The organism is Halomonas sp., assembly GCF_033549285.1.
Classification (GTDB): Bacteria; Pseudomonadota; Gammaproteobacteria; order Pseudomonadales; family Halomonadaceae; genus Halomonas.
Window position 1 is genome coordinate 1 of record NZ_JAWSUJ010000025.1, and the last position, 45,022, is coordinate 45,022.

A 45,022-nucleotide genomic window follows, 5' to 3' on the forward strand; every position below is an offset into this window, starting at 1 on the left:
AAGGCCTCCAGTTCCGCACGGGCTTCCTCGAGGGTATGGCCATGCAGGTCGAGCCCCGCTTCCCAGCCGATGCGTCCGCGCTTGAGCTGCTGGCGGGTGCGCCAGGGCAGGTCGGGCAGCGCGAAATCGAGAAACTCGGAGGGCCGCACCGGCTCCACCCGGCCATCCGAGGTGCGGCCGGCCGCGGCGAGATCGTCCCTGGCCGAGGTCGCCGCGGCCCGTCGCTCGGCCGCGGCGGGATCCCCCCCGCGCCGGCGCCCGGGGTCGGCCCGGTTGCTGGCGATCGGGCGCACGCCGGCCTCTTTCAGGGCCTGGCGAAAGGCGCTGATCTCGTCCTCGTCCGGGGGGTGGCGGTCTCGACTCATGGGGCATTCGGCTTGTGACGCAAAGCGCCAGTATACCGCCCCTGCCGTGGCTGTGAACCGCGGCCCCGGTTACAATCGGCTCTCGTCCCGACCCGAACCCTCCGACTCCAGGATGCCCCGTGGCTGAATCTCTCCCTGATGCGTCTTCCTCCACCCTCGTGATGAGCGACGAGGCCCTTGCCGATGGCCTGGTCACCCTGCGCGACTGCCTGCGCTGGGCCGCCAGCGAGTTCCACCTGGCGAGCCTCTTCTACGGACACGGCACCGATTCCGCCTGGGACGAGGCCGTGGCGCTGACGCTGGGCGCCCTGCACCTGCCCTGGAACGTCGACCCGGCGGTCCTCGAGGCGCGGCTGCTGCCCATGGAGCGCGCCCGCATCGTGTCGCTGGTTCGCGCCCGCATCGAGACCCGCCGTCCGCTGCCCTACCTGCTGGGCGAGGCCTTCTTCGCCGGTGTCCCCTTCAGCGTCGACGAGCGGGTGCTGATTCCCCGCTCGCCCATCGCCGAACTGATCGAGCATGGCTTCGCCGCCTGGTTTCCCGTCGAGCCGCCGGCACGCGTGCTTGACCTCTGCACCGGCTCGGGCTGCATCGGCATCGCCACGGCGCTGCACCTGCCCGGCTGCGAGGTCGACCTGGCCGACGTCAGCCCCGACGCCCTGGCCGTGGCCCGCCTCAACATCACCCGCCACGAGGTGGGCGAGCGGGTGCGTGCGGTGGAGTCCGACCTCTTCGCGGGGCTCGCCGGGCAGCGCTATGACCTGATCGTCTCCAACCCGCCCTACGTGGATACCCGCGACCTCACCACCATGCCCGCAGAGTTCCGCCATGAGCCGACACTCGCCCTGGGCGCCGGCGCCGACGGCCTGGATATCGTGCGGCGCATCCTGCGCGAGGCCCGCGACTACCTGAGCGACGCGGGCATATTGATCGTCGAGGTCGGCAACTCCGACCACCACCTGGAGGCCGCCTTCCCCGAGGTGCCCTTCCTGTGGCTCGAATTCGAGCGCGGCGGCCAGGGGGTATTCGCCCTGAGCGCCGCTGAACTCGACGCCCATGCGGCGTCCTTCGCCTGATTCCCATCTCCCGACCCAGGAGGAGCGCCCATGTCCGGCAACACCTTCGGCAAGCTGTTCACCGTCACCACCTTCGGCGAGAGCCATGGCCCCGCGCTGGGGGCCATCGTCGACGGCTGCCCGCCGGGACTTCCCCTCAGCGAGGAGGACCTGCAGCACGACCTGGATCGCCGTCGTCCCGGCAGTTCCCGCCACACCACCCAGCGGCGTGAGCCCGACCGGGTGCGGATCCTCTCCGGGGTCTTCGAGGGAGTGACCACCGGCACCACCATCGGCCTGATGATCGAGAATACCGACCAGCGCTCCAGGGACTACTCGAAGATCAAGGATCAGTTCCGCCCGGCCCACGCCGACTACAGCTACCACCACAAGTACGGCATCCGCGACTACCGCGGCGGCGGGCGCTCCAGTGCCCGGGAGACCGCCATGCGGGTGGCGGCCGGCGCCATCGCCAAGAAGTATCTTGCCGAGCGGGGCATCACCGTCCGCGGCTACATGAGCCAGCTCGGCCCCATCGCCATCGACTTCAGGCAGTGGGAGGCGGTGGACGAGAACCCCTTCTTCTGCCCCGACCCGGGCCGCGTGCCGGAGCTCGAGGCCTACATGGACCAGCTGCGACGCGACCAGGACTCGGTGGGGGCGAAGATCACGGTGGTGGCCGAGGGCGTGCCGCCCGGGCTCGGCGAGCCGGTGTTCGACCGGCTGGACGCCGAGCTGGCCCACGGCCTGATGAGCATCAATGCGGTCAAGGGCGTGGAGATCGGCGACGGCTTCGCCGCCGTGGCCAGCCGTGGCAGCGAGCATCGCGACGAGATGACCCCCGAGGGGTTCCTCTCCAACCATGCCGGCGGGGTGCTCGGCGGCATCTCCAGCGGCCAGGCGATCATCGCCCACCTGGCGCTCAAGCCCACCTCCAGCATCACCACCCCGGGGCGCAGCATCGACGTCCACGGCCATCCTGTCGAGGTGGTCACCCGGGGGCGCCACGACCCCTGCGTGGGCATCCGCGCCACGCCCATCGCCGAGGCGATGATGGCGCTGACCCTGATGGACCACCTGCTGCGTCACCGTGGCCAGAATGCCGAGGTCCGGGTAGCGACTCCGAGACTGCGCTGAGCCGTGCCATCCGGCATGGCTGCTACACTTCAGGGGACCATCCACAAGAGTGACGCCATGAAGATCAACGTCGAGTTCGACCTGACCCCCGAAGAGTTTCGCCGGGCGCTGGGCCTGCCGGACGTGGAGGCCTTCCAGAAGGACCTGCTGAACCGGATCTACAAGCAGATGGAGTCGGGAACGGAAGGGTACGACCCGATGAGCCTGATGCAGCCCTTCCTGCAGCAGCCCGGCTTGTCGCAGAACCTTTCCCAGGGGCTTTCCCAGGGACTGTCCAGCTTCGGCAACTACCAGCAGATGATGCTCGACATGCTGACCAAGGCCGCCAGTTCCGCGGGAAGCGGCAGCGGGACAGCGAGCGGAGAGCAGAAGGAAGGCCAGAAGACGGAAGGCGGGGAATCCGGGAGTTCGGGAAAGAGCGCCGGCGGCTCAGCCGGGAAGTCCAGCGCCGGCAGCTCCTCCCGCAAGTCCACGGCCAGTGCCCGCTCCCGCAGCAAGCGCGAGAGCTGACGGCGGAAGCCGGCGGGGCCATTCGACCTTCGCTGGGGGCGCCATTAATACGGTTGCAACACAGCAGGTGGCAGACTAGGCTTTGTGCAGTGCAGCAAATCGTTCGTTACCGATCCTCGAGGAGGGATTCGACATGCAGGACAAGATGATCGACGCATTCAACGAGCAGACCCGTCAGTTCTTCGAACCGATGCGCAAGCTCAACTCCCTGATGCTGAACAACATGGAGAAGATGACCCAGTATCAGATGGAGTCCATGAAGCGCTACAGCCAGATGGGCACCGAGCGCATGCGGGACGCCAGCGAGGTCAGCGATGCCGAGAGCATGCGCGACTTCGGCACCCGCCAGGCCGAGATGATGAACGAGCTCTCCAAGCAGATGCTCGAGGATGCCAAGGCGATGAGCGAGATGAGCCTGGAGTTCAAGGCCGAGCTCGAGAAGCTCTATGCCGAGTCGGGCAAGCAGCTCGCCGAGCAGGCCGAGAAGGCCGGCCAGGCCGCCAAGGGCGAGGCGCCGAAGTCGGATGAGCCCGCCAAGGCGACCAGCCAGTCCACGTCGCGCAAGCGCTGATATCACGGTAATCTAGTCACGCCTGTCCGGTGCCCGGATCTCGGGGGCCGGACAGCGCCGTTGTTGGCCATGCCTTGCCCGTCGCAAGGTGATGCGGTTCCAGACGTAGATGGCCTAAGGCCGGTGCCTGGCCGTCAGCAACACCGGCCTTCATGAATAACAGGAGGGGTCAATGCAGTCAGGGGTGCAAGCACCGACACAGGCCGAGCTCGAGGCGTGGAATGCCCAGCTCGCCGCGATCGGCGAGGAATACAAGGCCTTGATGCAGGATCTGCTGGCACGCATGGTGCCCAGCGATGCCGCGGAATCGGTCCATGAAGACATGCGCCAGTGCTTCCAGGCCGGTGCCCAGTCGCTGATGCAGAACCCGCCCCTGCTGTGGCAGACCCAGTCCCGGCTGCTCCAGGACCAGTTCCAGCTGTGGCAGCAGTCGCTGCGCAGTCTAGCCGGCGAAGAGGTCGAGCCGCTGATCACGCCGGACAAGGGCGACCGCCGCTTCCGGGACGATGCCTGGCGCGACGATCCCTATTACCTGGCGATCATGCAGCAGTACCTGCTGTTCTCGCGCATGGTGGAAGAGCTGATCGAGCGCCTGGATGGCCTCTCGGAGGACCAGAAGCGCAACCTCGGTTTCTACGCGCGCCAGCTGGTCAACGCCATGGCGCCGACCAACTTCGTCACCACCAATCCCGAGGTGATGCGCAAGACCATGGAGACCCGCGGCCAGAACCTGGTCGAGGGCCTGGCCCGGCTGCGCGAGGACCTGGCCAACTCCGCCGAGGGCCTCAATGTCACCATGACCGACCGCAGCGCCTTCGCGATCGGCGAGAACATCGCCGTCACCCCCGGCGCGGTGGTCTACGAGAACGAGCTGATCCAGCTGATCCAGTACACGCCGACCACCGAGCAGGTCTACAAGACCCCGCTGCTGGTAGTGCCGCCCTGGATCAACAAGTACTACATCCTCGACCTTCGCCAGGACAACTCCCTGGTGCGCTGGCTGGTGGAGCAGGGCCACACCGTCTTCCTGATCTCCTGGCGCAACCCCGGCCCCGAGCAGCGTGACCTGACCTGGGCCGACTACATGCAGATGGGCCCCATCGCCGCCATGGGGGCCATCGAGCAGGCCTCCGGCGAGAAGTCGGTCAATTTGGTGAGCTACTGCATCGGCGGGACCCTGGCCGCCTCGACCGTGGCCTACCTGACCAGCACCCGGCGTGGCCGCAAGGTCAAGTCGGTGACCTACATGGCCACCCTGCAGGACTTCCGCGACCCGGGCGAGATCGGTGTCTTCCTCTCCGAGCCGGTGCTCGAGGGCATCGAGGCCAAGCTCGAGCGCGACGGCTACCTCGATGGCCGGGTCATGGCCTACTCCTTCAACCTGTTGCGCGAGAACGACCTCTTCTGGTCCTTCTACATCAACAACTACCTGAAGGGCGACGCGCCGGCCCCCTTCGACCTGCTCTACTGGAACACCGACGGCACCAACCTGCCGGCCGGGACCCACGCCTGGTACCTGCGGCACATGTACATGGAGAACCGCCTGGTCCAGCCAGGTGGCATCGAGCTCGACGGGGTCAAGATCGACCTGCGCAAGATCTCCACGCCGAGCTACTTCGTCTCCACCCGCGAGGACCACATCGCCAAGTGGAACAGCACCTACTATGGTGCCCTGCTGCCCAAGGGCCCGGTCAAGTTCGTGCTGGGCGGCTCCGGCCATATCGCCGGGATCGTCAACCCGCCCAGCAAGAACAAGTACGGCTACTGGACCAACGACGCGCTGCCGGAGACCCCCGAGGAGTGGCTCGAGGGCGCCGAGCCCCATGAGGGCTCCTGGTGGCCCCACTGGCAGGCATGGATCACCGAGAATGGCTATGTGGACACCGAGAAGCTGGTGCCGGCACGCCAGCCCGGTGATGGCGAACTCGATATCCTCGAGCCGGCCCCGGGGCGCTATGTGCGCATGACCATCCCCGAGGTGCTGGGCGAGAAGTAAGCGCCGAGCTACAAGCGCCGAGCTACAAGCGAACCCCGATGCCAATGACCTCGGGGTTTGCTTTTTTCGGGAGCAGCACACACTGATGGCTGCTTGGCTGCTTGGCTGCTTGGCTGCTTGGCTGCTTGGCTGCTTGGCTGCTTGGCTGCTTGGCCGCTATTGGCTCGGCGCTCGGCGCAGCCGCAGCCGCAGCCGCAGCCCCGGCAGCACCAGCAGGGCGGCCAGCAGCCAGGCGGGCCAGCTCCCCGTGCGGGTGAAGGGGGTGAGGCCTTGCATGGGCGTGACCTCGCCCTCGAGGACGGCGGCCTCGAACTGCGGCGCCCGGGCCGTGATCCGGCCCCGGGGGTCGATCAGGGCGGTGACGCCATTGCTGGTGGCGCGTACCACCGGGCGGCCGTTCTCCAGGGCCCGCAGGCGGGCCATCTGCAGGTGCTGCAGCGGCCCGATGGAGGCGCCGAACCAGGTGTCGTTGGAGACCGTGAGCAGGACGCCGGCGTCGCGGGCCCGCGATGCCACCAGGTCGGCATAGATGATCTCGTAGCAGATGGCGTTGCCGATGGTCAGTTCGCCGGCGCGGATCGGTGCCTGGTCGGCCGGTCCCGGGGCCATGGTCGGCGCCGGTAGGTCGAAGAAGGCGATGGCCCCGCGCAGCAGGCTCTCCAGCGGCAGGTACTCGCCGAAGGGCACCAGGTGGGCCTTGCGGTACTCGCCCTCCACGTCGCCCCGACCGACGACGCTGTTGTAGTAGCGGCCGTCGTCGTCACGCTGCAGGATGCCGGTGAGCAGGTCGGTGCCCGTGGGCAGGCCGGCCCGGGCGCGGTCGAGGTAGGGGGCGGCCTGGTCCTCGAACATGGGCAGGGCGGCCTCGGGCCAGATCACCAGGTCGACGTCTGCCTCGAGCCCGCGGGTCATCGAGAGGTAGGTGTCGATCGCCCGGCGCTGTCCCTCGGGGGTCCACTTGATCAGCTGGGGGAGGTTGCCCTGAAGCAGGGCGACGCGCACCGGCTCGCCGGCGGGGGAGGTCCACTGGGCGGGCAGGGCCAGCGGCAGTAGCCACAGCGCGGCGAGCGGCGCGGCGGCCCAGGCGCGGCGCCGCAGGAGCTCGACGCCGAGGCTACCGGTGAGGGCGGTGATCAGCGTGAGCAGGTAGACGCCGCCTACCGGGGCCCAGGGCGCCAGCGGAGAGTCGACCTGGGCACTGCCCAGCAGCAGCCAGGGGAAGCCGGTGAACAGCCAGGTGCGCAGCCACTCGCCCAGCACCCAGGCGCCCGCGAAGCTCAGTGCCGCGAGGCGTGGCCCGCACAGCCGCCGGTAGAGCCAGAGGGTGACGGCGAAGAACAGCGCCAGGCCGGCGACGAACAGCGCAGTGAGGAAGAGCGCCAGGGGCACGCCGGTGTAGCCGTAGTCATGGATCGAGACGTAGACCCAGGAGGCCCCGGAGCCGAACAGGCCCAGGCCGTAGCACCAGCCGCGAAGGGCGGCCTGGGCGGGCGTCAGCACCGGCAGGCCCAGGTAGACGAGACCGGCGGCCACCGGGCCCAGCCACCAGAGCGAGAAGGGGGCGGCACTGAGGGTGGTGAGGCCGCCGGCGAGCAGCGCCGCCAGGCAGCCCAGTGCCGGGGTCAGTCGGGCGTCAGCCATGGTGTCCGTCCGTGGTCATGGGGCCGCGTCACTCCTCGGCGCTCTCCTCGCAGGGCTCGGCCTCGAGCAGGCGGATGCGGCGATTGTCGGCATTGAGTACCGTGAAGCGCCAGCCACCGATCTCGGTGTGCTCGCCGCGGCCCGGCAGGTGGCCGAAGCGCTGCATCACCAGGCCGCCGAGGGTGTCGAACTCGTCGTCCGAGAAGCGGGTGCCGAAGCGGTCGTTGAAGTCCTCGATGGTGGTCAGGGCGCGAATCGCGTAGCGCTCGTCCCCGAGCTCGCGGATATCGATCTCCTCGTCGATGTCGTGCTCGTCCTCGATCTCGCCGACGATCTCCTCGAGGATGTCCTCGATGGTGACGATGCCCGCCGTGCCGCCATACTCGTCCACCACCACCGCCATGTGGTTGTGGGTGTCCTGGAACTCCTTGAGCAGGCTGTTGAGGCGCTTGGATTCGGGCACGAACATGGCCGGTCGCAGCACCTCGTCGAGCTGGAAGGGCAGGCCGTTCCCCTGGCCGCCACGCAGCAGCGGCAGCAGGTCCTTGGCCAGCAGGATCCCCTTGACCTCGTCGAGGTTCTCGCCGATCACCGGATAGCGGGAGTGACCGGTCTCGAGTATCACCGGCAGGTACTCCTCGAGGGGCTGGTCGAGGGCGATGGCGGTGATCTGGGAACGCGGGATGAGGACCTCGCGTACCTGCTGGTCACTGATGTTCAGGGCGCCCTCGATGATCATCATGGCGTCCTGGTCGAGCTTGAGGCGGGTGCCTGCCTGGCGCAGGAACTCCAGCAGTTCGTCGCGGGAGCTGGGCTCATCGCTGTCGCTGGACAGGGCGCTGAACAGCTTGTCGAGCCAGGACTTGCTGCCCTGGCTGCTCGATCGGTCTTCGCTCATGCGTCGGCTCTCTCGTCCTCGGTATCGGAATCGTGATTCGACGGCGCATAGGGGTCGGCGAACCCCAGCGACGCGAGTATCTCACGCTCGAGGGCCTCCATGGCCTCCGCCTCGGTCTCCACCAGGTGGTCATGACCCAGCAGGTGCAGGGTGCCGTGGACCACCATGTGAGCGTAGTGAGCGCGCAGCGACTTGTCCTGCTCCGCGGCCTCGCGGACCACCACCGGGTGGCAGACCACCAGGTCACCAAGCAACGGAAGCTCGACCCCGGGCGGGCTCTCGAAGGGGAAGGAGAGCACGTTGGTGGGTCTGTCCCTGCCGCGGTAGTCGCGATTGAGGGCCTGGCTCTCGGCGTCATCGACGAAGCGGATGGTGAGCTCGTGGCGCGGCTCATCGGCATGGCGTGCCAGCACCGCGGCCACCCAGGCCTCGAGCTCGGCCTGTGACGGCAGGCCGTCGGCCTCGAGGGCGACCTGCCGGTCGACGAACAGGGGGCTCATGAGTCGGCGGGCCCCGCGTCGTCGTGGCGCTGCTTCTCTTGCCGGACGCGCTCCAGGCGCTCCTGCCGCTGGGCCTCGCGCTCCTCGCGCTGGGCGCGCTCGGAGGCTTCCTGCTCGGCCTCGAAGTGGTCATAGGCCTCGATGATGCGCTGCACCAGCGGATGGCGCACCACGTCCTTGGCGGCGAAGTGGGTCACGCCGATGCCGGGAGTGCCCTTGAGCACCTCGAGCACCTGGATCAGCCCCGAGGTCTGGCCGCGGGGCAGGTCAACCTGGGTGACGTCGCCGGTGATCACCGCGGTGGAACCGAAGCCGATGCGGGTCAGGAACATCTTCATCTGCTCGCGGGTGGTGTTCTGGCTCTCGTCGAGGATGATGAAGGCGTTGTTGAGGGTGCGCCCGCGCATGTAGGCCAGCGGAGCGATCTCGATCACCTGGCGCTCGATCAGCTTGGCCACCTGCTCGAAGCCGATCATCTCGTAGAGGGCGTCGTAGAGCGGGCGCAGGTAGGGGTCGATCTTCTGGGCCAGGTCGCCGGGCAGGAAGCCGAGCTTCTCGCCGGCCTCCACGGCCGGGCGCACCAGCAGGATGCGGCGCACCTCCTGCTGGTTGAGCGCCTCCACCGCGGCGGCCACGGCGAGGTAGGTCTTTCCGGTGCCCGCCGGGCCGATACCGAAGTTGATGTCGTGGGCGCGGATGCTCTGCACGTAGCCCTGCTGGTTGAGGCCGCGGGGCTTGATCAGCGTGCGCGGGGTGCGCAGCAGCACCTCGTCGTCCGGCTCGCCGCCTTCCTCCTCGTCCAGCGCCTCCAGGCCCGACTCCTGCAGGAAGAGGTGCACGGTGTCCGGCTCCAGGTCGCTGGCCTCGGTCTCGCGGTAGAGGTGCTCCAGCACGTTGGCGGCCGCCTTGACGCGATGGGTCGGGCCGGCGAGCTGGAAGATGTTGCCGCGGTTGCGCAGCGTGATGCCCAGGCGTGACTCGACCAGCTTAAGGTGCTCGTCACGCTGGCCGCAGAGGTTGGCCAGGCGACGCGGGTCGTTGGGCTCGAGGTTCAGGGTGACGATGCGGTTGGCCGGAGAAGATGGCTGGCTCAAGACAGGGAGATCCGTGCTGGGAGAATGTGGGGTCAGCTTACTGCCCCGGTGCTGGCCGGGGCAATCGTGACACTCAGAAGCGAGCGGGGGAGGCCAGCTCGCCGCGCAGCGAGTTGGGCAGTGCCTCGCTGATCTCCACGTCGACGAAGTAGCCGATCAGCTCGAAGGGGTTGGCGGCGCGGAAGTTGACCACGCGGTTGTTCTCGGTGCGCCCGGAGAGCTGGCCCGGGTCCTTCGGCGAGAAGCCGGTGACCAGGATGCGCTGGGTGGTGCCCACCATGCGCCGGCTGATCTGCATGGCCTGCTGGTTGATGCGCTCCTGGAGGATCGACAGGCGCTGCTTCTTGACCGCTTCCGGCGTGTCGTCCGGAAGGCTGGCCGCCGGGGTGCCGGGGCGCGCCGAGTAGACGAAGCTGAAGGAGTGGTCGAAGCCTATGCGGTGGATCAGGTCCATGGTGGCCTCGAAGTCCGCCTCGGTCTCGCCGGGGAAGCCGATGATGAAGTCCGAGGAGAAGCTGATCTCCGGGCGCAGGGCGCGGATGCGCTCCATCTTCTCGACGTACTCCTCGACGGTGTGGCCGCGCTTCATGGCCGCGAGCACCCGGTCCGAGCCGGCCTGCACCGGCAGGTGCAGGTGGCTGACCAGCTCGGGGATCTCCCCGTAGGCCTCGATCAGGCTGTCGGAGAACTCCACCGGATGGGAGGTGGTGAAGCGGATCCGGTCGATCCCCTCCACCGCCGCCACGCAGCTGATCAGCTCGGCCAGGTCGATCTCGTCGCCCAGCTGGTTCAGGCCGCGGTAGGCGTTGACGTTCTGGCCCAGCAGGTTGATCTCGCGCACGCCCTGGTCGGCCAGGTGGATCACCTCCTCCATCACCGCCTCGAAGGGGCGCGAGACCTCCTCGCCGCGGGTATAGGGCACCACGCAGAAGGTGCAGTACTTGGAGCACCCCTCCATCACCGAGACGAAGGCGGTGGCACCATCGGAGCTGGGCTTGGGCAGGTGGTCGAACTTCTCGATCTCGGGAAAGGTGACATCGACCACCGAGATCTGGTCGTTGCGCCGCGAGTCGAGCATGGAGGGCACCCGGTGCAGGGTCTGGGGGCCGAACACCATGTCCACGTGGGGGGCGCGCTTGCGCAGCGCCTCGCCCTCCTGGCTGGCCACGCAGCCCCCGACGCCGATCACCAGGTCGGGGTTGGCCTCCTTGAGCTTCTTCCAGCGCCCCAGCTGGTGGAACACCTTCTCCTGGGCCTTCTCGCGGATGGAGCAGGTGTTGAGCAGGATGACGTCGGCATCGCGCTCGTCGTCGGTGAGCTCGAGCTGGTGGGATTCGCCGAGCAGATCCGCCATGCGCGCGGAGTCGTACTCGTTCATCTGGCAGCCGTGCGTCTTGATGAAGAGTTTCTTCGCCATAAGAATAGGTCGCGGCATCTGGCGCGACGGTGCACCGGTGGTTGGAGGTTGGCAGGCGGCCGAGTGGCCACCCGTGACAAGACCCCCCATTATACGCGGCGACCGACATCGGGGCCAGCAACCGGCCGGCGCGACTGTGGTACCCTGTGCGGTTTCCAGGGACGGGCGCGGGTGCGTGCCCTGGTCAGAAAGTGACCGGCAGCGGCAAGGGGCGGTTGGCATGCAGGCTGCCGATGGCTTTCCAGCGGTTTTCCCGATGGTTGTCCACAGCCGCTGTGGGTAACGTGACCCCGAACATCAGCAGCGCCGCCGCGGCAGGGAGGGCCTGGGTGGTGTGCCCCACCCGACAGAGCCGCGACACGCGAGCCTTGGACAGCCAGGACAACGGCATGACGATACACATATTCAAGATTCTGACACTGGGCGTGGCGCTTGCGACGCTCCCCACCATCTCGCCTGCCCAGGAGGCGGACGACGGCACGGCCTGGGTCTCGGACGAGCTCACCACCTTTGTGCGCAGTGGCCCGACCGACGGCTATCGGATCATTGGCACTCTGACCGCCGGCGAGCCGGTGACAGTACTGGAGACCAGCGGTGACTACAGCCGGGTGGAGGACGCCGACGGCGACACCGTCTGGGTGCTCAGCCGCGAGCTGCAGGAGGCACCCAGCGCCCAGCAGCAACTGCCGGCGCTGGAGGCCCGGGTGGAGGAGTTGACCGAGGAGCTTTCCGGCATCAACGACACCTGGGAGAGCCGTACCGCGTCGATGACCGAGACCCTGGAGGTCCGCGAGCGGCGCATCGCCGAACTCGAGGCGCGTAACGCGGCGCTCGAGGGGGAGACCGAGCAGTCGCGCTCCACCATCCGCGAGCTCCAGGCCCGCCTGGATACCCAGGAGGAGGACCTGCTGATGCGCTACTTCATGTACGGCGGCGGGGTCGCCGGCGCCGGCCTGCTGGTGGGGCTGATCGTGCCCCACCTGCCGCGCCGTCGCCGCAAGCGCGATCGCTGGTTCTGATGCCGGCCCGGCAAGGGGGAGTGATGGCCAACGAATGGCTGGAGCGCTGGCGCGAGGGGCGCATCGGTTTCCACCGTGACCGCCCCCACCCCGTGCTGGTCCGTCACTGGCCCGACCTGGGGGTGCGGGCCGGCACCAAGGTGCTGGTGCCACTGTGCGGCAAGAGCCTCGACATGCGCTGGCTGGCGCGCCATGACCACCCGGTACTGGGTATCGAGCTGGCCGGGCAGGCCATCGAGGCGTTCGTCGCCGAGGGCGTGGGGGAGGTGACCCGCTATCGCCAGGCGGGTTTCGACATCTGCCGCCAGGGCAGCGTGGAACTCTGGTGCGGCGACTTCTTCCACTTCCATATCGAACAGGCGGCGGAGATCGGGGCCTTCTACGATCGCGCCGCCCTGATCGCCCTGCCGGCGGCCACTCGCCAGCGCTACGCCTTCCACCTGGCCCAGCTGATCCCCCCTGGGGCCCGCGGTCTGCTGATCAGCCTGACCCGCGGCCCCGGCGGGCCACCATTCAGCGTCTCCGCCGAGGAGGTGCGCGAGCTGTTCGAGCCCAACTTCCGCGTTACCCACCTGGAGGACGGCGAGCCGGAGCCCAATGGCTTTTGCGAGAGTGCCTGGGCGCTGGAGCGCCAGGGGCCACTGATCTGAGGGCGTTCAGCGTGCCAGCAGGCGTCCCAGCTCGGGATCGCGGAAGGCGCGGTCGAGGCCATCGGAGAGCAGCTCGTTGACCATGCGCGTGTTGGCCTCCTTGCCCGGACGCAGCGCATAGCTCTGGGTGCGGCGGGAGGTATAGGTGCCGGTGTAGGTGTTGCCGCCGTTGATCGCCTCGGCGATGAGAACCGCCTCCAGCCTTGCCTCGTCGATGACCGGACGGCTCTCGCCACGCTCGTAGCCCAGGTGATCCAGGGTCAGCGTCAGGCTGGGCCGCCCCTCGGCGCGCTCGGTGGTCGGGGTGAAGCCCATTTCCCGGACGGCGCGCTCCGTCTCTGCCTGCAGCCGCGGCACCAGCTCGTGGGCGTTGACGGTGATCACGGCGGTAGACATGGCGCTGCCGGTGCGGGTCCCGATCACCTCGCTGTCGCGACCGTCCACGGCCGTCACGGTGACCGCCTGGCCGCTGCCGCTCTGCGGCACCGGGGCAGTTCGCCTGGGGTCCAGCTGCAGGTAGTGGGGGCTGGCACAGCCGGCCAGCCAGCCGGTGGCGAGGAGCAGGGCACAGGCCCCCAGGAAGTGACGACGCTGCATGGAAGGTCTCCCGATGATGGCAGGGCACCGAGTATATCCCCCGCGCCTGGTGGCCGAAACCGATGGCGCGACCCATCTCATGCGAGGGGTTACACTGCAGGGATAGCCACAGGAGCCGCGACATGATCCGACCCGCCACCCGGGAGGAGTTTCCGCAGCTTGTCGACATCTGGCTGCGTGCCTCCCGTCAGGCTCACCCCTTCATCTCCGAGGCCTGCTGGAGGGCACGTGCCGATGACATGGCCCTTCGCCGCCTGCCCGCCTGCGAGGTGCAGGTGCTGGAGGCGGGCGGACGCGTGATCGGCTTCTGCGCCATGCATGGTGATCACCTGGAGGCGCTGTTCGTGGACCCCGAGGTGCAGAGCTTCGGGCATGGTTCCGGCCTGATGGCCCACGCCATGGAGGGCCACCGCACCATCACCCTCTGGGTCTATTCCCGCAACGTGCGCGCCGTCTCCTTCTACCGGCGGCTGGGCTTCAGCATCGTCGACGAGCGGGAGGACCCGGAGACCGGGGAGCAGGAGTCGCTCATGGCCTGGTCACGCTGAAGCGTCTGGCGAGGTCCTGGCGCCCGCGGGGCTCTGGTAGAATGCCCGGGATCGCCTGCCCATTCCATGACGGACGACCCCATGACCGACACGACCCGCGACTTCCTCATCGCTCCCTCCATTCTCTCCGCCGATTTCGCCCGGCTGGGCGCGGAAGTGGATGATGTCCTGGCCTCCGGCGCCGATATCGTCCACTTCGACGTGATGGACAACCACTACGTCCCGAACCTCACGATCGGGCCGATGGTCTGCGAGGCCCTGCGCAAGCATGGGGTGACGGCGCCCATCGACGCCCACCTTATGGTCAGGCCGGTGGATCGGCTGATCGGAGATTTCGTCGACGCCGGGGCCAGCTACATCACCTTCCACCCCGAGGCCTCGGACCACATCGACCGCTCCCTGCAACTGATCCGCGACGCCGGCTGCCGGGCGGGCCTGGTGTTCAACCCGGCCACGCCGCTCTCCTATCTCGACCACGTGATGGACAAGGTCGACATGATCCTGCTGATGAGCGTCAACCCCGGCTTCGGGGGCCAGTCGTTCATCCCCGGGACCCTGGACAAGCTGCGTGAGGCCCGGCGGCGCATCGATGTCTCGGGGCGCCCGATCCGCCTGGAGATCGATGGTGGGGTGAAGGTCGACAACATCGCCGAGATCGCCCGGGCCGGGGCCGATACCTTCGTGGCCGGCTCGGCGGTCTTCAAGGCCCGCAACGAGGCCGACCCGCACCGCTACGACAGCGTGATCCGCGAATTCCGCGACCAGCTGGCCAGGGCATAAGGGGTCACGTGACGGAGACGGCTGCCGCTCCCCTGTGGCACCTCTACCTGGTGGAGACTGCCGGCGGTGCCCTCTATACCGGCATCACCACCGACGTCGCCCGACGCCTGGCCGAGCACCGGGCCGGCCGGGGGGCCAAGGCGCTGCGCGGCAAGGGGCCGCTGGTGCTCTGCCACCAGGAGCCCGTCGGCAGCCGCAGCGAGGCCTTGCGCCTGGAGGCACGCCTGAAGCGCCTGACCGCCTCGGCCAAGCGCGCCTGGCTGGCAGAGCGCAAGGCGGCGACAGGATTGGTCTGACAACTTGACGGGTATCAAGGGGGTGACTTAACTCAGATCTTGCCGGTCAATGCGCAATCGGCATAAACAGGAGATGATAATGAATAACAAGACCCTCGTGGCCGGCCTGGCCATCAGCACCCTCGCGATCCCCGCCGTGCACGCCCAGCAGCCCTCCACCGGCGATGCCGATGTGCTGGAAAAGCTCGGCAGCTTCCAGAGCACCGGTACCACCGATTTCACCACCATCGACCAGAACAGCAGCAGCGCCGATGCGATCCGCAGTACCCTGGAGAAGATCTCGCTGCCGGACGGGTTCGAGATCGACCTCTATGCGCTGGTACCCGACGCGCGCCACATGGCCGTCGGGACCCAGGGCGTTGCCACTTTCGTGGGCACCCGCAAGACGGAAGTGTGGGTCGTGACCGATCGCGACAAGGACCGTGTCGCCGATGAGGTCAAGAGCTTCGCGCCCTCGCTGGTCAAGGCCATCCCCAACGGGCCCTGCTTCTCGCCGGACGGTGTGCTCTACATCGCCGAGCAGAACCGCGTGCTGGCCTACCCGGCAGCGGAGTTCTTCTACGAGAGCCCCGATGTCGTCGCGGTGCCGGTCATCCCCGGCGGCGAACTGATTCCGGAAGAACACGTCAGCTACAACCACACCGCGCGCGTCTGCGATATCGGTCCCGACGGCAAGCTCTACATCTCGCTGGGCCAGCCCTACAACGTGCCACCCAAGGAGCATCGCGAGGTGTTCGCCGAATACGGCATCGGCGGCATCATTCGCGTCAACCAGGACGGCTCGGGGCGCGAGGTCTATACCCGCGGCATCCGCAACTCGGTCGGTCAGGACTTCCATCCGGAGACCGGTAACCTCTGGTTCACCGACAACCAGGTGGACGGCATGGGCGATGACATCCCGCCAGGCGAGATCAATCGCCAGACCGAGAAGGGCCAGAACTTCGGGTTCCCCTGGTTCGGCGGCGGGGACGTGCGCACCAACGAGTATCAGGACGAGGAGGTGCCCGAGGACGTGGTCTTCCCGGTGGTCGAGACCGTCGCCCATGCGGCCGACCTCGGCATGATGTTCTATACCGGCAGGATGTTCCCCGAACAGTACCAGGGGGGCATCTTCTCCGCCCAGCATGGCTCCTGGAATCGCACCGAACCCGTCGGGGCCCGCGTGATGTTCACGCCCGTGGACGCGGAGGGCAACGTGACCGGTGAGACCGTTCCCTTTGCCGAGGGCTGGCTCGACGAGAACGGCGAGTACCTGGGCCGCCCGGTCGATGTTGCCCAACTGCGCGATGGCTCCCTGCTGGTCTCCGACGACCTGGCCGGCGCCATCTACCGGATCTCCTACCAGGCCTCGGATGCCGAGTAACGGCCTGACGCACCGGGGCACCGTCCCCGGTGCGGGCCCCATGCAGGAGAGACCATGCGAATTCTGCTGACACCGGCCCTGTCGGTCATCCTGGCCGTGATGGCGTGGCACGCCCAGGCGGCCGATCCCGAGACGGGGCGCTCCCTGGCCGCCCAGTGCCGAACCTGCCACGGCCTGGACGGTATCGCCAGGATTCCCATCGCCCCGCACCTGGCGGGGGAGAACCGGATCTACATCGAGACCCAGCTCAAGGCCTTCCGCAGTGGCAAGCGCGAGCACGAGATGATGTCGGTCATCGCCAAGGACCTGACCGACGAGGAGATCTCCCACCTCGCCGCCTGGTACGAATCGATCGAGATCACCGCAACCATGCCCGAGTAACCCTGTGCCGAGACTGGCTCACTGAAAGCAAGGAAGGCGCCACGACCGAGGTCGTGGCGCCTTCGTTCTCAGTGCAGCTTCATGCGCGGCTTGAGGAAACGATTGATGCCATCCACCACCACGATGAGGCCCGTCTTCAGCGTGCCATGGATGGCACGCTGGTGCATGCGGTAGAGCGAGGCGTAGAAGAACTTCGCCAGGTGGCCCTCGATGAAGAGGCTGCGTGCCGAGGCACCGCGCATCAGGCTGCCGACGGCATCGAAGTGGGCCAGCGAGATCAGTGACCCCCGGTCCCGGTAGACGAAGGGCTTGAGCGGCTTGCCGTCCAGCTGGGCGCGCAGGTTGCGGTAGAGCGTCGCGACCTGCTGGTGGGCGGCCTGGGCACGCGGGGGCACCGTGGTGCCATCCGCCTGCGGGCAGCTGGCACAGTCGCCCATGGCGAAGACATGGGGATCCTCCGTGCTCTGCAGGGTCGGCTGGACCTTGAGGCGGTGGTTGGATTCCGTCGGCAGCCCCAGCTCGGAGAGGAAGGGCGGGGCCTTGATGCCCGCCGCCCAGACGCCGAGGTCCGTGTCGATGCGCTCGCCATCGGCGGTATGGATTGCGTCGGTCTCCACCCGGGTCACGCGGGTGGCGGCATGGAGCCGCACGCCGAGGCCCTCGAGCTCGCGGTGGACCGCCTGGCTGATGCGCTCTGGCAGGGCCGGCAGGATCCGCGGGGCGGCCTCGATCAGGTGAACCTCGAGGTGGTCGCTGTCCAGGTCCGTGACGCCGTAGCTTTGCAGCATGCGCGAGGCTTCATGGAGTTCTGCCGCCAGTTCCACCCCGGTGGCGCCGCCGCCGACGATGCCGACGACCATGCGGGCGTGCCGTTCACTGCCCGGGTCGCTGTGGCGCAGGAAGGTATTGAGCATCTCCCGACGAAACGCCTCGGCCTGCTGGGGGCTGTCGAGGAAGTGGCAGTGCTCGCCGACACCCGGTGTGCCGAAGTCATTACTGACGCTGCCCAGCGCCAGTACCAGGAGGTCGTACCCCAGGGTGCGGGAGGGCAGTACTTCGCTGCCGTCCTCGTCGAGGACGGGGGCCAGGGTCAGGGTCCTGGCCTCGCGGTCGACGTGACAGAGGGTGCCGCGCTGGAAGCGGTAGCCGTGGTGGCGGGCGTGTCCCGGGTAGGAGATCTCGTCGAGCCCCGAGTCCAGCGCCCCGGTAGCGACCTCGTGCAGCAGCGGCTTCCAGATGTGCGTGGCATTGCGGTCGATCAGCACGATCTCGGCTCGCCCGCGCCTGCCGAGTTTGCGGCCGAGCCGCGTGACCAGCTCGAGGCCGCCGGCGCCTCCCCCGACCACGACGATTCTTGGCACACCCATGCAGCGACTCCAGTGAGGAACGAGCCTCCAGCATAAGCCCTCGCCGATTTCCTGCCCATGCTCCGTCCGGCATAATGTCTGGCCTGGCGCATCGCGAGAGGCATCATGCATCCCATACTGAACGACATCCGCCTGGTGGCCTTCGACCTGGACGGCACCCTGGTCGACTCCGTGCCCGACCTGGCCGCGGCGGTGGACGCCGCCCTTGAGGCTCTCGACCTGGCACCACGCGGCGAGGCCCGGGTCCGCGACTGGGTGGGCAACGGCTCGCTCAGACTGATGGAGCGCGCCCTGCGCGACGCCCTGGGGCGGGACCCCGATGCGGCCCTGCTGGCCCGGGCCCACCAGGGCTTCCTCGACCACTACGGTCGCGACCCCAGCGCCCATACCCGGCTCTATCCCGGGGTGCGGGTGGCGCTGGACGCCCTGCGCGACCGGGGGCTGCCCCTGGCACTGGTGACCAACAAGCCCGGTGCCTTCATCGCACCGATCCTCGAGGCCTTCGGCCTGCGGGCACACTTCGGCCTCTGCCTGGGAGGCGACAGCCTGGCGACGAAGAAGCCCGACCCGGCCCCGCTGCGACATGTGGCGGCCCACTTCGACGTCCCGCCCGCGGCCTGCCTGATGGTCGGTGACTCGCGCCATGACATCGAGGCCGGACGCGCCGCGGGGTTCCGTACCCTGGCCGTGCCCTACGGCTACAATCATGGGGAGCCGGTGCGCGACAGCGCCCCGGATGGCGTGGTTGAATCGCTGGCGGAACTCGTTTAACGTGAGTTCGGCTAATGCTATAAGCGCGGCCCAATCAATATGTTATTGCTATAAGACGCGGAAACCCCTTGATGATCAGCCGCATGAAGCCGGACCCCCTCTCGACCGCCGGCGGCGTCATGGCCGCCGCACGATGCCTGCCCCGTTCGCCTGCCCGCGGCGGCTGGCGATGGTGACGCTCGCCTCGCGAGCCTGACCCGCGGCGCCCCTGCGCTCGCCATCGCCAACCTGTCACACGAGGACCCGGGCATGATGACTCCCGAACGCTTCCGCGAGCTGGCCGACGCCGGCTACAACCGCATTCCGGTCACCCGCGAGGTGCTGGCCGATCTCGACACGCCGCTCTCCACCTACCTCAAGCTGGCCGACGAGCCCTGGACCTTCCTGCTGGAGTCCGTGCAGGGCGGCGAGAAGTGGGGGCGCTACTCGATCATCGGGCTGCCCTGCCGCGAGCGCCTCGAGGTCCGAGGCTTCACCGTCAGCCATATCGTCGATGACGAGCTCCAGGGCGCCGGCGAGGTGGAGGATCCGCTGGCCTGGATCGAGCAGTTCCAGGCGCGCTTCAAGGTGCCGCGCCTCGATGACCAGCCGCGCTTCGACGGTGGCCTGGTGGGGTATTTCGGCTATGACACCATCCGCTACATCGAGCCGCGCCTGCGGGGCGTCGAAAAGCCCGACCCCATCGGCGTGCCGGATATCCTGCTGATGGTCTGCAACGACCTGGTGGTGTTCGACAACCTCTCCGGGCGCCTGGCGCTCTGGACGCATGCCGACCCCGCCGAGCCGGAGGCCTACGCCCGCGCCCTGGACCGGCTTGAACGCCTGGAGATCCGCCTGCGCAGTGCCACCCTCAATACCATCAGTCCCGGCACAGGTCGCGCGGCGGTGGAGGAGGGGCACTTCACCTCGGGCTTCACCGAGGAGGGCTTCAAGGCGGCCGTGGAGAAGATCAAGGAGTACGTGCTGGCCGGCGACGTCATGCAGTGCGTCCCGTCCCAGCGCATGTCGATTCCCTACCAGGCGCCGCCGCTGGACCTCTACCGGGCCCTGCGCAGCCTCAATCCCTCGCCCTACATGTTCTACCTGAACCTGGGCGATCATCAGGTGGCGGGCTCCTCGCCGGAGATCCTCACGCGGCTGGAGGACGGGGAGGTGACGGTGCGGCCCATCGCCGGCACCCGCAAGCGCGGCCACAGCGAGGAGGAGGACCGCGCCCTGGAGGCCGACCTGCTGGCCGATCCCAAGGAGCTCGCCGAGCACCTGATGCTGATCGACCTGGGGCGCAACGACGTGGGCCGTATCAGCGAGACCGGCTCGGTAAGGGTGACCGACCGGATGGTGGTCGAGCGCTATTCCCACGTGATGCACATCGTCTCCAACGTCGTGGGACGCTTGAAGCCGGGCCTCTCCGCGATGGACGTGCTGCGCGCCACCTTCCCGGCGGGCACGGTGTCCGGCGCGCCCAAGATCCGGGCACTCGAGATCATCGACGAGGTGGAGCCGGTCAAGCGCGGCGTCTACTCCGGCGCGGTGGGCTACCTCTCCTGGCACGGCAACATGGACACCGCCATCGCCATCCGCACGGCGGTGATCAAGGATGGTCAGCTGCACATCCAGGCCGGCGCGGGCATCGTTGCCGACTCGGTGCCCGAGATGGAGTGGCAGGAGACGCTCAACAAGGGCCGCGCCCTGTTCCGTGCCGTGGCCATGGCCGAGCGTGGCCTGGACAACCTCGAGTGACCCCTGATTCCTGTCGTCCGGCGCTGGCCGGGCGAGTGCCGGAGAGCCTGCCATGTCCGTGCTGATGATCGACAACTATGACAGCTTCACCTACAACGTGGTGCAGTATCTGGGGGAGCTGGGCGCCGAGGTGGTGACCCACCGTAACGACGCCATGACCCTGGAGGAGATCGAGGCCCTGGCCCCGAGCCACCTGGTGATCTCGCCGGGGCCCTGCACACCCGATGAGGCCGGCATCTCCATGGCGGCCATCCGCCGCTTCGCCGGGCGTATCCCCGTGCTGGGCATCTGCCTGGGACACCAGGCCATTGGCCAGGTCTATGGCGGCAAGGTGGTCCGCGCGCCCCAGGTGATGCATGGCAAGACCTCGCGGATCCGCCACCTCGGCCAGGGGGTCTTCGAGGGCCTCGAGGACCCGCTGGAGGTGACGCGTTACCATTCGCTGGTGGTGGCACGCGAGGGCCTGCCCGACTGCCTCGAGGTCACCGCCTGGTGCGACGACGATGACGTCACCCCGGGGCTGATCATGGGGCTTCGCCACCGTGAGCTGGATGTCGAGGGCGTGCAGTTCCATCCCGAGTCGATCCTGACCCGCCAGGGCCATGAGCTTTTGGCCAACTTCCTGAAACGTCGCTGAGCCGTGCCCATGCCAGAGGAGAGCAACGTCATGCAGATGCGAGAGGCCATCGGAGCGGTGATGCGCCGTGAGAACCTGAATTTCGCCGAGACCCATGAGGTGATGCGCCAGATCATGACCGGCGAGGCCAGCGACCCCCAGATCGCCGCCTTCCTGGTAGGCATGGCCATGAAGGGCGAGACCGCCGAGGAGATCAGTGCCGCGGCCCAGGTGATGCGCGAACTGATGAACCCGGTCCGGCTGCAGGCCGACAATGTGGTCGACATCGTCGGCACCGGCGGCGATGGCGCCAACCTCTTCAACGTCTCCACCGCGGCGAGCTTCGTGGTGGCGGCGGGTGGGGCCCATGTCGCCAAGCACGGCAACCGTGGGGTCTCCTCGTCGTCGGGCAGTGCCGACCTCTTCGCCGTGGCGGGCATCAACCTGAACCTGGATGCCGATCAGGTGGGTCGCTGCATCGAGCAGGTGGGGGTAGGCTTCATGTTCGCCCCCAACCATCACCCGGCGATGCGCTATGCCGTGGGCCCGCGTCGCGAGATGGGGGTACGCACCCTGTTCAACATCCTGGGGCCGCTGACCAACCCCGCCGGCGCCCCCAACCAGGTGTTGGGGGTCTATGCCCCCGAGCTGGTGCCCCTGATGGCCGAGGTGCTCCGGCGCCTGGGCAGCGAGCACGTGCTGGTGGTGCATGCCGAGGACGGCCTCGACGAGATCTCGCTGGCGCAGCCGACGCTGGTCGCCGAGCTCAAGGAGGGCGAGATCCGCGAGTACACCATCGCCCCCGAGGACTTCGGCATCGCCCGCCAGTCCCTGGACCCGCTGCGGGTGAAGACCGCCGAGGACAGCCTGCGGCTGGTCGAGCAGGCCCTGGTGGGCGAGGGGCCGGCGGCGGACATCGTCGCCCTCAACGCCGGGGCGGCGCTCTATGCCTCGGGCGTGGCCGACAGCCTCGCCGAGGGCGTGGCCATGGCGCAGGACGCCCAGGCCTCCAGGCTGCCCCTCGAGAAGCTCCGGGAGCTCGCCAACTTCACCCGCGTCTTCACCCAGTGAGGCCCGACATGACCGAATCCCGTCCCCTGCCCACCATCCTCGAGCGCATCCTGTCCCGCAAGGAGGAGGAGGTCGCCGAGCGCCGCCGGGTCGTCTCCGAGCAGGAGCTGCTGCGCCTGGGCGCCGAGCAGTCCGCGCCGCGGGGCTTCGTCGCCGCCCTCGACCGCGCCATCCAGGCCGGCGATCCGGCGGTGATCGCCGAGATCAAGAAGGCCTCGCCCTCGAAGGGAGTGATCCGCGAGGACTTTCGCCCCGGCGAGATCGCCGCGAGCTATGCCGAGGGCGGAGCGGCCTGCCTCTCGGTGCTCACCGATGCCGACTTCTTCCAGGGCCACGAGGACTACCTGATCGAGGCGCGCGAGGCCTGCGACCTGCCGGTGATCCGCAAGGACTTCATCACCCACGGCTACCAGGTCAGCGAGGCACGCGCCCTCGGCGCCGACTGCATCCTGCTGATCGTCGCCGCCCTGGACGATGCGCGGATGGCGGACCTGCATCGCCAGGCCGTGGCGCTGGGCATGGACGTGCTGGTGGAGGTACACGATGCCCTGGAGCTCGACCGGGCCCTCAAGCTCGACCTCGCCCTGGTGGGCATCAACAACCGCGACCTGCACACCTTCGACACCCGGCTCGAGACTACCCTGGAGCTGCTGCCGCGGATTCCCGCCGGCATCAGCGTGGTCACCGAGTCCGGCATCCATACCCGCGATGACGTGCTGCGCATGCGCGAGCATGATGTCAATGCCTTCCTGGTGGGCGAGGCCTTCATGCGCGAGGCCGACCCCGGCCAGGCCCTGCGGCGGCTGTTCTTCTGATCCTTCTCTTCTTCTGATCTTCCTGCGCAAGCGACATCGGGCAGCCTTCGGGCTGCCCGTTTTGGTTCGGGCAGTGCCATCGGCTCAGAAGGCGGGAGAGTCCGGGTCCACGCGTATGGAACCGTCGGGAACCAGCTTGCATCGTTAGTTTGCGCTATGTGTTTCCGGGGTTCGGTATGGGGTGGGGCGATCACTGAAATTCGCTTGAGATGTAAGCCGCGAGATTGGCAATATCATCATCGGAAAGTCCTGCAGCATTCGGAATCATCAACCCTGAATTGGCCCCCACCTTTTTACCGTCACGGTACTGCATGAGACGGGAAGAGATGTAATCCGAATCTCTGCCGGTAAGCGATGGAAAGCTCGCCATGCCTTTTCCACTGGGACCATGGCACTGGGCACAAGAAGTTGAGAACAATGATTCTCCGGCAGACTTGTCTGGCTCCTCGGCACTTGCGAGGCCGGTTGTCAGAGTAGTGGTAGCTGCAAGCAATAGCGCTAGCTTCATGATGTTATCTTTCCGGTGAGCTTTCGACTGGAACCGCACTGCCCTGAGGCAGTGCGTTTTTGGTTGAGAATATTGAGGCGTGTAGGGAGTTATTCAGGGCTGATACGGTAGATTTCACCCTCGTCTACGGCCGTATAGAGATCCCCGTCCGGACCCTGGACGAGCGACCGGAAGCGGGCCGGTCCCATGGGAAGATGCATTTCTGACACATCGGTGACGGCTTCACCGCTTTCATGGAGGTCGATCAGGTTGATGCGTTGACCCACCCCGGTGCCTCCGAAACCGATACCCATGAAGCCGATGGCCAGACGACCGTTCCAGGCACCCCACTGGTCACCGGTCAAGAAGTCGGTGCCGCTGATGCCTTGGGAAAGGCCATTGTTCTGCCAGGCGGGTACCATGGCATTGGGGTAGACATTAGTGTCTGTCAATGGCATGTAGGCGGCGCGTTCCTTCGGGTTCATCCCCTCCATCTGGTTAGGCTCATAGCCGCAGTAGTTGTCGGGGCAATCGCCACGCCCTGCCATGTTCGGGCGAGGGTCCCAACCGCTATTCCCGCCATTGACCAGGGCATTGACCTCGTCAGAATGCCAAGGGCCATGCTCTGTCACGATCGGCTGTAATGTCTCGGGGTGAAAGGTCAGGCCCTGGACGTTCCGGTGACCGTAGGTATAGATCCGGGAATCGAACCCTGCAGGAGGAGCATTGTCCTCCGCGGCGTTGCCATCCCGGTCTATGCGCAGCACCTTGCCACCGAGAAGCGTGGCTGATTGTGGTATTTCACTGTTGTGGTTGTCGCCGGTGGTGACGTAGAGGTAGCCGTCGTCCGGGCTGAAGCGGATACGACCGCCGTTGTGGGCGCCGGCATCGCCGAACGGGTGATCAGTCTCGGCGGGTTTGTACGGAATGTCATCGACAATATCGGTGCGATCCGCTAGCTCATCGAAGTCACTGTTCACTGTCAAGCGGAGAACGCGATTAGTGCGAGGCTCTAACATCTCGGATGCCGAGTAGACATATACGAAGCGGTTTTCATCGAAGTCGGGATCGACGGCCACTCCGTTCATCCCGGCTTGACCCTGACAGACGAGATCGTTCTCGGTCGTGGCGTAGCCTTCGGAATCTTTCATCCCCAGCAGGTGATTGACGTCCCCATTGGGGAGCCGAACTGACATGCCGCGGCATTTCTCGGTGAAGAACATGGTGCCGTCAGGCAGGAAGGCCATGTCCCATGGATTGTCCAGACCGGACAACACCGTTCTATGGCTCAGAGTAGGGGTATGGTTGCTTGAAATCGCCGTGGCCGGCAAGCCGACAATCATGGCGGCGGTCATGGCTGCGTAGGCCGACGGTTTCTTGAGTCCTGGAGACATCGTGATTTCTCCTTTCTTGTTTGGAGTTGCTGACTGCATGCTGTGGCCTGCCGTTTCAGAATAAGTCAGCATTACGTTCGGTCAACGTTTTTCCGAGTTGAGCAGACTGCCTTGGTGGCCCAAATAAGCCACCTGTGGCGCTTCATCGACCTGGGGCGAGTTCTTGTGTACCTGGCATTGAACAGGAGCTCAGAAGCTCAGCTCCAGACCGGTGAAGAAGGTGCGTCCCGCGGAGGGGGGGGCGTAGGAGAGTCTTCCGAAGGAGTTATTGTCGGCGTGGACCAGGCCGGTGGCGGAAATCGCGAGGGTGAGGCGTTTGAAGGAGGCAGGGGCATGGAAGGATCCTTGTGGTGATCTTGTTGTAATGGGAGTGCCTCACCCCATCCTAGAAGCTTGTCGCAGGAGGATATGATAGATTTTCGCTATCGATTGAGCAGCCAGAGCAGCGCCGAGACCACCAGGCTCGCCAGGATCATGGTGGTGATCGGGAAGAAGAACGAGACGTTCTCGCGCCGGATCACGATGTCGCCCGGGAGGTGACCGAGGGGCAGCCTGGACAGCCAGGGCCAGAGCAGCCCGATGGCGACGATCAGCAGTCCGACGAGGATCAGGGTGCGGTTCATGCCTCTGGCCTCCTGTCACGACGCACGCAAGGTGGGAGGCCCACCGGCTCGGCCGGCGGGCGAGGGGTGGCTAACGCTCCTGCCTGAGCGCCGCCAGCAGGGCCTGCAACGGGTGAGGCAAGTCCTGGTCCGAGAACCGCTTCACCTGGCTGCGGCAGGAGTAGCCGGAGGCCAGCAGCCGGCCGGCGCTGGCCTCTTCCTCGACCACCGGCTGCCACGACTGGGCGTAGATGGTCCGGGAGGTCTCGCGGTTGCGCGCCTCATGGCCGTAGGTACCCGACATGCCGCAGCAGCCGGTACTGACCAGCTCGAGCTCCAGGCCGAAGGCGGCGAAGACCTGCTGCCATGCCCTGGGGCTGCCCGGGGCGTTGGTCTTCTCGGTGCAGTGGGAGAGCAGCCGGTAGCCCGGGTCGTCGAGGTTCAGGCCAGGGGGCGCCAGCCGGACGGCCTGGGTCACCAGCCACTCCTGCAGCATCAGCACCTCGGGCACGGCGTCCGGTCCCAGCGCCCTCACGTACTCCTGGCGATAGGTCAGGGTCATGGCCGGGTCGATCCCCACCAGCGGCACGCCGAAATCCGCCAGGGTCCTGAGGCGTCTGGCCTGCTTCTCGGCGGTGCGTTCGAAGGCGCCCAGGAAGCCCTGGACATCGAGCGGCTTGCCGTTGGGCGAGTAGGGCGCGACGAAGACCCGCACGTCCAGACGCGAGAGCAGCTCGACGATGTCCATCACCAGCCTGGCCTCGAAGTGGCTGGTGAAGGCGTCCTGGACGAGCACCACGCTGCGGGCCTTCTGCGCCTCGGTGAGCAGGCCGAGCGACATCGGGGTGGCCTCTGCCACGCCCCAGGCGGCGAGCTGCTTCTTGAGGCTCGCGCGGGAGAGCTTCGGGCTGTCCACCAGGCCGAGCGGGCCGACCAGCAGCCGGTCGACCAGGCGATTGCCCAGGGCGGCATTGTAGAGCGGTGCCACCCGGGCCAGCGTCGGCACCAGGAACTCCATGCCGCCCACCAGGTAGTCGCGCGGCGGGCGCAGGTAGCGGCCGTGGTAGACCTCCAGGAAGCGCGAGCGGGAGTCGGGGACATTGACCTTCACCGGGCACTGGCCGGCGCAGGACTTGCAGGCGAGACACCCCGCCATGGCGTCATACACCTCGTGGGAGAAATCCTTCTCGCCGCGCCGCCTGGCCAGAGTATTCCGCAGCCTCAGCGGGAAGTCCCTGACGAACCCCCATACGCCCTCGGCCTTCTTCTTTCTCGACTCCTCGACCAGGTCGACGCCGGCCTCGCCCTGCAGCCGCAGCCACTCGCGGATCAGGCTGGCGCGCCCCTTGGGCGAGTGGATGCGGTCGCGGGTAGCCTTCCAGGAGGGGCACATGGCGTCATCGGGGTCATAGTTGTAGCAGGCGCCGTTGCCGTTGCAGTAGACCGTGGCCGCGTGGGCCTGCCAGACCCGCTCGTCGATCTGGCGGTCGAACTGGCCGCGGGTGGGGACACCATCGATGGTCAGCAGATTGGGATCGACCCACTTGACCGTTTCCCCTTGATCAGAGGCGCTGGTTTGTGAGGCCTTACCCGCGGCATCGGGCGGGATAGAGAGCGGCGAGGCGATCTTGCCGGGATTGAGCTGGTTGTGGGGGTCGAAGGCCGCCTTGACCCGCTGCAGGCTGGGATAGAGCTCGCCGAAGAACCGTGGGGCATATTCCGAGCGCACGCCCTTGCCGTGCTCGCCCCACAGCAGGCCGTGGTACTTGTGGGTCAGCTCGGCCACCTCGTCGGAGACCTCGCGGATCAGCCGCTCCTGGGCCGGGTCCTTCATGTCGATGGCCGGCCGCACGTGCAGCACCCCGGCATCGACGTGGCCGAACATGCCGTAGGCCAGGCCCCGGGCGTCCAGGGCGGCACGGAACTCGGCGATGTAGTCGGCCAGGTGCTCCGGCGGGACGGCGGTGTCCTCGACGAAGGGGATCGGGCGCTTCTCGCCCTTGGCATTGCCCAGCAGGCCCACGGCGCGCTTGCGCATCCCGTAGACCTTCTGGATCTGCTCGCGCCCCTCGGCCAGCGTATAGCCCAGGCGAGGCACGCTCGCATCGGCTTCCAGGTGGCGACAGAAGGCGTCGACGCGCTCGGCCAGCCGGTCGGGGTCGTCGTCGTTGAACTCCACGAGGTTGATGCCGCGCACCGGCGTTTCGCCCGAGGGAAAGAATTCCGCCACGCTGTCCCAGACGAAGTCCTCCATGGCCAGCATCAGCACGGTGTCGTCCACCGTCTCGATGGAGGTGGGGCGTAGCGCCTGCGGCTGGGCTTGTGAAGAGTTACTGCTTGCCATCAACGCCTTGGCGTCGCGCAGCGCCTCCATGAAGCCGGCATAGCGCACGTTGACCAGGGTCGAGTGCCTGGGGATCGGCAGCACGTTGAGCACCGCCTCGTCGAGCAGGCCCAACGACCCCTCCGAGCCGCACAGCAGGCTGTTGATGTCGAGGCGGCCCTCGGCGTCGCGCAGGTGCGCCAGGTCGTAGCCGGTCAGGCAGCGGTTGAGCGGCGGGAACTTCTCGGCGATCAGCTCGCCCTGGGTGTCGATGATCTCCCGGGCGGTGCGGTAGGCGCGGCCGGTAACGTCCTGGCGCTCGCACTGGCGCCCGAGCTCGGTGTCCTCCAGCGGGCGGCTGGTGAGCCGCTCGCCGCCCAGCAGCAGGGTCTCGAGCTCGAGCACATGGTCGCGGGTCTTACCGTACTCGCAGCTGCCCTGGCCGCTGGCGTCGGTTGCGATCATGCCGCCGATGGTGGCGCGGTTGGAGGTGGAGAGGTCCGGGGCGAAGAAGAGCCCATGGGGCCTCAGCGCCGCATTGAGCTGGTCCTTGACCACCCCGCCCTGGACCCGCACCCGGCGCTTCTCCACGTCGATCTCGAGGATCGCGTTCATGTGCCGCGAGACATCCACCACCAGGCCGTCGGTGAGCGACTGGCCGTTGGTGCCGGTGCCGCCGCCGCGCGGGGTGAGCGCCACCTGGCGGTGCTCGTCACGGCCGGCCAGCCGGGCGATGCGCTCGAGGTCGGCGCCGTGCCTGGGGTAGAGCACGGCCTGGGGCAGGCGCTGGTAGATGGAGTTGTCGGTGGCCAGCACCGTGCGGGCGGCATAGTCCGGGGCGATCTCGCCCTCGAAACCCGCATCGCGCAGGGCGTCCAGGAAGCGCAGGTAGGGGGCGGCGAGGCCCTCGATGCGGCGCGAGTCGGCGGTATCCAATCGTGCGATCATGGCGCTCTTGTCTGGGGAGGAGAGAGTGGCGCTACTTTACCGCGAGAGGGCGGTGCCGCGCATCCTGCCCCGGGCGAGCGCGCCGCGAGGCTGGCGGCGACGCGTGGCACCGCTGTGGCCTTTTGCCTACAATGGTCGCCCTGTTGACCGAGGCCATTGCCGGCGCGCCCGGCCCTGGCGATCTCCCACGTCACGACTGCAACGGACTGGATGCCATGCTCGACCCCAAACTGCTGCGCAGCGACCTCGATGCGGTCGCCCAACGACTGGCCAAGCGGGGCTTCGTCCTCGACACCGACCGTCTCGAGGCGCTGGAGTCCCGGCGGCGCGAGCTGCAGGCCAGGACCGAGTCCCTGCAGGCCGAACGCAACACCCGCTCCAAGGCGATCGGCAAGGCCAAGGCCCAGGGCGAGGACATCCAGCCGCTGCTCGACGAGGTCTCCAACCTGGGCAATGAGCTGGACTCCGCCAAGGCCAGCCTGGCTAGGGTGCAGGCCGAGTGGGACGAGGTGGTCAGCGGCCTGCCCAACCTGCCCCACGAGAGCGTGCCGGTGGGTGACAGCGAGGAGGAGAACGTCGAGCTCCACCGCTGGGGGACGCCGCGCGAGTTCGACTACAAGGTGCGCGACCACGTCGACCTGGGCGCGCTCAAGGGCCACCTGGACTTCGAGCTGGCGGCCAAGCTGACCGGGTCCCGCTTCGCGGTGATGCGTGGCCCCATCGCGCGACTGCATCGGGCGCTGACGCAGTTCATGCTCGACAAGCAGACCCTCGAGCATGGCTACGAGGAGTGCTACGTCCCCTACATGGTCAACGAGGCGTCGCTCCATGGCACCGGCCAGCTGCCGAAGTTCGGCGAGGACCTGTTTCGTCTGGACGACGAGCGCGGCTACCACCTGATCCCCACCGCCGAGGTGCCGCTGACCAACTTCGCCCGTGACGAGATCCTCGACCACCGGGCGCTGCCGATGAAGCTCACCGCCCACACGCCCTGCTTTCGCAGTGAGGCGGGCTCCCACGGTCGCGATACCCGGGGCATGATCCGTCAGCACCAGTTCGACAAGGTCGAGATGGTGCAGCTGGTCGACCCGGCCACCAGCTACGAGGCCCTCGAGGAGATGCGCGGTCACGCCGAGGCGATCCTTCAGGCGCTGGAGCTGCCCTATCGCGTGGTGACGCTCTGTACCGGCGACATGGGCTTCGGGGCGGCCAAGACCTACGACCTGGAGGTGTGGCTGCCCAGCCAGGAGACCTACCGTGAGATCTCCTCGGTCTCCAACTGCGAGGATTTCCAGGCGCGGCGCATGCAGGCGCGCTTCCGCCACCCCGAGGAGAAGAAGCCGCAGCTGCTGCACACCCTCAATGGCTCCGGCCTGGCGGTGGGGCGCTGCCTGCTGGCGGTAATGGAGAACCACCAGCGCCCCGATGGCTCGATCGGCGTCCCCGAGGCGCTGCGCCCGTACATGGGCGGGGTCGACACCATTAACGCCTGAGCCCGGCGCTACTGCGCGATCTTCCAGCTGACGCTGACGCCTGCCTCGATGGTGATGGTGCCGGGACGGTACTCGGCCTGGGGCAGGCTCTCCCGAGCATCGGCACTCATGGCCATCGTCCGAGGCTGGAAGATCGGCGAGCGGGTCTCGCTCACGGCGATCACCTCACCCAGGTCGATGCCCAGGGTCTCGGCCATCAGGGTGGCCTTGTGGCGGGCCTTCTCCAGCGCCTTGACCAGTGCCTCGTCGGTCGCGGCGTCGCGGTCGGCCAGGTCGTAGCTCACGCCGTCCAGGGCATCCACGCCGGCCTCGGTCAGGGCATCGAGCAGGCCCGGGAGCTGCTCGAGGTCATCGAGCTGGAGACGAATCGGGCGCTCGAGGCGGGTGCGCACCAGGGTCTCGCGCTCGCCTTCCTCGTACCGCTCGCCCGGCAGGTGCTCGGGTTGCACGTTCAGGGAGCCGGCGCGGATCGCCTCGCGCGCAAGGCCCGCCTCCTCCAGGGCGCGAATCAGCCCGGCGGCACGGGCTTCCAGTCGGTCGCGGGCCTCGCGCAGGGCATCCGGGTCGTTCGCGCTCGCCTCGTGCCGGGCGATGGCCGGCGTGCGTTCCCAGAGGCGAGCGCTGAGCGTGGCGCGGTCCGGCACCACCTGAAGTTCGGCCTCGGCCTGGACCTCCAGGCGCCGCGGCGTCTCTTCGGCGTGGGCGTGGGAGAGCATCGGCAGCGAGGCCGCGACCATCAGCGCGGCCAGGGCCGGCACGAGCAGCGGGCGGAAGGGGCGGGTAATCGGCATGGCTTTCTCCTTGTCGCATGGCGGGCACTGGCTTCGAGAACGCGGGCCGGGGAAGGTTCCCGTCCTTTGCAATTGCCGTCTGCCCCGGCATCATGAATGGATCTTTCACGGTCGCGAGTCCGGGCATGCCCCATCCCCAAGACGGTAAGCAGAGCACCATCCCCCTCAACCTGACCCTGGCACTGGCCGCCCTGGTGGTGATCATCGCGGGCATGCGGGCGGGGTCCAGCCTGCTGGTGCCGCTGCTGCTGGCGCTGTTCATTGCGGTCGTCTGCACCGCGCCCGTGCAGTGGCTGCAGCGTCTCGGGTTGAGCACGCGGCTGGCCGTGTGGCTGACGCTGGTGGTGATCGGCGGCTTCCTCTCCCTGCTCGGCCTGCTGCTGGTCAACAGCTTCGGCACCTTTATCGATGCCTTGCCGGGCATCGAGCAGAAGCTCTACCAGTACTACCTCGGGCTGCTCGACGGCCTGGCCGGCCTGGGGCTTGCCATCGATACCAATCGGCTGGCCGAACTGCTGGATGCCGAGCAGTTCGGCAACTGGATCCCGACGGTGCTCGGCGAGGTGGGCAACCTGATGATGCAGAGCATCGTGGTGGCCCTGCTGGTGATGTTCCTGCTGTTCGAGACCCTCAACTTCCGCGACAAGGTCTCGCGTGCCCTGGAGAACCCCGCCCCGAGCCTGCGCCGCTTCAACGAGTTCAGTCAGACCCTCAAGCGCTACCTGGCCGTGAAGACGCTGATCAGCCTGGCGACCGGCGCGTTGATCTGGGTGGCCTGCAAGCTGCTGGGGGTGGAGTTTCCGCTGCTGTGGGCGGTGCTGGCCTTTGCCCTGAACTATATTCCCAACATCGGTTCGGCCATCGCGGCGGTGCCGCCGGTCATGCTGCTGCTGGTCTCGCCGGAGGGCGGCGTGTTCGACGCCCTGATGCTCGCCGCGGCCTACCTGGGGGTCAACTTCGTGATGGGTAATATCATCGAGCCCAGAGTGATGGGGCGGGCGCTGGGGCTCTCGACCTTCGTGGCCTTCCTGTCGCTGGTGGTGTGGGGCTGGATCTTCGGGGCGGTGGGGATGCTGCTCTCGGTGGTGCTGACCATGACCCTGAAGATCGCCCTGGACAGCCATCCCGAGACCCGCTGGATCGCCCACTTGCTGGGGCCCGCGGACGGGGCGCCGGTCGAGAGGGCCGACCGCCCGATCTCGGAGCGTGACGAGGAATAGGGGGGGGCAAAACGACGTCGCCCCGGCCATGGCCGGGGCGACGGGGAGGTGCGAGCGTCGCGGATCAGGCGTTCTGGTCGATGAACTGGCTCAGCTGTGACTTCGACTGGGCGCCGACCAGGGAGGCGATCTTGGTGCCGGACTTGAACAGCATCACGGTCGGCACGCCGCGCACGCCCTGCTCGGCGGCGATTTCGGGGGCATCGTCCACGTTGATGCTGACGACCTTGAGGTTGCCGTTGCGCTCCTCGGCGACCTCGTCGACCACCGGTGCCATCACCTTGCAGGGACCACACCAGGGGGCCCAGAACTTCAGCAGGACCGGCGTGTCGGCCTTGAGGACTTCCTGCTCGAAGTTGGCATTGGTGACATCGACGTTGTTGGCCATGTGATTCTCCAGTTTCGTTGCGCTGCATCGAGCGGATGGGGTGACATGCAGGGCATGCCCGGTCGGACGATGTTAGCGGTCGACCGAAGTGCTGGCAAATCCCCGCCCTGTGTCAGGGGGCAGGAAAGCGGTTGCACCTGCCCGGTCAGGTTATGCTATAAAGTGATCATGGATAATTTTGTTATGTCTTGCGGGTATTTTGAAGGCCCGGTGACACGCGAGGGAGGGCGGCCATGAAGCTACAGCAGCTGCGCTACATCTGGGAGGTGTCGCGCCACAACCTCAACGTCTCGGCCACTGCCCAGAGTCTCTTCACCTCCCAGCCCGGCATCTCCAAGCAGATCCGCCTGCTCGAGGACGAGCTCGGTGTCGAGATCTTCGCCCGCAGCGGCAAGCACCTGACCCGCGTGACACCCGCGGGGCAGGCGATCATCGAACTGGCCGGCCAGGTGCTGAGGCTTGCCGAGAACATCAAGGAGGTCGCCCAGGAGCACAGCGACGAGCGTCGCGGCAGCCTGGCGATCGCCACTACCCATACCCAGGCGCGCTATGCGCTACCGCCGGTGATACGCGACTTCACCCAGAAGTATCCCGACGTGGCCCTGCACATGCAGCAGGGCACGCCCAAGCAGATCGCCCAGATGGTCAGCGATGGCCAGGCGGACTTCGCCATCGCCACCGAGTCCCTCGAGCTCTTCAATGACCTGGTGCTGCTGCCCTGCTATCGCTGGAACCGCTGCGTGCTGGTGCCCCAGGGACACCCGCTGGCCGAGATGGAGAGCCTGTCGCTGGAGGCCCTGGCGGACTACCCGCTGGTCACCTATGTGTTCGGCTTCACCGGGCGCTCCCAGCTCGACGATGCCTTCCGCGCCAAGGGGCTGACGCCCAACGTGGTGCTCACCGCGGCCGATGCCGATGTCATCAAGACCTACGTGCGGCTGGGGATGGGGGTGGGCATCGTCGCCCATATGGCCGTGGATGCCGAGCACGATACCGACCTGGTGGCGGTGGAGGCCGGCCACCTCTTCGCGAGTTCCACCACCAAGATCGGGATCCGCCGCGGCACCTTCATGCGTGGCTACATGTATGACTTCCTGGAAGGCTTTGCCGGCCACCTGACGCGTGACCTGGTCGATGCGGCCCTTGCCGCCGGCCCCCGTCACGAGGAGGCGCTCTTCAAGGAGATTGCGCTGCCCTCGCGCTGAGGGCGGCTCTCCTCGAGAACGCTTTCCCGTCCCTGCCTGTCGCGGGCGGTCTCGTCCGCGACGTCATCCGCTGAGCATCAATGCTGCAGGTGCAGGCCGCACTCGCGCTTCTCCTCGACCTTGGTGGGGTCGAAGTAGTCGAAGTTGTTGGGCAGGTCGTGCTCCTGCAGGTATTGGTAGAGGTCTCGGGCCGTCCAGTGCAGCAGGGGGGAGACCTTCAAGAGGCCATCGGCGTTGCGGCTCACCGGTGCCATGCGGGCTCGCTCGGGGGTGTCCTCGGCGCGCAGCGCGGTGAACCAGACATCCGGTGCCATCTCGCGCAGGGCGCGCTCGAAGGGTTCGAGCTTCACTTCCTGGGTGAAGGCGGCGTGACGCGGATCCTCGATCCCGGGTGCGGGGCCCTCCAGCGCCTCGCGATGCGCCCGGCTGCGCCGCGGCAGGTAGCTCACCAGGTTGAGGTCCAGGCGCCGGATCAGCTCATCGGCGAAGCGGTAGGTGGCCTCGGTGTTGTAGCCACTGTCCATCCACACGATCGGGATATCCGGCTGCTGGCGCGTCACCATGTGCAGGATCACGGCCTCGAAGGGGCGGAAGTTGGTCGTGCAGATCGGCTTCTGCCCCTGATCCAGCGCCCAGCGGATCAGGGCCTCGGGGTCGTTGCCGAGTTCCCGGTTGATGACGTCGAGTTGCGGCTCCATGAGGGGCTCCCGGGCAGGTGGTCTTGGGTCTCGGGCTACCCTAGCAGAGCCCGCGAGGCCTTCCCCAATACCGATTCATTGGATATCTATTCCTTATCGAAGTAAGTGTGTCGTCTTCTTATTCCATAATGAATCAGGGCTGGCTGCCAACAGGGCCTTCATCAGGTGGCGGATCTTGTCCAGGGTCTCGGTGTACTCGTCCTCGCCAAGGGAGTCGGCGACCAGGCCGCCTCCGCCCCACAGGTGCAGTTCGCCGCCGTCGGCCACCACGCTGCGAATGGCGATGGAGGTATCCATCTGGCCGCGAACGTCCACGTAGCCGAGGCTGCCGCAGTAGGCGCTGCGACGGCTGGGCTCCAGCTCGTCGATGATCTGCATGGCCCGCACCTTGGGGGCGCCGGTGATGGAGCCGCCGGGGAAGGCGGCGGACAGCAGGTCCATGGGTCGCTGGCCTGTTTCCAGTTCGCCGACGATCACGCTCACCAGGTGGTGCACGTTGGCGTAGCTCTCCAGGCCGCAGAGCTGGGGTACCCGAACGCTGCCGGGTCGGCACACCCGCCCCAGGTCATTGCGGAGCAGGTCGGTGATCATCACGTTCTCGGCCCGGTCCTTGAGGCTCTCGGCCAGCTCCCCGGCCAGCCGCCGGTCCTCATCGGGGGTCGCGCCGCGTGGCCGCGTGCCCTTGATGGGGCGGGTCTCGACCCGGCCTTCTTGGCAGCGCAGGAAGCGTTCCGGGGAGAGCGAGAGGATCGCCTTGTCGTCCCAGGCCAGGTAGCCGGCGAAGGGGGTGGGCGTGGCGTCGCGCAGGCTGCGGTAGGCCGCCCAGAGGTCACCCTCGAAGGGAGCGCTGAAGCGCTGGGCCAGGTTGATCTGGTAGCAGTCGCCGGCGCGGATGTACTCCTGCACGACGGCAAAGCGTGCCAGGTAGTCGTCGCGGCTGAGCTCGGCGGCGAAGGGGGCGGTAAGGCGGAAGCCCGCCGCCGGAGGCGCCAGCGCCTCCAGCCACCCGAGCACCTGGTGGCGCCGCAAGGCACTGCCCACCAGCCAGCTCTGCCGGCCGTCGTGGTCCTGGATCAGCGCCCAGTCATAGAGGCCGACCCGGCTCGCCGGCAGCGTGACCGCCTGCCGGGCCTTTCCGGCCACCGGCTCGAGGCGCTGCCCGAGGTCGTAGCTCCAGTAGCCGATCAGCCCGCCGAGAAACGGCAGTTCGCTGTCCGGCACCTCGCCAGGCAGCCGGTCGAGAAGTGCCTGCTGGGCGGCGAAGGGGGGGAGACCCGCCAGGGCGGGTTCACCCCGCACGTTCCCGGCGGCATCGACCTCGAGCAGCGCGAGGGGGTCGCAGCTGAGGATGTCGTAGCGGCCACCCGGCGCCGTCGGGCGACCGCTGTCGAGCAGCACGGCACCGGGCCTGTGGCGCAGGGCCGCGAAGTAGCCCAGCGGATCCTCGCGGTAGGGCAGGGGGGTGATCTCGATCGGTGGCGTCATCGCGGCGTCTTCCCGGAACAGGCGCCCCATTCTAGGCCTCGAGAGCCGGCTTGTCCCTCCCGCCAGCGTCCCGGTCAACGCAGGCGCCCCGTTCCCGGGTGCGGCCATTGTCGACACTGCCGGTGGCGGGTCGCGGGTTATCTACAACCAAAGGTTAAGCAATTCCGTCCAGTCGTCCTGTTGACCCCGGGGGAGGCAGTGTCTAAAGTTCTTCCATCACTCGATTGTCGACAATTTCCATGAACTCAGCCGCACCGGAACAGGTCACCAACCCCGAAGTCCGCACCCTGGCGGAACGGGTCTTCCAGCAGCTGCAGGATGCCATCGTCAGGGGAGAGCTGGCGCCGGGCAGCAAGATCACCGAGCCGGGACTGTCCCGGGACTACGGGATCTCTCGCGGGCCGCTCAGGGAGGCCATGCGCCGCCTGGAAGCGCACCGCCTGATCGAGCGGGTGCCCCATGTCGGGGCCCGGGTGGTCAAGCTCTCCATGAAGGAGCTGCTCGAGCTCTTCGACGTGCGCGAGGCGCTGGAGAGCATGGCGGCACGGCTCGCCGCCGAGCACATGACCGCCGGCGAAATCGCCGGGCTGCGTGAGGTGCTGGCCATGCACGAGCGCCAGGCCGACCTCAAGAAGGGCGAGGCCTACTTCCAGCGCGAGGGTGACCTGGACTTCCACTTCCGTATCGTCCAGGGCAGCCACAACAGGATGCTGATGGGCATGCTCTGCGATGACCTCTACTACCTGGTGAGGCTCTACCGCACCCAGTTCAGCGCCAGCGGTACCCGCCCCCAGCGCGCCTTCGTCGAACACCACCGCATCGTCGACGCCATCGAGGCCGGCGACGCGGAGCTGGCCGAGCTGCTGATGCGCCGCCACGTCAGCGCATCCCGAGCGAATGTAGCCGACCGCTACGCCGCCACTCTCAAGCAGGAAGCCGAGGCGACCACCTGAGGCCGACCCGGACAACATGAGGAGATCCAGCATGACCCAGCAGACCCCCGGTGCACGTTTCCGCGCCGCCCTCGAGGCCCATCGCCCGCTGCCCATCGTCGGCACCATCAATGCCTACACCGCCATGATGGCCGAGCGGGTGGGCCACCAGGCCATCTACCTCTCCGGTGGCGGCGTGGCCAACGCCTCCTTCGGCCTGCCGGACCTCGGCATGACCACCATGAACGACGTGGTCGAGGATGCCCACCGCATCTGCGGCGCCACCGAAGTGCCGCTGCTGGTGGACATCGACACCGGCTGGGGTGGCGCCTTCAACATCGCCCGCACCGTCAAGGAGATGCAGCGCGCCGGCGTGGCCGCCGTGCACCTCGAGGACCAGGTGGCCCAGAAGCGCTGTGGCCATCGTCCCAACAAGGCGATCGTCTCCCAGGAGGAGATGGTCGACCGCGTCAAGGCCGCCGCGGATGCGCGCCTCGATCCGGACTTCTACCTGATCGCGCGCACCGATGCCTTCCAGAAGGACGGCCTGGATGCCGCCATCGAGCGGGCCAACGCCTGCATCGAGGCCGGCGCCGATGCCATCTTCGCCGAGGCGGTGCACACCCTCGACGACTATCGCGCCTTCTGCGAGCGCGTCGATGCGCCGATCCTGGCCAACATCACCGAGTTCGGCGCCACCCCGCTGTTCACCCAGCAGGAACTGGGCGAGGTGGGCTGCCGCATGGTGCTCTACCCGCTCTCCGCCTTCCGCGCCATGAATGCGGCGGCGCTCAAGGTCTACCAGAGCATCCACGACAAGGGCCACCAGAAGGACGTGGTCGACCTCATGCAGACCCGCGACGAACTCTACGACTTCCTCAACTACCACGACTTCGAGCGCAAGCTCGATGCGCTGTTCGCGGAGAAGGGCGGCGAGGCGTAACGCCGCCGGACCGTCAATTCCGACAAGAATCGACTCACAAGGAGACACCACATGGCAGACAAACCCGTCAGCAGCAGCGGCCTGCGCGGTCAGAGCGCCGGGACCACGGCCCTGTGCACCGTCGGCAAGACCGGCTCGGGCCTCACCTATCGCGGCTTCGACGTCAAGGAGCTGGCCGAGAAAGCCAAGTTCGAGGAGGTGGCCTACCTGCTGCTCAAGGGCAAGCTGCCCAACCAGGCCGAGCTCGATGCCTACATCACCAAGCTCAAGGGCCTGCGCGGGCTGCCTGACGCGCTCAAGACCGTCCTCGAGCAGATCCCCAAGGACGCCCATCCCATGGACGTGATGCGCACCGGCGCCTCCATGCTGGGCAACCTGGAAACCGAGGAGAGCTTCGACGAGCAGCAGTACGTCTCCGACCGCCTGCTGGCCGTGCTGCCGTCGATCATCTGCTACTGGTATCGCTTCAGCCACGATGGCGTGCGCATCGAGACCGAGACCGATGACGAGTCGGTGGGCGGGCACTTCCTGCACCTGCTGCGCGACGAGCCGGCCTCCGAGCTCCATGCCCGGGTGATGAACGTCTCGCTGATCCTCTATGCCGAGCACGAGTTCAACGCCTCGACCTTCACCGCCCGGGTCTGTGCCTCGACCCTCTCCGACATGCACTCCTGCGTGACCGGCGCCATCGGCTCGCTGCGCGGCCCGCTGCATGGTGGTGCCAACGAGGCGGCCATGGCGATGATCGAGGACTGGCAGTCGCCGGAGGAGGCCGAGCGCGAGATCATGGGCATGCTCGAGCGCAAGGACAAGATCATGGGCTTCGGTCATGCGATCTATCGCGAGTCCGACCCGCGCAACGCCATCATCAAGCACTGGTCCAGGAAGTTGTCCGAGGACGTGGGCGACAGCGTGCTCTACCCGGTTTCCGAGCGCGTCGAGGAAGTGATGTGGCGCGAGAAGAAGCTGTTCTGCAACGCCGACTTCTTCCACGCCAGCGCCTACCACTTCATGGACATTCCCACCAAGCTGTTCACCCCGATCTTCGTCTGCTCGCGGGTCACCGGCTGGTGCGCCCATGTCTTCGAGCAGCGCGCCAACAACCGCATCATTCGCCCCAGCGCCGACTACGTCGGTCCGGAGAAGAGCGAGTGGGTGCCGATCGAGCAGCGCGACTGATCGATCTCCGCCGCCGGGCGACCCCTCCAGGTCGTCCGGCCTTCTTCCCCTTCGCCCCGACGCCTGCAAGAGATCCCTCACGCCATGAATACCGACTACCGTAAACCGCTTCCCGGCACCGAGCTGGACTACTTCGACGTGCGTGCGGCCGTCGAGGCGATCCAGCCCGGTGCCTATGACACCCTTCCCTACACCTCGCGGGTGCTGGCCGAGCAGCTGGTGCGCCGCTGCGAGCCGGAGATGCTCACCGACTCCCTCAAGCAGCTGGTCGAGCGCCGCCGCGACCTGGACTTCCCCTGGTACCCGGCCCGCGTGGTGTGCCACGACATCCTCGGCCAGACGGCACTCGTCGACCTGGCCGGCCTGCGCGACGCCATCGCCGAGCAGGGTGGCGACCCCGCCAAGGTCAACCCGGTGGTGCCGACCCAGCTGATCGTCGACCACTCCCTGGCCGTGGAGCATGCCGGCTTCGAGGCGGACGCCTTCGACAAGAACCGCGCCATCGAGGATCGTCGCAACGAGGATCGCTTCCACTTCATCGAGTGGACCAAGACCGCCTTCGAGAACGTCGACGTGATCCCCGCCGGCAACGGCATCATGCACCAGATCAACCTGGAGAAGATGTCGCCGGTGGTGCAGGCGCGCGACGGTGTCGCCTTCCCCGACACCTGCGTGGGCACCGACAGCCATACCCCGCACATCGACTGCCTGGGCGTGATCGCCATCGGCGTCGGCGGCCTCGAGGCCGAGACGGTGATGCTGGGCCGCCCCTCCATGATGCGCCTGCCCGATATCGTCGGCGTGGAGCTGACCGACAAGCCCAAGCCCGGGATCACCGCCACCGATATCGTGCTGGCGATCACCGAGTTTTTGCGCCGCGAGCGCGTGGTCGGCGCCTACCTGGAGTTCTTCGGCGAGGGGGCCAAGAGCCTGACCATCGGCGACCGCGCCACCATCTCCAACATGACCCCGGAGTATGGCGCCTCGGCGGCGATGTTCTATATCGACGAGCAGACCATCGACTATCTCACCCTCACCGGTCGCGAGCCGGAGCAGGTGGAACTGGTCGAGACCTACGCCAGGCAGACCGGCCTGTGGGCCGACAGCCTGACGCAGGCCCAGTACGAGCGGGTGCTGACCTTCGACCTTTCCAGCGTGGAGCGCAACCTGGCGGGCCCCTCCAACCCGCATCGTCGCTTGCCCACCAGCGCGCTGCACGAGCGCGGCATCGCCGTGGACTACGACAAGGCCCAGGCGGAGGAGAAGGCGGGTCATATGCCCGATGGCGCGGTGATCATCGCCGCCATCACCAGCTGCACCAACACCTCCAACCCGCGCAACGTGGTGGGCGCCGCCCTGCTGGCCAAGAAGGCCAATGAACTGGGCCTGACGCGCAAGCCCTGGGTGAAGTCGTCGTTCGCGCCGGGATCGAAGGTCGCGCGGCTCTACCTGGAGGAGGCCGGCCTCTTGTCGGAACTGGAGAAGCTCGGCTTCGGCATCGTCGCCTACGCCTGCACCACCTGCAACGGCATGTCCGGCGCCCTGGATCCGAAGATCCAGCAGGAGATCATCGACCGCGACCTCTATGCCACCGCCGTGCTCTCCGGCAACCGCAACTTCGACGGCCGCATCCACCCCTATGCCAAGCAGGCCTTCCTGGCCTCGCCTGCGCTGGTGGTGGCCTACGCCATCGCGGGTACCGTGCGCTTCGACATCGAGAAGGACGTGCTGGGTACCGATCACGACGGCAACCCGGTGACCCTCAAGGACCTGTGGCCCTCCGACGAGGAGATCGATGCCATCGTCGGCGAGTTCGTAAAGCCCGAGCAGTTCAAGCAGGTCTATATCCCGATGTTCGACCTGGATGCCGCGGAGAAGGCCGAGAGCCCGCTCTACGACTGGCGCCCGCAGAGCACCTACATCCGCCGCCCACCCTACTGGGAGGGCAACATGGCGGCCGTACGTGCGCTCAAGGGCATGCGGCCGCTGGCGATCCTGCCGGACAACATCACCACCGACCACCTGTCGCCGTCGAACGCCATCATGATGGACAGCGCGGCGGGGGAGTACCTGCACAAGATGGGCCTGCCGGAGGAGGACTTCAATTCCTACGCCACCCATCGCGGCGACCACCTCACCGCCCTGCGGGCAACACTCGCCAACCCCAAGCTCTTCAACGAGATGGTGCGGGACGAGAACGGTGACGTTCGGCAGGGCTCGCTGGCGCGTATCGAGCCGGAGGGCCAGGTGACCCGCATGTGGGAGGCCATCGAGACCTACATGGAACGCAAGCAGCCGCTGATCGTTATCGCCGGCGCCGACTACGGCCAGGGCTCCTCCCGTGACTGGGCGGCCAAGGGCGTGGCGCTGGCCGGGGTCGAGGCGATCGTCGCCGAGGGCTTCGAGCGTATCCACCGCACCAACCTGATCGGCATGGGCGTGATGCCGCTGCAGTTCAAGGAAGGCACCACCCGCCACACCCTGCAGCTCGACGGCACCGAGACCTACGACGTCGAGGGCAAGCCGGCGCCGGGCGCGACCCTGGAGCTCGTGATCCACCGCAAGACCGGCGAGGTCGACCGCGTGCCGGTGACCTGCCGCCTGGATACTGCCGAGGAAGTGACGGTCTACTCCGCCGGCGGCGTGCTGCAGCGCTTCGCCAAGGACTTCCTGGAAGGTGTGGGGAGTGAGGAGGTGGCGAGCGCATGAGCCAGAAACCCCAGATCAGGATTCCCGCCACCTATATGCGTGGCGGGACCAGCAAGGGTGTGTTCTTCAAGCTGAGCGACCTGCCCGAGGCTGCGCAGGAGCCGGGCGAGGCCCGGGATCGCCTGCTGATGCGGGTGATCGGCAGTCCCGACCCCTACCAGAAACAGATCGACGGCATGGGGGGCGCCACCTCCAGCACCAGCAAGACGGTGATCCTGAGCCGGAGCGAGAGTCCCGACCACGACGTGGATTACCTCTTCGGCCAGGTCTCCATCGACAAGGCCTTCGTCGACTGGAGCGGCAACTGCGGCAACCTCTCCGCGGCGGTGGGGCCCTTCGCGATCAGCAACGGCCTGGTGGACTCGTCGCGTATCCCGCAGAACGGCGAGGCCGAGGTGCGCATCTGGCAGGCCAACATCGGCAAGACCATCGTCTCCCGGGTGCCGATCAGCGACGGCGAGGTGCAGGAGACCGGCGACTTCGAGCTGGACGGGGTGACCTTCCCGGCCGCCGAGGTGCCGGTGGCCTTCAAGGACCCGGCGGACGGCGAGGGCGCCATCTTCCCCACCGGCAAGCTGTTGGATGACCTGGAAGTGCCGGGCGTGGGCACCCTCAAGGCGACCCTGATCAACGCCGGCATTCCCACCGTCTTCCTGAATGCCACCGAACTCGGCTATACCGGCACCGAGCTGCAGGAGGCGATCAACGGCGATGCCAAGGCGCTGGAGATGTTCGAGACCATCCGCGCCCACGGGGCGGTGAAGATGGGGCTGATCGCCGACGTCAGCGAGGCCGCGGCCCGCCAGCATACCCCCAAGGTGGCCTTCGTGGCGCCGCCGGCCGACTACCTCGCCTCCAGCGGCAAGCAGGTCAAGGCCGGGGAGGTCGACCTGCTGGTGAGGGCGCTCTCCATGGGCAAGCTGCACCACGCCATGATGGGCACCGCGGCGGTGGCCATCGCCTCGGCGGCGGCCATCGAGGGCACCCTGGTCAACCTGGCCGCCGGTGGCGACAAGCGTAATGCGGTGACCTTCGGCCACCCCTCCGGCACCCTGCGGGTCGGCGCCGAGGCGAGCCTGGTGGATGGCCGCTGGGTGATCGACGAGGCGGTGATGAGCCGCAGCGCCCGGGTGCTGATGGAGGGTTGGGTCCGAGTCCCCGGCGACAGTTTCTAGGGCCTGCCTGCTCAGGGGCCTGCTGAAAGATAAAGACGCCCCGGGTCCCAGGACCCGGGGCGTCTTCTATAGTGAGGGTCACGCATCAAGGGCGTTTGCTCGACAAGGTGACAGGAGAAGTTCATGAGTACCGTGGAAGCCAACGTGCGGCCAGACTATGACGTCGAGCTGCAGAAGATCGCCGACTATGTCCTCGGCTTCGAGATCGAGAGCGGCGAGGCGCTGGACACCGCCCGCCACTGCCTGATGGACACCCTGGGCTGCGGCCTGCTGGCGCTGCGTTTCCCGGAGTGCACCAAACACCTCGGGCCGCTGGTCGAGGGCACCGTGGTACCCCATGGCGCCCGGGTGCCGGGGACCTCGTTCCGGCTGGATCCCGTCAAGGCGGCCTGGGACATCGGGGCCATCATCCGCTGGCTCGACTACAACGATACCTGGCTCGCCGCCGAGTGGGGTCACCCCTCCGACAACCTGGGGGGAATCCTGGCGATCGCCGACCACCTCTCCCAGAAGCGCCTGGCCCAGGGGGAGTCGCCACTGACCATGCGCGCGGTGCTGGAAGCCATGGTCATGGCCCACGAGATCCAGGGCGTGCTGGCGCTGGACAACTCCTTCAACCGCGTGGGTCTGGATCACGTGGTGCTGGTCAAGGTGGCCTCGACCGCGGTGGTGGCCAAGTTGATGGGCGCCGATCGCGAGCAGCTGCTCTCGGCGCTTTCCCATGCCTGGGTCGATGGCCAGAGCCTGCGGACCTACCGTCATGCCCCCAATGCCGGCTCTCGCAAGAGCTGGGCGGCGGGTGACGCTACCTCGAGGGCGGTGCGCCTGGCCGATATCGCCATGCGCGGCGAGATGGGCATCCCCGGGGTGCTCTCCGCCCCGCAGTGGGGGTTCTACGATATCCTCTTCAGCCATACCAACCGGGATCTGGCCCTGAAGCCGGAAGCGCAGCGCACGTTCTCCTTCCAGCGCGAGTTTGGCAGCTATGTGATGGAGAACATCCTCTTCAAGATCTCCTTCCCGGCCGAGTTCCATGCCCAGACAGCCTGCGAGGCCGCCGTCACCCTGCACCCCCAAGTCAAGGATCGTCTGGACGAGATCGACCGCATCGAGTTGACCACCCACGACTCGGCGATACGCATCATCTCCAAGGAGGGCAACCTGGCCAATCCGGCGGATCGCGATCATTGCCTGCAGTACATGACCGCCGTGCCGCTGATCTTCGGTAGCCTGACCGCCGAGCACTACGAGGACGAGTTCCACGAGGCAAACCCGCGCATCGATGAGTTGCGCAGCAAGATGGAGGTGGTCGAGGACGAGGCCTACTCGCGGGACTACTACGACCCCGAGAAGCGCTCCATCGCCAATGCCATCCAGGTCTTCTTCAAGGACGGCAGTGCCACGGAGAAGGTCGAGGTCGAATACCCGGTGGGCCATCGTCGCCGTCGGGCGGAGGGGATACCGCTGCTGGTCGACAAGTTCCGGCGCAACCTGGCGACCCGCTTCCCCGCAGGGCGCTGCGAGAAGATCATGGCGCTGTGCGAAGAGCAGGCGCGCCTGGAACGAACCCCGGTGAACCGATTCGTCGACCTCTTCGTGATCTGAGTTTCCGCGTGTCCCGTCGCGATATCCGGTAGCCGCGCTGCCAGGGTTTCATTGTCCCTGGGCACGTGCCCAGGGGCCGTGGGAAACAAGCCGTCGAGCGGTATGGCGCGCCGAGGAATGCTGGTCTATATTTTTCTGACGCACAGGGGTTGCGTGTTCCGGCTTCAGATCGTAAAGTACGCATCCGCTGCCGGCGACGGGCATACGTTGCAGGCGGTGGAGAGTGGTAGAAGTGCTTGTTTCCATT

General features: G+C 67.3%; 42 protein-coding genes and 1 pseudogene. 26 read left to right on the plus strand and 17 right to left on the minus strand.

Annotated elements, in window-relative coordinates:
- Positions 1–365 (minus strand): annotated as a pseudogene (locus SCI24_RS07590) (DNA mismatch repair protein MutS); the annotation flags it as partial.
- 161 nt (positions 366–526) lie between these two features.
- Here SCI24_RS07590 and prmB point away from each other — a divergent pair.
- The 5 genes from prmB to phaC all read left to right on the plus strand — a co-directional run bounded on the left by prmB (position 527) and on the right by phaC (position 5,634).
- The gene (gene prmB / locus SCI24_RS07595; protein ID WP_318724857.1) at positions 527–1,441 is read left to right on the plus strand and encodes a 50S ribosomal protein L3 N(5)-glutamine methyltransferase; all 915 of its coding nucleotides are present in this window, start codon (positions 527–529) and stop codon (positions 1,439–1,441) included.
- A 30-nt stretch (positions 1,442–1,471) separates the two neighbouring features.
- Positions 1,472–2,557, plus strand: coding sequence for a chorismate synthase (gene aroC, locus SCI24_RS07600; RefSeq protein ID WP_318724817.1), 1,086 nt, complete (start codon positions 1,472–1,474; stop codon positions 2,555–2,557).
- 57 nt (positions 2,558–2,614) lie between these two features.
- On the plus strand, positions 2,615–3,067 hold the full coding sequence (locus tag SCI24_RS07605; RefSeq protein ID WP_318724818.1) for a DUF6489 family protein: 453 nt from the start codon (positions 2,615–2,617) through the stop codon (positions 3,065–3,067).
- Positions 3,068–3,200: 133 nt separating this feature from the next.
- Positions 3,201–3,638, plus strand: coding sequence for a phasin family protein (locus tag SCI24_RS07610; protein WP_106229949.1), 438 nt, complete (start codon positions 3,201–3,203; stop codon positions 3,636–3,638).
- Between the two features lie 172 nt (positions 3,639–3,810).
- Positions 3,811–5,634, plus strand: coding sequence for a class I poly(R)-hydroxyalkanoic acid synthase (phaC, locus tag SCI24_RS07615; protein WP_318724819.1), 1,824 nt, complete (start codon positions 3,811–3,813; stop codon positions 5,632–5,634).
- 156 nt (positions 5,635–5,790) lie between these two features.
- Here phaC and lnt read toward each other — a convergent pair whose 3' ends face one another.
- The 6 genes from lnt to SCI24_RS07645 form a co-directional block, all read right to left on the minus strand.
- Positions 5,791–7,275, minus strand: coding sequence for an apolipoprotein N-acyltransferase (gene lnt / locus SCI24_RS07620; RefSeq protein ID WP_318724820.1), 1,485 nt, complete (start codon positions 7,273–7,275; stop codon positions 5,791–5,793).
- 28 nt (positions 7,276–7,303) lie between these two features.
- Positions 7,304–8,173: an HlyC/CorC family transporter gene (locus SCI24_RS07625; protein WP_318724821.1), complete on the minus strand. Its 870-nt coding sequence runs from the start codon at positions 8,171–8,173 to the stop codon at positions 7,304–7,306.
- On the minus strand, positions 8,170–8,673 hold the full coding sequence (gene ybeY / locus SCI24_RS07630) for an rRNA maturation RNase YbeY (protein WP_318724822.1): 504 nt from the start codon (positions 8,671–8,673) through the stop codon (positions 8,170–8,172). Before ybeY ends, SCI24_RS07625 begins: the two co-directional genes overlap by 4 nt.
- Entirely contained in the window at positions 8,670–9,767 is a 1,098-nt protein-coding gene (locus tag SCI24_RS07635) for a PhoH family protein (RefSeq protein ID WP_318724823.1), read from the minus strand. Before SCI24_RS07635 ends, ybeY begins: the two co-directional genes overlap by 4 nt.
- 73 nt (positions 9,768–9,840) lie before the next feature.
- On the minus strand, positions 9,841–11,184 hold the full coding sequence (gene miaB, locus SCI24_RS07640; protein WP_318724824.1) for a tRNA (N6-isopentenyl adenosine(37)-C2)-methylthiotransferase MiaB: 1,344 nt from the start codon (positions 11,182–11,184) through the stop codon (positions 9,841–9,843).
- A 184-nt stretch (positions 11,185–11,368) separates the two neighbouring features.
- On the minus strand, positions 11,369–11,575 hold the full coding sequence (locus SCI24_RS07645) for a hypothetical protein (protein WP_318724826.1): 207 nt from the start codon (positions 11,573–11,575) through the stop codon (positions 11,369–11,371).
- On the opposite strand from SCI24_RS07645, the gene SCI24_RS07650 reads away from it, so the two are divergent.
- Both SCI24_RS07650 and SCI24_RS07655 read left to right on the plus strand, forming a co-directional pair.
- The gene (locus tag SCI24_RS07650; protein WP_318724827.1) at positions 11,574–12,203 is read left to right on the plus strand and encodes a TIGR04211 family SH3 domain-containing protein; all 630 of its coding nucleotides are present in this window, start codon (positions 11,574–11,576) and stop codon (positions 12,201–12,203) included. The genes SCI24_RS07645 and SCI24_RS07650 overlap by 2 nt on opposite strands.
- Before the next feature lie 23 nt (positions 12,204–12,226).
- Positions 12,227–12,853 (plus strand): thiopurine S-methyltransferase, encoded by a 627-nt coding sequence (locus SCI24_RS07655; RefSeq protein WP_318724828.1) that lies wholly within the window; start codon positions 12,227–12,229, stop codon positions 12,851–12,853.
- A 6-nt stretch (positions 12,854–12,859) separates the two neighbouring features.
- Here the strand turns inward: SCI24_RS07655 and SCI24_RS07660 are convergent, their stop codons facing one another.
- Positions 12,860–13,450 carry a YajG family lipoprotein gene (locus tag SCI24_RS07660; RefSeq protein WP_318724829.1) on the minus strand — a complete coding sequence of 197 codons (591 nt, stop codon included), beginning with the start codon at positions 13,448–13,450 and terminating at the stop codon, positions 12,860–12,862.
- 122 nt (positions 13,451–13,572) lie between these two features.
- On the opposite strand from SCI24_RS07660, the gene SCI24_RS07665 reads away from it, so the two are divergent.
- The 5 genes from SCI24_RS07665 (at position 13,573) to SCI24_RS07685 (ending at position 16,818) form a co-directional block, all read left to right on the plus strand.
- On the plus strand, positions 13,573–13,998 hold the full coding sequence (locus SCI24_RS07665; protein WP_318724830.1) for a GNAT family N-acetyltransferase: 426 nt from the start codon (positions 13,573–13,575) through the stop codon (positions 13,996–13,998).
- An 81-nt stretch (positions 13,999–14,079) separates the two neighbouring features.
- On the plus strand, positions 14,080–14,778 hold the full coding sequence (rpe, locus tag SCI24_RS07670) for a ribulose-phosphate 3-epimerase (protein ID WP_318724831.1): 699 nt from the start codon (positions 14,080–14,082) through the stop codon (positions 14,776–14,778).
- Positions 14,779–14,786: 8 nt separating this feature from the next.
- The gene (locus SCI24_RS07675) at positions 14,787–15,074 is read left to right on the plus strand and encodes a GIY-YIG nuclease family protein (protein WP_318724832.1); all 288 of its coding nucleotides are present in this window, start codon (positions 14,787–14,789) and stop codon (positions 15,072–15,074) included.
- Positions 15,075–15,153: 79 nt separating this feature from the next.
- Entirely contained in the window at positions 15,154–16,437 is a 1,284-nt protein-coding gene (locus SCI24_RS07680; RefSeq protein ID WP_318724833.1) for a PQQ-dependent sugar dehydrogenase, read from the plus strand.
- A gap of 54 nt (positions 16,438–16,491) precedes the next feature.
- Positions 16,492–16,818, plus strand: coding sequence for a cytochrome c (locus tag SCI24_RS07685; RefSeq protein ID WP_318724834.1), 327 nt, complete (start codon positions 16,492–16,494; stop codon positions 16,816–16,818).
- A 68-nt stretch (positions 16,819–16,886) separates the two neighbouring features.
- On the opposite strand, the gene SCI24_RS07690 is transcribed toward SCI24_RS07685, so the two are convergent.
- Complete coding sequence (locus tag SCI24_RS07690; RefSeq protein WP_318724835.1) at positions 16,887–18,185, minus strand: NAD(P)/FAD-dependent oxidoreductase; 1,299 nt, start codon at positions 18,183–18,185, stop codon at positions 16,887–16,889.
- Between the two features lie 105 nt (positions 18,186–18,290).
- On the opposite strand from SCI24_RS07690, the gene SCI24_RS07695 reads away from it, so the two are divergent.
- The 5 genes from SCI24_RS07695 (at position 18,291) to trpC (ending at position 23,198) form a co-directional block, all read left to right on the plus strand.
- The gene (locus tag SCI24_RS07695; protein ID WP_318724836.1) at positions 18,291–18,956 is read left to right on the plus strand and encodes a phosphoglycolate phosphatase; all 666 of its coding nucleotides are present in this window, start codon (positions 18,291–18,293) and stop codon (positions 18,954–18,956) included.
- A gap of 252 nt (positions 18,957–19,208) precedes the next feature.
- Complete coding sequence (gene trpE / locus SCI24_RS07700; RefSeq protein WP_318724858.1) at positions 19,209–20,696, plus strand: anthranilate synthase component I; 1,488 nt, start codon at positions 19,209–19,211, stop codon at positions 20,694–20,696.
- A 52-nt stretch (positions 20,697–20,748) separates the two neighbouring features.
- Positions 20,749–21,333: an aminodeoxychorismate/anthranilate synthase component II gene (locus SCI24_RS07705; RefSeq protein ID WP_318724837.1), complete on the plus strand. Its 585-nt coding sequence runs from the start codon at positions 20,749–20,751 to the stop codon at positions 21,331–21,333.
- Between the two features lie 30 nt (positions 21,334–21,363).
- On the plus strand, positions 21,364–22,383 hold the full coding sequence (gene trpD, locus SCI24_RS07710) for an anthranilate phosphoribosyltransferase (RefSeq protein WP_318724838.1): 1,020 nt from the start codon (positions 21,364–21,366) through the stop codon (positions 22,381–22,383).
- A gap of 8 nt (positions 22,384–22,391) precedes the next feature.
- Entirely contained in the window at positions 22,392–23,198 is an 807-nt protein-coding gene (gene trpC / locus SCI24_RS07715; RefSeq protein WP_318724839.1) for an indole-3-glycerol phosphate synthase TrpC, read from the plus strand.
- Between the two features lie 190 nt (positions 23,199–23,388).
- On the opposite strand, the gene SCI24_RS07720 is transcribed toward trpC, so the two are convergent.
- From SCI24_RS07720 to SCI24_RS07735, 4 genes are all read right to left on the minus strand, one after another.
- A complete protein-coding gene (locus SCI24_RS07720; RefSeq protein WP_318724840.1) occupies positions 23,389–23,706 on the minus strand; it encodes a c-type cytochrome in 318 nt (105 codons plus the stop codon).
- 89 nt (positions 23,707–23,795) lie between these two features.
- Positions 23,796–25,079 carry a PQQ-dependent sugar dehydrogenase gene (locus tag SCI24_RS07725; RefSeq protein ID WP_318724841.1) on the minus strand — a complete coding sequence of 428 codons (1,284 nt, stop codon included), beginning with the start codon at positions 25,077–25,079 and terminating at the stop codon, positions 23,796–23,798.
- 422 nt (positions 25,080–25,501) lie between these two features.
- Positions 25,502–25,702, minus strand: coding sequence for a DUF2905 domain-containing protein (locus SCI24_RS07730; protein WP_318724842.1), 201 nt, complete (start codon positions 25,700–25,702; stop codon positions 25,502–25,504).
- A 70-nt stretch (positions 25,703–25,772) separates the two neighbouring features.
- Positions 25,773–28,952 carry an FAD-binding and (Fe-S)-binding domain-containing protein gene (locus SCI24_RS07735; protein WP_318724843.1) on the minus strand — a complete coding sequence of 1,060 codons (3,180 nt, stop codon included), beginning with the start codon at positions 28,950–28,952 and terminating at the stop codon, positions 25,773–25,775.
- A gap of 215 nt (positions 28,953–29,167) precedes the next feature.
- Here SCI24_RS07735 and serS point away from each other — a divergent pair, with 215 nt between their 5' ends.
- The gene (gene serS / locus SCI24_RS07740; protein WP_318724844.1) at positions 29,168–30,445 is read left to right on the plus strand and encodes a serine--tRNA ligase; all 1,278 of its coding nucleotides are present in this window, start codon (positions 29,168–29,170) and stop codon (positions 30,443–30,445) included.
- Positions 30,446–30,453: 8 nt separating this feature from the next.
- On the opposite strand, the gene SCI24_RS07745 is transcribed toward serS, so the two are convergent.
- Positions 30,454–31,236: an SIMPL domain-containing protein gene (locus SCI24_RS07745; protein ID WP_318724845.1), complete on the minus strand. Its 783-nt coding sequence runs from the start codon at positions 31,234–31,236 to the stop codon at positions 30,454–30,456.
- A 125-nt stretch (positions 31,237–31,361) separates the two neighbouring features.
- On the opposite strand from SCI24_RS07745, the gene SCI24_RS07750 reads away from it, so the two are divergent.
- Entirely contained in the window at positions 31,362–32,456 is a 1,095-nt protein-coding gene (locus SCI24_RS07750) for an AI-2E family transporter (RefSeq protein WP_318724846.1), read from the plus strand.
- A gap of 64 nt (positions 32,457–32,520) precedes the next feature.
- Here the strand turns inward: SCI24_RS07750 and trxA are convergent, their stop codons facing one another.
- Entirely contained in the window at positions 32,521–32,844 is a 324-nt protein-coding gene (gene trxA, locus SCI24_RS07755; RefSeq protein WP_318724847.1) for a thioredoxin, read from the minus strand.
- Positions 32,845–33,077: 233 nt separating this feature from the next.
- Between trxA and cysB the strand changes: the two genes are divergently transcribed.
- Positions 33,078–34,049, plus strand: coding sequence for an HTH-type transcriptional regulator CysB (gene cysB, locus SCI24_RS07760; protein ID WP_318724848.1), 972 nt, complete (start codon positions 33,078–33,080; stop codon positions 34,047–34,049).
- Between the two features lie 77 nt (positions 34,050–34,126).
- Here cysB and SCI24_RS07765 read toward each other — a convergent pair whose 3' ends face one another.
- Together SCI24_RS07765 and pabB are read right to left on the minus strand one after the other, a co-directional pair.
- Complete coding sequence (locus SCI24_RS07765) at positions 34,127–34,747, minus strand: phosphoadenosine phosphosulfate reductase family protein (RefSeq protein WP_318724849.1); 621 nt, start codon at positions 34,745–34,747, stop codon at positions 34,127–34,129.
- A gap of 93 nt (positions 34,748–34,840) precedes the next feature.
- Positions 34,841–36,232 (minus strand): aminodeoxychorismate synthase component I, encoded by a 1,392-nt coding sequence (pabB, locus tag SCI24_RS07770; protein WP_318724850.1) that lies wholly within the window; start codon positions 36,230–36,232, stop codon positions 34,841–34,843.
- Positions 36,233–36,471: 239 nt separating this feature from the next.
- Here pabB and SCI24_RS07775 point away from each other — a divergent pair, with 239 nt between their 5' ends.
- The 6 genes from SCI24_RS07775 (at position 36,472) to prpD (ending at position 44,775) form a co-directional block, all read left to right on the plus strand.
- Positions 36,472–37,185, plus strand: a complete 714-nt coding sequence (locus tag SCI24_RS07775) for a GntR family transcriptional regulator (RefSeq protein ID WP_318724851.1) — start codon at positions 36,472–36,474, stop codon at positions 37,183–37,185.
- A 31-nt stretch (positions 37,186–37,216) separates the two neighbouring features.
- Positions 37,217–38,107, plus strand: coding sequence for a methylisocitrate lyase (gene prpB / locus SCI24_RS07780; protein WP_318724852.1), 891 nt, complete (start codon positions 37,217–37,219; stop codon positions 38,105–38,107).
- Between the two features lie 51 nt (positions 38,108–38,158).
- On the plus strand, positions 38,159–39,286 hold the full coding sequence (gene prpC / locus SCI24_RS07785; RefSeq protein ID WP_318724853.1) for a 2-methylcitrate synthase: 1,128 nt from the start codon (positions 38,159–38,161) through the stop codon (positions 39,284–39,286).
- Between the two features lie 84 nt (positions 39,287–39,370).
- Complete coding sequence (gene acnD, locus SCI24_RS07790) at positions 39,371–41,995, plus strand: Fe/S-dependent 2-methylisocitrate dehydratase AcnD (RefSeq protein ID WP_318724854.1); 2,625 nt, start codon at positions 39,371–39,373, stop codon at positions 41,993–41,995.
- Positions 41,992–43,170 (plus strand): 2-methylaconitate cis-trans isomerase PrpF, encoded by a 1,179-nt coding sequence (gene prpF, locus SCI24_RS07795; RefSeq protein ID WP_318724855.1) that lies wholly within the window; start codon positions 41,992–41,994, stop codon positions 43,168–43,170. Before acnD ends, prpF begins: the two co-directional genes overlap by 4 nt.
- Before the next feature lie 123 nt (positions 43,171–43,293).
- Positions 43,294–44,775, plus strand: a complete 1,482-nt coding sequence (prpD, locus tag SCI24_RS07800) for a 2-methylcitrate dehydratase (RefSeq protein WP_318724856.1) — start codon at positions 43,294–43,296, stop codon at positions 44,773–44,775.
- Positions 44,776–45,022 lie beyond the last annotated feature (247 nt).

Bases quoted from the DNA above. Each gene is read 5' to 3' on its own strand.
- SCI24_RS07730 (WP_318724842.1), bottom strand. From the start codon at position 25,702: ATGAACCGCACCCTGATCCTCGTCGGACTGCTGATCGTCGCCATCGGG.
- serS (WP_318724844.1), top strand. From the start codon at position 29,168: ATGCTCGACCCCAAACTGCTGCGCAGCGACCTCGATGCGGTCGCCCAA.
- acnD (WP_318724854.1), top strand. From the start codon at position 39,371: ATGAATACCGACTACCGTAAACCGCTTCCCGGCACCGAGCTGGACTAC.
- SCI24_RS07680 (WP_318724833.1), top strand. From the start codon at position 15,154: ATGAATAACAAGACCCTCGTGGCCGGCCTGGCCATCAGCACCCTCGCG.
- SCI24_RS07775 (WP_318724851.1), top strand. From the start codon at position 36,472: ATGAACTCAGCCGCACCGGAACAGGTCACCAACCCCGAAGTCCGCACC.
- SCI24_RS07655 (WP_318724828.1), top strand. From the start codon at position 12,227: ATGGCCAACGAATGGCTGGAGCGCTGGCGCGAGGGGCGCATCGGTTTC.
- SCI24_RS07660 (WP_318724829.1), bottom strand. From the start codon at position 13,450: ATGCAGCGTCGTCACTTCCTGGGGGCCTGTGCCCTGCTCCTCGCCACC.
- SCI24_RS07650 (WP_318724827.1), top strand. From the start codon at position 11,574: ATGACGATACACATATTCAAGATTCTGACACTGGGCGTGGCGCTTGCG.
- SCI24_RS07735 (WP_318724843.1), bottom strand. From the start codon at position 28,952: ATGATCGCACGATTGGATACCGCCGACTCGCGCCGCATCGAGGGCCTC.
- trxA (WP_318724847.1), bottom strand. From the start codon at position 32,844: ATGGCCAACAACGTCGATGTCACCAATGCCAACTTCGAGCAGGAAGTC.
- pabB (WP_318724850.1), bottom strand. From the start codon at position 36,232: ATGACGCCACCGATCGAGATCACCCCCCTGCCCTACCGCGAGGATCCG.
- SCI24_RS07720 (WP_318724840.1), bottom strand. From the start codon at position 23,706: ATGAAGCTAGCGCTATTGCTTGCAGCTACCACTACTCTGACAACCGGC.
- SCI24_RS07745 (WP_318724845.1), bottom strand. From the start codon at position 31,236: ATGCCGATTACCCGCCCCTTCCGCCCGCTGCTCGTGCCGGCCCTGGCC.
- trpE (WP_318724858.1), top strand. From the start codon at position 19,209: ATGACTCCCGAACGCTTCCGCGAGCTGGCCGACGCCGGCTACAACCGC.
- ybeY (WP_318724822.1), bottom strand. From the start codon at position 8,673: ATGAGCCCCCTGTTCGTCGACCGGCAGGTCGCCCTCGAGGCCGACGGC.
- prpF (WP_318724855.1), top strand. From the start codon at position 41,992: ATGAGCCAGAAACCCCAGATCAGGATTCCCGCCACCTATATGCGTGGC.
- SCI24_RS07750 (WP_318724846.1), top strand. From the start codon at position 31,362: ATGCCCCATCCCCAAGACGGTAAGCAGAGCACCATCCCCCTCAACCTG.
- prpD (WP_318724856.1), top strand. From the start codon at position 43,294: ATGAGTACCGTGGAAGCCAACGTGCGGCCAGACTATGACGTCGAGCTG.
- SCI24_RS07690 (WP_318724835.1), bottom strand. From the start codon at position 18,185: ATGGGTGTGCCAAGAATCGTCGTGGTCGGGGGAGGCGCCGGCGGCCTC.
- SCI24_RS07765 (WP_318724849.1), bottom strand. From the start codon at position 34,747: ATGGAGCCGCAACTCGACGTCATCAACCGGGAACTCGGCAACGACCCC.
- lnt (WP_318724820.1), bottom strand. From the start codon at position 7,275: ATGGCTGACGCCCGACTGACCCCGGCACTGGGCTGCCTGGCGGCGCTG.
- SCI24_RS07725 (WP_318724841.1), bottom strand. From the start codon at position 25,079: ATGTCTCCAGGACTCAAGAAACCGTCGGCCTACGCAGCCATGACCGCC.
- phaC (WP_318724819.1), top strand. From the start codon at position 3,811: ATGCAGTCAGGGGTGCAAGCACCGACACAGGCCGAGCTCGAGGCGTGG.
- SCI24_RS07645 (WP_318724826.1), bottom strand. From the start codon at position 11,575: ATGCCGTTGTCCTGGCTGTCCAAGGCTCGCGTGTCGCGGCTCTGTCGG.
- cysB (WP_318724848.1), top strand. From the start codon at position 33,078: ATGAAGCTACAGCAGCTGCGCTACATCTGGGAGGTGTCGCGCCACAAC.
- prpC (WP_318724853.1), top strand. From the start codon at position 38,159: ATGGCAGACAAACCCGTCAGCAGCAGCGGCCTGCGCGGTCAGAGCGCC.
- SCI24_RS07610 (WP_106229949.1), top strand. From the start codon at position 3,201: ATGCAGGACAAGATGATCGACGCATTCAACGAGCAGACCCGTCAGTTC.
- SCI24_RS07625 (WP_318724821.1), bottom strand. From the start codon at position 8,173: ATGAGCGAAGACCGATCGAGCAGCCAGGGCAGCAAGTCCTGGCTCGAC.
- trpD (WP_318724838.1), top strand. From the start codon at position 21,364: ATGCAGATGCGAGAGGCCATCGGAGCGGTGATGCGCCGTGAGAACCTG.
- miaB (WP_318724824.1), bottom strand. From the start codon at position 11,184: ATGGCGAAGAAACTCTTCATCAAGACGCACGGCTGCCAGATGAACGAG.
- SCI24_RS07665 (WP_318724830.1), top strand. From the start codon at position 13,573: ATGATCCGACCCGCCACCCGGGAGGAGTTTCCGCAGCTTGTCGACATC.
- aroC (WP_318724817.1), top strand. From the start codon at position 1,472: ATGTCCGGCAACACCTTCGGCAAGCTGTTCACCGTCACCACCTTCGGC.
- SCI24_RS07695 (WP_318724836.1), top strand. From the start codon at position 18,291: ATGCATCCCATACTGAACGACATCCGCCTGGTGGCCTTCGACCTGGAC.
- SCI24_RS07705 (WP_318724837.1), top strand. From the start codon at position 20,749: ATGTCCGTGCTGATGATCGACAACTATGACAGCTTCACCTACAACGTG.
- rpe (WP_318724831.1), top strand. From the start codon at position 14,080: ATGACCGACACGACCCGCGACTTCCTCATCGCTCCCTCCATTCTCTCC.
- prpB (WP_318724852.1), top strand. From the start codon at position 37,217: ATGACCCAGCAGACCCCCGGTGCACGTTTCCGCGCCGCCCTCGAGGCC.
- prmB (WP_318724857.1), top strand. From the start codon at position 527: ATGAGCGACGAGGCCCTTGCCGATGGCCTGGTCACCCTGCGCGACTGC.
- SCI24_RS07685 (WP_318724834.1), top strand. From the start codon at position 16,492: ATGCGAATTCTGCTGACACCGGCCCTGTCGGTCATCCTGGCCGTGATG.
- trpC (WP_318724839.1), top strand. From the start codon at position 22,392: ATGACCGAATCCCGTCCCCTGCCCACCATCCTCGAGCGCATCCTGTCC.
- SCI24_RS07605 (WP_318724818.1), top strand. From the start codon at position 2,615: ATGAAGATCAACGTCGAGTTCGACCTGACCCCCGAAGAGTTTCGCCGG.